Annotated in this window: 58 protein-coding genes (2 of these 58 cut by a window edge); 36 read left to right on the top strand and 22 right to left on the bottom strand. The window is 71.9% G+C overall.

Annotated features, from left to right (window positions below; all coding sequences use genetic code 11):
• Positions 1–2395, top strand: the 3' portion of a protein-coding gene (locus ACTOQ1_RS11515) for a tetratricopeptide repeat protein (protein ID WP_440066341.1). The gene continues 92 nt to the left of window position 1, outside the view; only the last 2395 of its 2487 coding nucleotides appear in the window; the start codon falls outside the window, past its left edge; it ends in the stop codon at positions 2393–2395.
• A 312-nt stretch (positions 2396–2707) separates the two neighbouring features.
• Complete coding sequence (locus tag ACTOQ1_RS11510) at positions 2708–2839, top strand: hypothetical protein (RefSeq protein ID WP_440066339.1); 132 nt, start codon at positions 2708–2710, stop codon at positions 2837–2839.
• A gap of 79 nt (positions 2840–2918) precedes the next feature.
• Here ACTOQ1_RS11510 and ACTOQ1_RS11505 read toward each other — a convergent pair whose 3' ends face one another.
• From ACTOQ1_RS11505 to ACTOQ1_RS11485, 5 genes are all read right to left on the bottom strand, one after another.
• Positions 2919–4145 (bottom strand): saccharopine dehydrogenase family protein, encoded by a 1227-nt coding sequence (locus ACTOQ1_RS11505; protein WP_440066337.1) that lies wholly within the window; start codon positions 4143–4145, stop codon positions 2919–2921.
• Between the two features lie 127 nt (positions 4146–4272).
• Positions 4273–5382 carry an LLM class flavin-dependent oxidoreductase gene (locus ACTOQ1_RS11500; RefSeq protein ID WP_440066335.1) on the bottom strand — a complete coding sequence of 370 codons (1110 nt, stop codon included), beginning with the start codon at positions 5380–5382 and terminating at the stop codon, positions 4273–4275.
• A 28-nt stretch (positions 5383–5410) separates the two neighbouring features.
• On the bottom strand, positions 5411–6409 hold the full coding sequence (locus ACTOQ1_RS11495; RefSeq protein ID WP_440066333.1) for an ABC transporter substrate-binding protein: 999 nt from the start codon (positions 6407–6409) through the stop codon (positions 5411–5413).
• Positions 6406–7104, bottom strand: a complete 699-nt coding sequence (locus tag ACTOQ1_RS11490; RefSeq protein ID WP_440066331.1) for an ABC transporter ATP-binding protein — start codon at positions 7102–7104, stop codon at positions 6406–6408. Before ACTOQ1_RS11490 ends, ACTOQ1_RS11495 begins: the two co-directional genes overlap by 4 nt.
• Positions 7105–7217: 113 nt before the next feature.
• Positions 7218–8045, bottom strand: coding sequence for an ABC transporter permease (locus ACTOQ1_RS11485; protein ID WP_440066329.1), 828 nt, complete (start codon positions 8043–8045; stop codon positions 7218–7220).
• A gap of 166 nt (positions 8046–8211) precedes the next feature.
• On the opposite strand from ACTOQ1_RS11485, the gene ACTOQ1_RS11480 reads away from it, so the two are divergent.
• Positions 8212–8694, top strand: a complete 483-nt coding sequence (locus ACTOQ1_RS11480) for a cation:proton antiporter regulatory subunit (RefSeq protein WP_440066327.1) — start codon at positions 8212–8214, stop codon at positions 8692–8694.
• 8 nt (positions 8695–8702) lie between these two features.
• Positions 8703–9860, top strand: coding sequence for a cation:proton antiporter (locus ACTOQ1_RS11475; RefSeq protein ID WP_440066325.1), 1158 nt, complete (start codon positions 8703–8705; stop codon positions 9858–9860).
• Positions 9861–9920: 60 nt separating this feature from the next.
• Here ACTOQ1_RS11475 and ACTOQ1_RS11470 read toward each other — a convergent pair whose 3' ends face one another.
• Positions 9921–10292 carry a VOC family protein gene (locus tag ACTOQ1_RS11470; RefSeq protein ID WP_362843135.1) on the bottom strand — a complete coding sequence of 124 codons (372 nt, stop codon included), beginning with the start codon at positions 10290–10292 and terminating at the stop codon, positions 9921–9923.
• Between the two features lie 89 nt (positions 10293–10381).
• Positions 10382–10753 carry a VOC family protein gene (locus ACTOQ1_RS11465; RefSeq protein WP_440066322.1) on the bottom strand — a complete coding sequence of 124 codons (372 nt, stop codon included), beginning with the start codon at positions 10751–10753 and terminating at the stop codon, positions 10382–10384.
• 558 nt (positions 10754–11311) lie between these two features.
• On the opposite strand from ACTOQ1_RS11465, the gene ACTOQ1_RS11460 reads away from it, so the two are divergent.
• Positions 11312–12211: a hypothetical protein gene (locus ACTOQ1_RS11460; RefSeq protein ID WP_440066320.1), complete on the top strand. Its 900-nt coding sequence runs from the start codon at positions 11312–11314 to the stop codon at positions 12209–12211.
• On the opposite strand, the gene ACTOQ1_RS11455 is transcribed toward ACTOQ1_RS11460, so the two are convergent.
• On the bottom strand, positions 12212–12643 hold the full coding sequence (locus tag ACTOQ1_RS11455; protein ID WP_440066318.1) for a MarR family winged helix-turn-helix transcriptional regulator: 432 nt from the start codon (positions 12641–12643) through the stop codon (positions 12212–12214). It lies immediately after the preceding gene.
• A 79-nt stretch (positions 12644–12722) separates the two neighbouring features.
• Between ACTOQ1_RS11455 and ACTOQ1_RS11450 the strand changes: the two genes are divergently transcribed.
• On the top strand, positions 12723–13133 hold the full coding sequence (locus ACTOQ1_RS11450; protein ID WP_440066316.1) for an organic hydroperoxide resistance protein: 411 nt from the start codon (positions 12723–12725) through the stop codon (positions 13131–13133).
• Positions 13134–13154: 21 nt separating this feature from the next.
• On the opposite strand, the gene ACTOQ1_RS11445 is transcribed toward ACTOQ1_RS11450, so the two are convergent.
• Positions 13155–13517, bottom strand: a complete 363-nt coding sequence (locus ACTOQ1_RS11445; RefSeq protein ID WP_440066315.1) for a DUF2203 domain-containing protein — start codon at positions 13515–13517, stop codon at positions 13155–13157.
• 173 nt (positions 13518–13690) lie between these two features.
• On the opposite strand from ACTOQ1_RS11445, the gene ACTOQ1_RS11440 reads away from it, so the two are divergent.
• Both ACTOQ1_RS11440 and ACTOQ1_RS11435 read left to right on the top strand, forming a co-directional pair.
• Positions 13691–13918, top strand: a complete 228-nt coding sequence (locus ACTOQ1_RS11440) for an RNA polymerase subunit sigma-70 (RefSeq protein ID WP_440066314.1) — start codon at positions 13691–13693, stop codon at positions 13916–13918.
• Between the two features lie 2 nt (positions 13919–13920).
• On the top strand, positions 13921–14523 hold the full coding sequence (locus tag ACTOQ1_RS11435; RefSeq protein ID WP_440066312.1) for a hypothetical protein: 603 nt from the start codon (positions 13921–13923) through the stop codon (positions 14521–14523).
• A 59-nt stretch (positions 14524–14582) separates the two neighbouring features.
• Here ACTOQ1_RS11435 and ACTOQ1_RS11430 read toward each other — a convergent pair whose 3' ends face one another.
• Together ACTOQ1_RS11430 and ACTOQ1_RS11425 are read right to left on the bottom strand one after the other, a co-directional pair.
• Positions 14583–15425, bottom strand: coding sequence for an amidohydrolase family protein (locus tag ACTOQ1_RS11430; RefSeq protein WP_440066310.1), 843 nt, complete (start codon positions 15423–15425; stop codon positions 14583–14585).
• A 256-nt stretch (positions 15426–15681) separates the two neighbouring features.
• Complete coding sequence (locus ACTOQ1_RS11425; RefSeq protein WP_440066308.1) at positions 15682–17040, bottom strand: cation:dicarboxylate symporter family transporter; 1359 nt, start codon at positions 17038–17040, stop codon at positions 15682–15684.
• Between the two features lie 87 nt (positions 17041–17127).
• Between ACTOQ1_RS11425 and ACTOQ1_RS11420 the strand changes: the two genes are divergently transcribed.
• The 3 genes from ACTOQ1_RS11420 (at position 17128) to ACTOQ1_RS11410 (ending at position 19907) form a co-directional block, all read left to right on the top strand.
• Positions 17128–18813 carry a sensor histidine kinase gene (locus ACTOQ1_RS11420; RefSeq protein WP_440066306.1) on the top strand — a complete coding sequence of 562 codons (1686 nt, stop codon included), beginning with the start codon at positions 17128–17130 and terminating at the stop codon, positions 18811–18813.
• Positions 18810–19481, top strand: coding sequence for a response regulator (locus tag ACTOQ1_RS11415; protein WP_440066304.1), 672 nt, complete (start codon positions 18810–18812; stop codon positions 19479–19481). The genes ACTOQ1_RS11420 and ACTOQ1_RS11415 overlap by 4 nt, the downstream gene beginning before the upstream one ends.
• A gap of 81 nt (positions 19482–19562) precedes the next feature.
• Entirely contained in the window at positions 19563–19907 is a 345-nt protein-coding gene (locus ACTOQ1_RS11410; RefSeq protein ID WP_440066303.1) for an STAS domain-containing protein, read from the top strand.
• Here ACTOQ1_RS11410 and ACTOQ1_RS11405 read toward each other — a convergent pair whose 3' ends face one another.
• Entirely contained in the window at positions 19908–20135 is a 228-nt protein-coding gene (locus ACTOQ1_RS11405; RefSeq protein ID WP_440066301.1) for an HGxxPAAW family protein, read from the bottom strand.
• 37 nt (positions 20136–20172) lie between these two features.
• A complete protein-coding gene (locus ACTOQ1_RS11400; RefSeq protein WP_440066551.1) occupies positions 20173–20610 on the bottom strand; it encodes a MarR family winged helix-turn-helix transcriptional regulator in 438 nt (145 codons plus the stop codon).
• Between the two features lie 88 nt (positions 20611–20698).
• On the opposite strand from ACTOQ1_RS11400, the gene ACTOQ1_RS11395 reads away from it, so the two are divergent.
• From ACTOQ1_RS11395 to ACTOQ1_RS11315, 17 genes are all read left to right on the top strand, one after another.
• Positions 20699–20881, top strand: a complete 183-nt coding sequence (locus ACTOQ1_RS11395; protein WP_440066299.1) for a hypothetical protein — start codon at positions 20699–20701, stop codon at positions 20879–20881.
• A 208-nt stretch (positions 20882–21089) separates the two neighbouring features.
• Entirely contained in the window at positions 21090–21293 is a 204-nt protein-coding gene (locus ACTOQ1_RS11390) for a DUF5302 domain-containing protein (RefSeq protein ID WP_329079480.1), read from the top strand.
• Positions 21294–21440: 147 nt separating this feature from the next.
• Positions 21441–21884, top strand: a complete 444-nt coding sequence (locus tag ACTOQ1_RS11385) for a type II toxin-antitoxin system PemK/MazF family toxin (protein WP_440066297.1) — start codon at positions 21441–21443, stop codon at positions 21882–21884.
• A 239-nt stretch (positions 21885–22123) separates the two neighbouring features.
• Positions 22124–22666 carry an RNA 2'-phosphotransferase gene (locus tag ACTOQ1_RS11380; protein ID WP_440066295.1) on the top strand — a complete coding sequence of 181 codons (543 nt, stop codon included), beginning with the start codon at positions 22124–22126 and terminating at the stop codon, positions 22664–22666.
• Between the two features lie 228 nt (positions 22667–22894).
• Positions 22895–23656, top strand: a complete 762-nt coding sequence (locus tag ACTOQ1_RS11375; protein ID WP_440066293.1) for a DeoR/GlpR family DNA-binding transcription regulator — start codon at positions 22895–22897, stop codon at positions 23654–23656.
• A gap of 49 nt (positions 23657–23705) precedes the next feature.
• Entirely contained in the window at positions 23706–24647 is a 942-nt protein-coding gene (pfkB, locus tag ACTOQ1_RS11370; protein ID WP_440066291.1) for a 1-phosphofructokinase, read from the top strand.
• A 64-nt stretch (positions 24648–24711) separates the two neighbouring features.
• The gene (gene mtlA / locus ACTOQ1_RS11365) at positions 24712–25833 is read left to right on the top strand and encodes a mannitol-specific PTS transporter subunit IIC (RefSeq protein WP_440066289.1); all 1122 of its coding nucleotides are present in this window, start codon (positions 24712–24714) and stop codon (positions 25831–25833) included.
• 3 nt (positions 25834–25836) lie between these two features.
• Positions 25837–26145, top strand: a complete 309-nt coding sequence (locus ACTOQ1_RS11360) for a PTS lactose transporter subunit IIB (RefSeq protein ID WP_344744158.1) — start codon at positions 25837–25839, stop codon at positions 26143–26145.
• Positions 26138–26596 (top strand): PTS sugar transporter subunit IIA, encoded by a 459-nt coding sequence (locus ACTOQ1_RS11355; RefSeq protein WP_440066287.1) that lies wholly within the window; start codon positions 26138–26140, stop codon positions 26594–26596. Before ACTOQ1_RS11360 ends, ACTOQ1_RS11355 begins: the two co-directional genes overlap by 8 nt.
• Complete coding sequence (locus ACTOQ1_RS11350; RefSeq protein ID WP_440066285.1) at positions 26593–27624, top strand: zinc-dependent dehydrogenase; 1032 nt, start codon at positions 26593–26595, stop codon at positions 27622–27624. Before ACTOQ1_RS11355 ends, ACTOQ1_RS11350 begins: the two co-directional genes overlap by 4 nt.
• A 142-nt stretch (positions 27625–27766) precedes the next feature.
• Positions 27767–28072 carry an HPr family phosphocarrier protein gene (locus ACTOQ1_RS11345; protein WP_362686345.1) on the top strand — a complete coding sequence of 102 codons (306 nt, stop codon included), beginning with the start codon at positions 27767–27769 and terminating at the stop codon, positions 28070–28072.
• Positions 28065–29744: a phosphoenolpyruvate--protein phosphotransferase gene (gene ptsP / locus ACTOQ1_RS11340; RefSeq protein WP_440066282.1), complete on the top strand. Its 1680-nt coding sequence runs from the start codon at positions 28065–28067 to the stop codon at positions 29742–29744. The genes ACTOQ1_RS11345 and ptsP overlap by 8 nt, the downstream gene beginning before the upstream one ends.
• 309 nt (positions 29745–30053) lie before the next feature.
• On the top strand, positions 30054–32870 hold the full coding sequence (locus ACTOQ1_RS11335; protein ID WP_440066280.1) for an AAA family ATPase: 2817 nt from the start codon (positions 30054–30056) through the stop codon (positions 32868–32870).
• A 220-nt stretch (positions 32871–33090) separates the two neighbouring features.
• Complete coding sequence (gene bdeA / locus ACTOQ1_RS11330) at positions 33091–34035, top strand: bis(hydroxyethyl) terephthalate hydrolase (RefSeq protein ID WP_440066549.1); 945 nt, start codon at positions 33091–33093, stop codon at positions 34033–34035.
• A gap of 302 nt (positions 34036–34337) precedes the next feature.
• A complete protein-coding gene (locus tag ACTOQ1_RS11325) occupies positions 34338–35159 on the top strand; it encodes a DUF3152 domain-containing protein (protein ID WP_440066278.1) in 822 nt (273 codons plus the stop codon).
• A gap of 294 nt (positions 35160–35453) precedes the next feature.
• Positions 35454–36512: an NAD-dependent epimerase/dehydratase family protein gene (locus ACTOQ1_RS11320; protein WP_440066276.1), complete on the top strand. Its 1059-nt coding sequence runs from the start codon at positions 35454–35456 to the stop codon at positions 36510–36512.
• A 30-nt stretch (positions 36513–36542) separates the two neighbouring features.
• Positions 36543–37547: a DUF72 domain-containing protein gene (locus tag ACTOQ1_RS11315; protein ID WP_440066274.1), complete on the top strand. Its 1005-nt coding sequence runs from the start codon at positions 36543–36545 to the stop codon at positions 37545–37547.
• 88 nt (positions 37548–37635) lie between these two features.
• Here ACTOQ1_RS11315 and ACTOQ1_RS11310 read toward each other — a convergent pair whose 3' ends face one another.
• The 7 genes from ACTOQ1_RS11310 to ACTOQ1_RS11280 all read right to left on the bottom strand — a co-directional run bounded on the left by ACTOQ1_RS11310 (position 37636) and on the right by ACTOQ1_RS11280 (position 44552).
• Positions 37636–37908, bottom strand: a complete 273-nt coding sequence (locus ACTOQ1_RS11310) for a WhiB family transcriptional regulator (protein WP_362686321.1) — start codon at positions 37906–37908, stop codon at positions 37636–37638.
• A gap of 209 nt (positions 37909–38117) precedes the next feature.
• The gene (locus ACTOQ1_RS11305) at positions 38118–39776 is read right to left on the bottom strand and encodes a catalase (RefSeq protein ID WP_440066272.1); all 1659 of its coding nucleotides are present in this window, start codon (positions 39774–39776) and stop codon (positions 38118–38120) included.
• 191 nt (positions 39777–39967) lie between these two features.
• The gene (locus ACTOQ1_RS11300) at positions 39968–40360 is read right to left on the bottom strand and encodes a ChaB family protein (protein WP_440066270.1); all 393 of its coding nucleotides are present in this window, start codon (positions 40358–40360) and stop codon (positions 39968–39970) included.
• Between the two features lie 93 nt (positions 40361–40453).
• Positions 40454–41386 carry a DUF2268 domain-containing protein gene (locus ACTOQ1_RS11295; protein ID WP_440066268.1) on the bottom strand — a complete coding sequence of 311 codons (933 nt, stop codon included), beginning with the start codon at positions 41384–41386 and terminating at the stop codon, positions 40454–40456.
• A 94-nt stretch (positions 41387–41480) separates the two neighbouring features.
• Complete coding sequence (locus tag ACTOQ1_RS11290) at positions 41481–42926, bottom strand: FAD-dependent oxidoreductase (RefSeq protein ID WP_440066266.1); 1446 nt, start codon at positions 42924–42926, stop codon at positions 41481–41483.
• Position 42927: 1 nt separating this feature from the next.
• Complete coding sequence (locus ACTOQ1_RS11285; RefSeq protein WP_440066264.1) at positions 42928–43533, bottom strand: PadR family transcriptional regulator; 606 nt, start codon at positions 43531–43533, stop codon at positions 42928–42930.
• A gap of 254 nt (positions 43534–43787) precedes the next feature.
• The gene (locus ACTOQ1_RS11280) at positions 43788–44552 is read right to left on the bottom strand and encodes a hypothetical protein (protein WP_440066262.1); all 765 of its coding nucleotides are present in this window, start codon (positions 44550–44552) and stop codon (positions 43788–43790) included.
• 203 nt (positions 44553–44755) lie between these two features.
• On the opposite strand from ACTOQ1_RS11280, the gene ACTOQ1_RS11275 reads away from it, so the two are divergent.
• Genes ACTOQ1_RS11275 through ACTOQ1_RS11265 form a run of 3 tightly spaced genes read left to right on the top strand, consistent with a single transcriptional unit; the run spans position 44756 to position 47681 of the window.
• Complete coding sequence (locus tag ACTOQ1_RS11275) at positions 44756–45760, top strand: AAA family ATPase (RefSeq protein ID WP_440066260.1); 1005 nt, start codon at positions 44756–44758, stop codon at positions 45758–45760.
• Entirely contained in the window at positions 45757–46737 is a 981-nt protein-coding gene (locus ACTOQ1_RS11270) for a DUF58 domain-containing protein (RefSeq protein ID WP_440066258.1), read from the top strand. The genes ACTOQ1_RS11275 and ACTOQ1_RS11270 overlap by 4 nt, the downstream gene beginning before the upstream one ends.
• Entirely contained in the window at positions 46734–47681 is a 948-nt protein-coding gene (locus ACTOQ1_RS11265; RefSeq protein WP_440066256.1) for a VWA domain-containing protein, read from the top strand. The genes ACTOQ1_RS11270 and ACTOQ1_RS11265 overlap by 4 nt, the downstream gene beginning before the upstream one ends.
• A 174-nt stretch (positions 47682–47855) precedes the next feature.
• Here ACTOQ1_RS11265 and ACTOQ1_RS11260 read toward each other — a convergent pair whose 3' ends face one another.
• Entirely contained in the window at positions 47856–48593 is a 738-nt protein-coding gene (locus ACTOQ1_RS11260) for an SDR family oxidoreductase (RefSeq protein WP_440066254.1), read from the bottom strand.
• A 93-nt stretch (positions 48594–48686) separates the two neighbouring features.
• On the opposite strand from ACTOQ1_RS11260, the gene ACTOQ1_RS11255 reads away from it, so the two are divergent.
• The 3 genes from ACTOQ1_RS11255 (at position 48687) to ACTOQ1_RS11245 (ending at position 51040) form a co-directional block, all read left to right on the top strand.
• A complete protein-coding gene (locus tag ACTOQ1_RS11255) occupies positions 48687–49550 on the top strand; it encodes a LysR family transcriptional regulator (RefSeq protein WP_440066252.1) in 864 nt (287 codons plus the stop codon).
• A gap of 153 nt (positions 49551–49703) precedes the next feature.
• Positions 49704–50315: a class I SAM-dependent methyltransferase gene (locus ACTOQ1_RS11250; protein ID WP_440066250.1), complete on the top strand. Its 612-nt coding sequence runs from the start codon at positions 49704–49706 to the stop codon at positions 50313–50315.
• Positions 50316–50482: 167 nt separating this feature from the next.
• The gene (locus tag ACTOQ1_RS11245; RefSeq protein WP_440066248.1) at positions 50483–51040 is read left to right on the top strand and encodes a TrmH family RNA methyltransferase; all 558 of its coding nucleotides are present in this window, start codon (positions 50483–50485) and stop codon (positions 51038–51040) included.
• Between the two features lie 22 nt (positions 51041–51062).
• On the opposite strand, the gene qcrB is transcribed toward ACTOQ1_RS11245, so the two are convergent.
• Complete coding sequence (gene qcrB / locus ACTOQ1_RS11240; protein ID WP_440066246.1) at positions 51063–52763, bottom strand: cytochrome bc1 complex cytochrome b subunit; 1701 nt, start codon at positions 52761–52763, stop codon at positions 51063–51065.
• Positions 52764–53003: 240 nt separating this feature from the next.
• Between qcrB and ACTOQ1_RS11235 the strand changes: the two genes are divergently transcribed.
• Both ACTOQ1_RS11235 and ACTOQ1_RS11230 read left to right on the top strand, forming a co-directional pair.
• Positions 53004–53801: a glycerophosphodiester phosphodiesterase gene (locus ACTOQ1_RS11235; protein WP_440066244.1), complete on the top strand. Its 798-nt coding sequence runs from the start codon at positions 53004–53006 to the stop codon at positions 53799–53801.
• Positions 53802–53901: 100 nt separating this feature from the next.
• Positions 53902–54887 carry the 5' portion of an MFS transporter gene (locus tag ACTOQ1_RS11230; RefSeq protein ID WP_440066242.1) on the top strand. The gene runs 370 nt beyond the window's last position, so only the first 986 of its 1356 coding nucleotides appear in the window; it begins with the start codon at positions 53902–53904; its stop codon lies beyond the right edge, outside the window.

Here is a 54887-nt window from a genome sequence, read left to right as displayed (position 1 = left end):
TGTGGCGGCTGGTACGCCGACCGGGGCGGCGATCCGACGGCAGGCGGCCGCGCAGGTGCCGCCGTTGAAGGTGGCGCTCACGTCGTGGAGTGACTGGCGTAACGGTCGCAACGTCCCCTCCGGCGCGAAGGTCGCCGACTGGTTGATCGCCTTCCTGCACGGTCGCGCTCGGCACAGGTTCCCCGACTATGCTGCGCCGCCTCCGGTGTGGTGGGAGGAGCTTCGTCAGCGGGCGCTGGCCGAGCGCCGGCAGGGGGCGGGGCACGGTGGACGCCCACCCACTCGTCATCCGTCTGCCCACACTCCGCAGGAGGCCGAGAGTGAGTCGGTGCGGCGCTGGGTGGGGGTTGTGCCTCGGGCTGCGGACTGCTTTCAAGATCGCGAGATCGCCGACCGGCTCATCGAAGCGGCCCAGGACGGCGAGACGGTGGTGGTCTCGCAGGTGCTGGCCGGGATGGGCGGGATCGGTAAGACCCAGCTCGCCGCCGCCTACGTCCGTCGAGTGTGGGAGCGGCGAGGGGTGGGGGTGGTGGTGTGGGTGAGCGCGACCTCTCGTCCGCAGATCCTGGCCGGCTACGCCCAAGCCGCCACCGAACTCGGCCTGCACACTGACCCGGGCGACGTAGAGCAGGCTGCGCGCCGGTTCCTGACCTGGGTACAGAGCACGCCGACGGGGTGGCTGGTGGTGCTGGACGATGTGCAGGATCCCGCGGATGTGCGGGAGCTGTGGCCCTCGGGCACGGCGGGCCGAGTGGTGGTCACCACCCGCCGCCGAGACGCCGCCCTCGCCGAACGAGGCCGTCGCCTGGTTGATGTGGGGGTATTCACCGCGGCTGAGGCGCGCGCCTACCTGAGTGCCAAACTCGCCGTCCACGAACGCATCGACACCGAGACGGAGATCGATGCTCTGGCCGCCGACCTGGGCTACCTGCCGTTGGCACTGGCACAGGCGGCCGCCTACCTGATCGACGCGGACCTGGACTGCGCCGGCTACCGGGAGCGGCTGGCCGATCGGCGCCGTACCCTGGCCGAGGTGGTTCCCGAGAACGATGGCCTGCCCGATGACCACCCCGCGATCGTGGCCGCCGCCTGGTCGTTGTCAATCGACCGTGCCGATCGGGCCCGGCCCGCCGGGCTGGCCCGCCCGCTGCTGCGGGTGGCGGCGCTGCTGGATCCGCACGGCATCCCGCAGGCCGCGCTGACCAGTGCCCCGGTGCTGGACTACCTCGCCGCCGAACGACGGCCCCGGGCCGCCGGGGAGGTATCGGCTGCCGACGCTCGTGACGGCCTGCGGATGCTGCATCGCTTCAGTCTCCTCGGCCACGACCCGCAGGCGACCTGGCAGGAGATCCGAGTGCACCGGCTCATCCAACGTGCGACCCGCGAATCCCTCGACGCCGTCGAACTGATTGCGGCCGCGTACACCGCCGCTGACGCGCTGCAGGTGATCTGGCCGCCCATTGAACGGGATCAGGTCGGCCCTGTTCTCCGCGCCAATACCAGCGTGCTGCGAGACGTCACCGCCACCATCCTGTGGCGGCGAAACGACCGGGCTCACCCGGTCCTGCTTCACGCCGTGACAAGTCTGGGTGAGACTGGGCAGGTCACTGAGGCCCTCGCCGAATGTAACCGCCTGCACACCATCACCCTTCGTCTATCCGGCCCCGATCACCCTGACACGTTGTCCGCCGAGTATGAGCTGGCGTCCTGGCGGGGGGCGGCCGGGGATCCGGCAGGGGCAGCAGCCGCGTTCGAGGACCTGTTGAGCAAATACGTGCGAGTGCTCGGCTCAGATCACCCTGACACTCTCGCCACCCGACACAACCTCGCCCAGTGGCGAGGGGAGACAGGGGATGAGGCCGGAGCCGCAGGTGCCCTTGAGGAATTACTCGGCGTCCGGATGCGTGTACTGGGGCCAGATCACCCCGATACTCTCACCACCCGCCATAATCTCGCCCGATGGCAAGGTCGGGCAGGAGAAGCGTCGAGAGCCGCAGACGCCCTCGCCGAGCTGCTACCCGATCAAATACGAGTGCTCGGCCCAGATCACCCCGACACCCTTAACACCCGAGGCTTCCTCGCTTACTGGCGCGGGGCGGCCGGGGATGCGTCGGGAGCCGCAGACGCCCTCGCCGAGCTGCTACCCGATCAAACACGAGTGCTCGGCCCAGATCACCCCGACACCCTCATCACCCGAGGTAACCTCGCTCAGTGGCGGGGCCGGGCCGGGGACGGGGCTGGCGCCGCGAGTGCCCTCGCCAGGTTGCTAGAGCACAAGATGCGCATCTTGGGTTATGACCACCCCCACACCCTCGCTACCCGCCGACTCCTCGCTCACTGGCAAGGACAAGCGAAACCACAAAGCTCGGACAGTCCTGTCCAGCGAGCTTATTGACCACGCGGCAGCGACGTCGGACCACCCCTCGGGTCTGTCGATCAAACGGCTCTGGCTCACTTTCGGTGGTGACCGAGCGTGCTCACAGGCGATGAGGAGGCGCTGAAGACGAATCAGCCGGCCGGAACGGTGTCGTGGCGAGGTCCGGCAAGTGGGGGCACGGACGACTCGCAGTCCCACAAGCATCTGGTGAGGAAACCGCCCGGCTCCGCGAGGTCGGCTCGATGCGCACGTTCCGTTACTGCCGAAAGAGAGACGGAGCCCGGTCAGCGGCCGGCCGCACTCCTCTACAAGCCGACAACGGTGGGGCGGGTGGCTGCGAGCCGTGGCGTCTGGGTCGTCGATCTCGCCTGGGAGGTACGGGGGAACTTCGGCTACGCCCCGCGCAGTTGGACGACCCGGGGGTTGCGCGTTGCCGAATGGGCCCTGTCCCTCGCCGGTTGAGACGGCGACCCCACCCGAGCGGGCGACCGGCGGAACGGGTCCCGGCCGGTCGCGTCCGGACGAAGCCGGTACCGGCCGGTCAGGCGGGCGTCTCCTTCCGCGAGTCGCTCAGCACCGTGAACGTGATGCCCGCCCGCCGGAGCCGGTCGATCAGCGCGTCGCCCATCGCCACGGCGGTGGTGACCTGGCCCGAGACGTCGGGCAGGTCGTCGGTCGCCAGGCAGAGCGCCGACTCTCCGAGCATCTTGGCGGTCTCGTCGTAACCGGGGTCTCCGCCCGCGACCTCGGTGACGACGCGCGCCCCGCCCCCCTGGCCGAGGAAGGTCACCTTGAACCAGCTCCTGGCCCGTCGCTCGGCGCCGGGACCGTCCCCGGGGGCGAAGCGTCGCAGCAGCAGGGCACGCGCCGGGGGGATCCGGGCCAGCAGGGCGAGCGCCCCCGCCCCCGCGGCGAGGCCCAGCGCGACGGGCAGTCGCCTGACCGCGTAGTGGTGGCGGTAGGTGAAGTCGGGGCCGTAACGCTCCAGCGCGCGGGCCGAGCGGGCGACGACCCGCGGGTCGAGCGTGGGCAGCGGCAGGGCCCAGCCCCCGACGTAGCGGAGCGACCCGGGCCCGCCGCGCGCCTTCCTGCCCCCGGAAGCCGCGACGGCCCCGGCCGCGGCCGTGGTCCCGGGCGCGGGACCCGCCCAGGGGTGCCCTTCGAGTTCGCGCCGGAGACGCGCGGCCTCGGCCGCCTGCCGGAAGCGGGAGATCACCGTGACGGCGGAGTGCACCGTACCGCCCGACGCGCTGCCGGAGGCCCTGACGAACCCGCTGACCTCCAGCGGCACTCCCCGGGGCAGGTGCTTGACGGTGAAGTAGGCGCCGAGGTCGTGCGGGATCGAGTCGAAACCGCACGCGTGCACGAGCTTGGCCCCGGTCCGCCTGGCCCGCTCGTGGTGGCGGATGAACATGCGGTCGACGAACTCGGACTCGCCGGTGATGTCCGCGTAGTGGGTGCCCGCGTCGGCGCAGGCGGCCACGAGCGGCTCCCCGTAGGAGAGGAAGGGGCCCACCGTGGTCGCGACGACCCTGGCCTGCCTCGCGATCTCCGCCAGGGAGGCGGGGTCGGTCGCGTCGGCGTGGAGCAGCGGCAGCTCGGGCAGGCCGATCCGGTCCCTGACCGCTTCGAGCCTGGCCCGGTTGCGCCCGGCCAGGGCCCAGCGCACGGAGGGACCGGCGTGGCGCGCGAGATAGCCGGCGGTGAGCGTCCCGGTGAACCCGGTGGCGCCGAACAGCACGATGTCGTACGGGCGATCGTCAGGCATGGGCAGAGAATCCTCCCTGCCCATGCCTGACGCAAGGCGTACCGCCGGGTGTCGCGCGATCACCCAGGACGGGCACGGCGGCCGCGCTCGTCCCGAGACGGGCGCGGATTCCGCCACGCCCCCACCCTCACCTCGGTACGGGCGCGGCGGCGAGCCGGGGAAGCACGTTCTCGCCGAACCAGTACGACTCCTCCAGATGGGGGTAGCCGGACAGGACGAACTCCTCGATGCCGAGCGAGGCGTACTCCTCGATCCGCTCGGCGACCTGGGAGTGGCTGCCGACCAGCGCGGTCCCGGCGCCGCCCCTGACGAGGCCGACCCCGGCCCAGAGGTTCGGGTGGATCTCCAGGTCGCGGGCGGTGCCACCGGCGAAGCCCTCGTGCAGCTCCAGCATGCGCTTCTGGCCGACCGACTCGCTGCGGCCCAGCAGCTTCCTGGCCGAGACGATGTCGGCCGGGTCGATGGCGGCCAGCAACCGCTCCGCCTCCGCCCAGGCGTCGCGCTCGGTGTCGCGGGTGATCACGTGCAGCCGGATGCCGAAGCGGAGCTTGCGGCCCTGCTCCTCGGCCAGCCCGCGGACCCACTCGATCTTCCTCGCCACCTGCTCCGGGGGCTCGCCCCAGGTGAGGTAGACGTCCACGTGCCCGGCCGCGACCGGCCCCGCCGCCTGCGAGGAACCGCCGAAGTAGATCTCCGGTACGGGATCGGGCGTCTCGGACACCATCGCGCCGTCGACGCGGTAGTGCGTGCCCTCGAAGTCGTACGGGGTGCCGCTCCAGGCGCCGCGCACGATCGACAGGAACTCGTCGGTGCGCTCGTAGCGTTCGTCCTTGGACAGGTGGTCGCCGAACCTGGCCTGCTCGACGGTCTCCCCGCCGGTCACCACGTTGAGCAGGAGCCTGCCGCGCGAGAGCCGCTGGTAGGTGGCGGCCATCTGCGCGGCCAGCGTCGGGGACATGAAGCCCGGCCGGAACGCGACGAGAAACTTCAGCCGTTCGGTCTCGCGGGTCAGCGCGGCGGTGACCAGCCAGGCGTCCTCGCACCAGGTGCCGGTCGGGGTGAGGACGGCCTCGAAGCCGAGCTGCTCGGCGGAGCGGGCGACCTGCGCGAGATACTCGATGTCCGGCGGGCGGAACGCCGCCGCCTCGGAGCGGCCGTGCCCTCTGGCGAGGCCGTGGCCGCCCCCGGTGAGGACCCGGCTGTCGCCGGCGGTGGGCAGGAACCAGTGGAACTTCATCGGGTGCCTCCGGGCCTCGGGAAGGGCGTCACGAGGGGTTCTCCAGGGTGGCGTCGAAGCGGGTGTCGACGACGTCGGCGATCTTGATGGGTGCCGGGATGAGCTTGGCCTCGCTGAAGGCGTCGGCCACCAGCTGCTCGCGCTCGACGACGTCCCCGGCGAGTTTGAGGTCCTTGAACGAGCTGCGCTTGATCGCCGTGCCGACGATCCCCGGGTCGAGCCCGGTGAGCTCGGAGTAGACCTTGGTCCACTCGTCCTGGTTGTCGTTGGCCCACTGGTGCGCCTTGCGGATCCGCCCCACCCAGTCGCCCAGGGCCGCCGTGCGGGCCGGGTCGGCGAGGGTGTCCTCGCCGGTGATCTGGAACTCGAAGCCGTTGGCGTAGCCCTTGCCGTCGATCAGGATGCGCGCCTTGGTCTGGACCTCGGCCTGGGCGGTGTAGGGGTCCCAGATGGCCCAGGCGTCGATCTTGCCGGAGGAGAGCGCGGCGAGGGCGTCCGGCGGCTGGAGGTACTGGGGCTGGATGTCGCCGAAGTTCAGGCCCTCCTTCTTCAGCACGGCCAGCAGGTGGAAGTTCGAGGAGCTGCCCTTGGCGACGGCGACGCGCTTGCCGCGCAGGTCGGCCGGGGCCTTGATGGGCGAGTCCGCCGGGACGACGATGGCCTGGCCTCCGACCTGCTTCTCCGAGACCGCGACGATGGCGATCTTCGCCCCTGCGGCCGCGGCGAAGACCGGCGGGGCGTTGCCCACCGCGCCGAAGTCCAGGGAGCCGGCGTTGATGGCCTCCAGGATCGGCGGCCCCGAGGTGAACTGGGACCAGGTCACCTTGTACTCGACGTCGTCGAGCTGGCCGGCCGCGGTCAGCAGAGCCTGCAGGCCGGTGCCCTTCTGGTCGCCGACGCGCAGCGTCACCTGGGACAGGTCGACCGAGCCGTCGGCGCGGACGCGTCGTTCCTCCCCCGCCCCGCATGCGGCGGTGACGGTGAGGAGCAGTGCCGCGGCGATCAGGGCGGTGACACGACGTTTCATGTGGTTCCTTCCGGGGTGACGCCCAGCCGGTCGAGCAGGGTGGAGCGCAGCGCGATGAGGTCGGGGTGGTCGCGGTGGCGGGGCCGGGGCAGCTCGACCCTGGACTCGTGGGCGATGGCGCCCCCGTCGAGCACCAGGACGCGGTCGGCCAGCAGCATGGCCTCGTCCACGTCGTGGGTGACGAGGAGGATGCCGGGGCGGTGCCTCGCCCACAGGTCGAGCACGAGCCGGTGGATGGTGATGCGGGTCAGCGCGTCCAGGGCGCTGAACGGCTCGTCGAGCAGGAGCAGGCCGGGCTCGCGGACCAGTGCCCTGGCCAGGGAGGCCCGCTGGGCCTCGCCGCCCGACAGGGTGAGCGGCCAGGCGTCGCGCAGGCCGCCGAGGCCGACCTCCTCCAGCGCGGCCAGCGCGGCGGCGCGCGGGTCGGGGGCGCGCAGGCCGAGGGCGACGTTGGCCAGGACCCGTTTCCAGGGCACGAGCCGGGGTTCCTGGAAGGCCACGGCGACGGTGTCGCCGACCTCGACCTCGCCCCTGGCGCCGGGGTCGAGCCCCGCGAGCACCCGCAGGAGGGTGGACTTGCCCGAGCCGCTCCGGCCGAGCAGGGCGACGAACTCGCCCCGGCCGATCTCCAGGTCGATCCCGTCGAGGACCCGCCGCTCTCCGAAGGCCCGGCTGAGCCCCCTGACCGCCGCCACCGGAGCCGCCGTACGGGACGGGGCCTCCGCGGAGGGCCGGGGCCTCGTAGCGGATCGGGACTCGGCTCGGGGCGGGGCCTCGGTACGGGACGAGGCCTCGGTACGGGACGAGGTCAGCGTGACAGGAAATTCTGCCGCCATGACAGGGCCCTCCTCTCCAGCAGGCGCACCACCGCGTCCGTCAGCAGGCCGAGGATCGCGTAGACGATCAGGCCGACGACGACCACGTCGGTGCGCAGGAACTCCCGGGCGTTGTTGATCATGTATCCCAGTCCGGCGTCCGCGTTGATCTGCTCGGCCACGATCAGCGCCAGCCAGGCCACACCCAGGCTCTGCCGCAGGCCGACGAGGGTCTGGGCCAGCGCGCCCGGCAGGACGATCTGGGTGACCGTCTCCGTGCGGCTCAGCCGCAGCACCCGGGCCACCTCGGCGAGCCTGCCGTCGACGCCGCGGATTCCGGAGAAGGTGTTGAGGTAGAGCGGGAAGAGCACGCCGAGGGCGACCAGGGCCACCTTGGGGATCTCCCCGATGCCGAACCAGAGGATGAACAGCGGGATCAGGCCGAACAGCGGGAGCGCCCGCAGCATCTGCAGCGGCGGGTCGACGGCGTTCTCGCCCACCCGGCTGAGCCCGGCGACCAGGGCCAGGCCGATTCCGGCGACCGCGCCCAGGGCGAAGCCGATCGCGGCCCGCTGGAGCGAGACGGCGATCGCCTCGGGCAGGACGCCCTCCTGGACGAGCCCGGCGGCGGTGGTGAGGATCTTCAGGGGTGAGGCGAGGAGCCGTTCCGGGAGGAGCCCGGCGGCGCTGACGACCTGCCAGACGACGACGATGACCAGGGGGCTGACGAGGCGCTGCCAGGCGGTGGAGGACAGCGGGACGCGTGACCGTGGTGGCACGGCCCGCTGTCGCATCCCCGCGTCGACGGCGGGAGCGGACACGGAAGACCTCATTCACGGCTGGAGGCTGGGTTCCCGCCCATCGTCCGGCGAATAACCCATAAAGTCAATCGGAAATACATGCTATTGCGGATTGCGCGCCGAAGGACCCTGGTTGGTAGGTTTTCCGCAAAACACAGGTGAACGCGCACGCGGAGGAGCTGGCACGGTGGAGGTCGAGCAGACGGCACTGCCCGGTATAGGACTGCGGCACGAGTTCACGACGCGGTCGGGCAGGCGCATCGGGATCGTCTCTCACCGCACCGGCCGCCGCGACCTGGTGATATACGACCCCGACGATCCCGATCGCGCGTGCGAGACCATCAAGATGAACGACGAGGAGGCCGACGCGCTCGCCGAGCTGCTCGGCGCCCCGCGCATCGTGCAGCGCCTCAACGACCTGCACCGCGAGGTCGAGGGCCTGGTCAGCCTGCAGCTGCCGATCCTGCCCGGCTCCCCGTACGCCGGCCGGCCGATGGGTGACGCGCGCGTCCGCACCCGCACCGGCGCCTCCATCGTGGCCGTGGTGCGCGAGGGCCAGGTGTTCGCCAGCCCCGCCCCCGACTTCGGGCTGGCCGAGAGCGACGTGGTGGTCGTGGTGGGCAGCCCCGAGAGCACATCCGCCGTCTCCGACATCCTTTCCGGCGGGTAGGGCACCGGGTGCACACTGCGATTCTTTTCCTTGAGCTCGGTGCTGTCCTTCTCGGGCTCGGCATACTGGGAGCGCTCGCCCTGAAGGTGGGCATCTCGCCCATCCCCCTCTACCTCATCGCCGGCCTGGCCTTCGGCACCGGCGGCATCCTGCCCCTCGCCACCAGCGAGGAGTTCATCTCGGTCGGCGCCGAGCTCGGCGTCATCCTGCTGTTGCTCACCCTCGGCCTGGAGTACAACGCCGACGAGCTCGTGACGAGCCTCAAGAGCAACGCGCGCGCGGGCGTCGTCGACCTGGTGCTCAACGCCGCGCCCGGCGCGATCGCCGCGCTGCTGCTGGGCTGGGGTCCGGTGGCCGCCATCGCCATGGCCGGCGTCACGTACGCGACCTCCTCGGGCATCACCGCGAAGGTCCTGTCCGACCTGGGGTGGATCGGTAACCGCGAGACGCCGGTGGTGCTGTCGCTGCTGGTCTTCGAGGACCTCACGATGGCGATCTACCTGCCGGTCCTCACCGCGGTGCTGGCCGGGCTGAGCTTCGCCGGCGGCGCGGTCACCGTGGCGATCGCGCTGGCCGCGGTCAGCGTCGTGCTGCTGGTCGCGCTCCGCTACGGCAAGGCCATCGAGGCGTTCGTCTCCAGCCCCAACTCCGAGGTGCTGCTGCTGAAGGTCATCGGGCTCGCGCTGCTGGTCGCCGGGGTGGCCCAGCAGCTGCAGGTCTCGGCCGCGGTCGGCGCCTTCCTGGTGGGCATCGCGCTCTCGGGCGAGCTGGCCGAGGACGCCCAGGCGCTGCTCACCCCGATCCGCGACCTGTTCGCCGCGGTGTTCTTCGTCTTCTTCGGCCTGCAGACCGACCCGACCAAGATCCTGCCGGTCGCCGGGCTGGCCGCGCTGCTCGCCCTGATCAGCATGATCACGAAGCTGCTCACCGGCGCCTACGCCGCCCGCCGGGCGGGCATCGCCAAGGCCGGGCAGGCGCGGGCCGGTATCGCGCTCATCCCCCGGGGCGAGTTCAACATCGTGATCGCCGGACTCGCGGTGGCCGCCGGGGTCCATCCCGACCTGGGCCCGCTGGCCGCCGCGTACGTCCTCATCCTCGCCGCGTTCGGCCCGCTGGCCGCGCGGCTCGTCCAGCCCTTCATCACCGCCATCGCCAAGCGCGCCTGAGATCCCGCCCGGCCCGCCGGGACGGCGGGCCGGGCGGGATCCCCACGGCCGCTCGGCGGGTCATCCGTCCTGGAGTACGGACAGGATGTTGCCCGCGGGGTCCTTGAACCACGCGATGGGGGGACCCTCCTCCCGCATGACGCCCCTGTCGTCCTGCGGGAAGCCGTCGTACCGCTCGAAGACCACCCCGCGCCCGACCAGCCCGTCGACGGCGGCGTCGATGTCGTCCACCGGGAAGTTGAGGATGGTGTACGAGGCCGGGACGTGGCCGTGCTTGGGGTAGACCAGCACCTTCCCGCCCCCGGCGAGGTGCAGGGTCAGCATGCCGTTCTCCTCCGACACCTCCAGTCCCAGGGTCTCGGTGTAGAACTTCCTCGCCGTCTCGACGTCGTCCACCGCGAACCCGCTGAACGCCTTGGTCTGCCGGAACATGCGCTTCTCCTTTTCCCGTCGTTCCCCGGACAGGTCCTCTTCCCCGTCGTTCCCCTGACGGGTCGTCCTCTCGCCGTTCCCCGGACGGGTCATCGCCGCGCGGCGGCGAGATACTCCGGGCTGAGCTCGATGATCTGGATGTAGTTGCCGTCCGGATCGACCAGGGTGCCGAACAGCCCGGCGTCCCGCCGCTCGACCTCGACCAGCCAGGTCACCCCCAGGCCGTCGAGATGCGCGGCCGTGGCACGGGCGTCCTCCACGTGGAAATTGAAGATCACCCGTCCTGGTTCGGCGGTCGCGGTGGCGACGTCGGCGCGGCCTTCGAAGAGCACCCGGACACCGCCGAAGTCGATGAAGCCGTCTCCGAAGTGCTCGGGTTCCAGCGCGGCGAGGTACCAGGCGTGCAGCCTGGCCGGGTCGGCGCTGCCGAACAGGATGCTGCCGAGGGCAGAGGTTTTCACGGTACTGTCCCTTCCCGCACCCCGCGGGGCACGGTTCTCCCGGTTCTCCTCCTGTGCCGGGTCGCCGTCCGCCGGCGGTCGTCTCCCGCCGGCGGCTCGTCGTCCCGTGACGGATTCTCTCCGGCTGACGGATCGCGGACGCCCCGTCGCGGGGCGCCTCACCGGGGACGTCGGAGCCCGCGACGCGTTCTCGACATCCCCCGGCCGGATTCCCGCAAAAAAATCTCCGGCACCCGGCGGTGACCGCCGGGTGCCGGAGAGGGTGTGGGTGACGCGGGCACCAGGGGGGGACCTGTCGATGTCGCCGAGGTCCTCGGGCCTCAGCTCGGGAACCTCCCTGCGGCCGAAGTGGGCGGCCTCGGTGTGGCGCCCGGAGATCCGGGCGCGCCATCCGGCCCGCCCGGAACTGACGTAGTCGAGGGTGGCGACGGAGCTCGCGACGTGGAAGGGCTCGAGGAGCCCCCGGGAGGGACGTCCTCCTGACGTCGGCGCCAAGATCTGATAGGCATTCGTCCCGTGATGCGTTTCCTGACAGTTCTCGCGACGGTTCTCCCCTTGATGGCCGCCACGGCCGCGGTTCCGGCTGCGGCCTCCGGCAAGCCGCGCGTCCCGGCGGGGGTGACCGCCGGGTACGTGGTCTTCGACCGGCAGGCTGCGAAGGTGACCGAGTACCGCAACGCGCATCGAAGGTTCCGGTCGGCGTCGGTGGTGAAGATCCTCATCGCGATCGACCATCTGGAGTCGCGCAAGAGCGTTCCCCAGCGGGACCTGGCGCTGCTCAAGGTCATGCTGCGGGTCAGCGACGACGACGCTGCGACGTCCTTCTGGACCCGGGGCGGCCAGGGGAGGATCATCCAGCGGATGGCGCGCAAGCTGCGGCTCACCGACACCGTTCCCCCACCGGCCGACAAGCCGGGCTTCTGGGGTTACACCTCGCTCAGCGCGATGGACGTCGTCAAGACCTACCGCTACCTGCTCGACCGGGCCGATCCCGAGGTCCGCGACCTGATCCTGGGCCATCTGCGCAGGTCGGGGCAGTGCGGCTCCGACGGTTTCGACCAGTACTTCGGCATCCCCCGCGCGGTGCGCGGGCCGTGGGCGGTCAAGCAGGGCTGGTCGGGGTACGGTTCCACGCCCCCGGCCCGCTGCCGTCCCGCGACCTCCACCGCGTCGACGACCCGCCCCACGACCTCCGCCGCGTCCGCGCCCGTATCCACGTCCGCGGCCCGGCTCGCGTCCGGCGGCGACGTCCCGCTCACCGCGCGGGTCGCGCCCGCCCAGGCCGGGCCGGTGCCGGACCTGGGGCGCCCGGTCCTGCACACCACCGGGCTCGTCGGGCCCAAGGAGCGCTGGATCGTGGTCCTGCTGACCGCCCACCCGGCGGGGACCACCTGGCAGCGCTCCACCGCCCAGACGACGAAGCTGGCCCGGGAGGTCCACCTCAGCGGAACCTCCTGATCACCGCCCCGACTCGTCGAGGGAGGCGATGACGCGGCGCAGGGTGTGCTTCAGGTCGAGGACCTCGGCGGGGGCGAGACCGGCCGCCCCGAAGATCTGGGCGGGGACGTCGCACGCCCGCTCCTCCAGCTGGGACCCCTTGGACGTGAGCCGCACCAGCACGGAACGCTCGTCGTCGGCGCTGCGCTCGCGGCGCACCAGGCTCGCCGCCTCCAGCCGCTTCAGCAGCGGCGACAGGGTGCCCGAGTCGAGCCGCAGCCTGACGCCGAGTTCCTTGACCGTCACCGGCTCGCGCTCCCAGAGCACCATCATGACCAGGTACTGCGGGTAGGTCAGGCCGAGGTCGGCCAGCACCCTGCGGTAGGCGGCGTCCAGCGCGCGAGACGCCGCGTGCACGTCGAAGCAGACCAGGTTGTCGACGGAGATCTTCACATCACAATTGTACCGAGCTTGACTGTTAACAACTAAATTGCACACAATTGAGTTGCCCAAAACCGAGAAGGGGATCCCGATGAGTACGCTTTACACCGCCATCGCCACCGCCAACGGCAGGGAAGGACGGGCGGTCTCGTCCGACAAGCGCCTCGACGTGGCCCTCGCGCCGCCGAAGGAGATGGGCGGCTCCGGCGAGGGCACCAATCCCGAGCAGCTGTTCGCGGCCGGGTACGCCGCCTGCTTCGCCAGCGCGCTCCAGCTGGTCGGCCGCAAGCGGAAGGCCGATGTCTCCGAGGCCTCGGTGACCGCCGAGGTGGGTCTCGTCCAGGCGGGCAAGGGCCTGGTGCTCTCCGTGACGCTGCGCGTCGAGCTCCCCGACGAGTTGCACGGGGAGGCCGGCACCGCCCTCGTGGAGGCCGCCCACCAGGTCTGCCCCTATTCCAACGCCACCCGGGGCAACGTCCCGGTCAACCTCGTGATCGAGTAGTCGGGCTCCCGGGGATCGCGGTCAGGGAAGGGGCCTGCGGCCGGCGAAACCGAGCTCGTCCCGATGGTACCACACCAGCTCGCGGTCCCCTTCGAGCCAGCACAGCCGCACCCGCACCCCGTCGAGCACCGAGGGGAAGTCGACCAGCAGGGGCGCGACACCCTTGACCTCGATGCCCCGCTCCTCGAACCAGCCGAGGATCTCCTCCAGCCTGGCCTCGTAGGCCTTCGCCTCCGCCAGCCCGCCGGCCGCGGAGGTGCCCGTGCTGCGGAGCTCGTACGCGAGCTCGGCCAGCTCACCCCGCATCGCCACGAACGCGGCGGCCCGCTCCAGCAGCACGGGCATGAGCGCCCGCGCCTCCTCGACGGTGAAGATCCTGTCCACCCCTGCACGCTAGCGCGTCCCCGCCCGGAACGCTGCGAAGCACCGGGAGCGCCGGGAGGCATCGGGGGCACCGGCGGGGCGCCCGGCGAGGTACCCGGCGGGACACTCGGCGGGACGCAGAAGTTTTGTCAGCGAATGCTGACAAAATGGGATTGTCAGCTTATGCTGACAACATGGGATCGCTGAGCGAGTTCGCCGAGGCCGTCGACGGCGAGGATCCGGTGGTGGCGCTGGCGGCCGTGGCGGCACTGCGCAGGCTTCTGGAGGAGCTTGAGGCCGCGCACGTCATCGAGGCCAGAAGCCGGGGTTCGTCCTGGGAGGTCATCGCCGCGGCGCTCGGAGTCAGGCGGCAGACGGCACACCGCAAGCACGCACACCGAATCACCGAGGGCGGGAGCTGACGATGTTCGCGAGATTCACCCCCGAGGCCCGGCGGACCACGGTCCGCGCCGGACTGCTGTCGCTCGACCACGGCCGCACCACGCTCGGCGAGGACATGCTCCTGCTCGCCCTGGCCGAGTCGTGGCCGGTGACGGGTTTCTCGGCCACCCCGCAGGCCGTCGCACCGGGGGTGGCCGGCGTGGAGGCCGTCACCCCCGAGGCGGTCGGCGCGGAGATCCGGAACCGCGAGGCCGCGAGGGGCCGGGCGGGCGACCGCGAGCTGCTGGCCGCCATCGGCGTCGACCTGGACGAGATCAGGCGGCGCCTCCCGGCCCGGCGGACGGACCCCCTGGCGTGGCGGCTGACGCGCTCACGGCTGCGCCCGCTGAACGTGACGCTCAGCGGGCCGGCCGGTGACCTGCTCCTCACCGCCGGGGCGAGGAAGGTCGTCGAGGTCGCCCTGCACACCTCCGGCACCGGCACCGGCTCCGAGGTGACCGACGAGGATCTGCTGAAAGGCCTGCTGGCCGACTCCTCGAACGCCTCGGTCTCCATCCTGCGCGGCCTCGGTGTCGACCTCCGCGGCCTCGCGGCGAGCATCGGCTTCCTGCGCGAACCGGCCTGAGGGCGAAGCGAACCCGTCCGAGGACGAAGCGAACCGGCCTGGGGACAGAACGGGTGAGGTCAGATCTCCATGCCGTAGAAGCGCGCGGCCGTGCCGCCGAGGACGGCCTCCCTGCCGGCCCCGTCGAGACCCGACAGCAGCACTCCGGTCTCCTCCCAGACCTTGGCGTAGTCGCCCGCGAGGACGGCCACCGGCCAGTCGCTGCCGAACATCAGCCGCTCGGGGCCGAACGCCTCGAGCGCGTGGTCGACGTAGGGGCGGAGGTCCTCGGCCGTCCAGGTCTCGGGGTCGGCGGCGGTGTTGAGACCGGACACCTTGCCGTACACGTTGGGATGCTCGGCGGCGCGGGAGATGAGCGACGCCCACGGCTCCCAGCCCTTCTCCCTGATCGGCGGCTTGGCCAGGTGGTCGATGACCAGCCGCAGCCCGGGGACGCGCTCGGCGAGGAACGGCACGTGCTCCAGATGCCTGGGCAGCACCGCCACCACGTCGAACGGGAGCCCCGCCGCGGCGAGCAGGCCCAGGCTCTCGACCACCGTGTCCTGGACGACCCAGTCGGGGTCGGGGTCGTCGTGGATGAGATGCCTGACCCCGGCGAACCTCGGATGCCTGCCGTAGCGCTCCAGCGCCGCGGCCGCCTCGTCGGGCCGGTTCAGCGGGACCCATCCCACCACGGCGGCGACGAAGTCGTGGGCGTCCGCCTGCGCCAGCATCGCGTCGGTGTCGGCGTAGGTGTCGGCGGCCTGGACCAGCACGGTCCGTTCCACGCCGACGGCGGCGAGCTGCGGGAGGAGTTCCTCGGGGGTGAAGGTGCGGTAGAGCGGTCCCGCCTCCGGTGTCAGCCAGGAGTATGAGCCCGTCTCCAGGTTCCAGAAGTGCTGGTGGGCATCGATGACGGCCATCCACCGCTCCCCTTCGATTTCTCGATAGATCGTCTGAACCTGCACAAACTAGGGCGAGGCGGCAGGGGTGTCAACGCCGCCGGCCTGCGGGAACCGGGCGGTGAGCCGGCGGCCGTACGGGGCGGTGCGCCCGCCCTCACACGTACGGGCCGGTGGCGGACGCTCCCCCTGAGAGGAGTTGTCCGCCACCGGCCCGTACGCCCGCCGGAGGGCCGCCGTCGCCACGCCGGCCCCCGGTCGACACCGGCTACACCGGCTACACCGGCGACAGGGCCGGGTCGTCCGACCGCAAGGCGGGCGGCGGGGGCGAGGTGTCGTCGCCGTGCTCGTCGTCGAGGAGGGTCGTCTCGTCGAACGGCGCCCTGCCCGCCAGCACCTCGGTCGCGCGCTCCCGGTCGAACTCGCCCGTCCAGGTGCCGATCAGGACGGTGGCGACCGCGTTGCCGGCGAAGTTGGTCAGCGCCCGCGCCTCGGACATGAAGCGGTCGATGCCGACGATGAGGCCGACGCCGTCGACCAGGTCGGGGCGGTGGGACTGCAGGCCGCCCGCGAGGGTGGCCAGGCCCGCGCCGGTGACCCCGGCGGCGCCCTTCGACGCGATCATCATGAACACCAGCAGGGATACCTGCTCGCCGAAGGCGAGCGGGGCGCCGGTGGCGCTCGCGACGAACAGCGTGGCCATGGTGAGGTAGATGGCCGTGCCGTCGAGGTTGAAGGAGTACCCGGTCGGCACGGTGATGCCGACGACGGGCTTGCTCACGCCGAGGTGCTCCATCTTGGCGATCAGGCGGGGCAGGGCCGACTCCGACGACGAGGTCGACAGGATCAGCAGGAACTCCCTGCCCAGGTAGCGCAGCAGCGAGAACAGGCCGACCCGCGCCACCAGGAAGAGCATCGGGCCGAGGATGACGAACACGAAGAGCACGCAGGTCAAGTAGAAGGCGAGCATGATGACGCCGAGGCTCCTGAGCGCGTCCATGCCGGTGGCTCCGACGACCGCGGCTATCGCGCCGAAGGCGCCGATCGGGGCGGCCCACATGATCATGGCGAGGATCCGGAAGACGAGCCGCTGGATGTGCGTGATGCCGTTCAGGATGGGCTTGGCGCGCTCGCCCATCGCCTGCAGGGCGAAGCCGGTGAGCAGCGCGACCAGGAGGGTCTGCAGCACCTGGCCCTCGGTGAACGCCGACACCAGCGTGGTCGGGATGACCCCGAGCAGGAACGACACCGTGTCGGTCTCGCCGCCCTTGGCCGCCTCGGCCTCGGCGGCCTTGCGGAGCTCGTCGGTGAGCTGCAGGCCCTGGCCGGGGTCGACCAGGTTGCCCACGAGCAGGCCGATGCCCAGCGCGACGGTCGACATGGCGATGAAGTAGCCGAGCGCGAGGCCGCCGACCCGGCCGACCTTGGCGGCCTTGGTGACCGACCCGACACCGAGGACGATGGTGCAGAAGATGATCGGGCTGATCATCATCTTGATCAGGGCGACGAAGGCGGTGCCGAGCGGCTTCAGGGCCACGCCGACGTCGGGGGCCGCGAACCCGATCGCGATACCGGCGACCACGGCGACGATGACGGCGATGTACAGGTAATGTGTTTTATCTCGGGCCGCGCTCATGCGTGCTCCACCGCGCTAGAGGAAAAATCCGGTCGAGCGACTATCTCCGGCTCTGTGATCTAAGTCACCATTGCGTACATTTCGTTCGTGAACTTGCGGAAACTTCCCAGACGCATGCGCGACTGGAGCCTGGCCAGGCAGATGCTGGCCCTCCAGATCGTCGTCGTGGGCGTCACCGTGACCGGTGGCGCTCTGCTGGCGTTCCTGCAGATGCGTGACCTGCTCGTCGAGGAGGCCGTCGGCACCGCCAGGGCGGTGACCGTCAGCGTGGCCGACTCCCCCTCCGTCCTCGCCTCCCTGGGCGACTCCGCGGCCCTGCAGCCGTACGCGGAACGGGTGAGGCGGGAGACCGGGGTCGACTTCATCACGATCATGAGCCTCGACGGCGTGCGCTACACGCATCCCAACCCCGCCGAGATCGGCCGCCGCTTCCTCGGCAACACCGCGCCCGCCCTGGCGGGGCAGGTCTTCACCGAGACCTACACCGGCACGCTCGGCCCCTCGGTCCGCGCCGTCGCCCCGGTCCGCGACGCCCGTGGCGAGGTGCGGGCCCTGGTCAGCGGGGGCATCACCATCAGCAAGATCAGCGTCAGGCTACGCGGGCAGATCACCGGCGCCGTGCTGATCGGCCTGCTCGGCCTGTCCGTCGGCGGGGCGGGCACCTACCTGGTCGGGGCCCGGCTGCGCCGCCAGACCCACGGGATGGGCCCCGCCGAGCTGAGCCGGATGTACGAGTACCACGACGCGATCCTGCACGCCGTACGGGAGGGCCTGCTGCTCGTCGACGACGCGGGCACGGTGACGCTCTGCAACGACGGCGCCAGGGAGCTCCTGGGCCTGACGGGCGAGGTGAACGGCAGGCACGTCACCCGGCTGGGCCTTCCCCCCTCGCTGGGCGAGCGGCTCTCGGTGGGCGAGAACCGTACCGACGAGATCCACATGACCGGGGAGCGGGCGCTGGTGGTGAACGCGGCGGTGGTCCGCTCCGGCAACCGCTCGCTCGGCACCGTGGTCACTCTTCGCGACCACACGGAGCTGCAGTCCCTGACCGGGCAGCTCAACGCCGAGCGCGGCTTCGCCGACTCCCTGCGGGCCGCCGCGCACGAGTCGGCCAACCGGCTGCACACGGTCATCACCCTCGTCGAGCTGGGCCGCGCCGAGCAGGCGGTGGCGTTCGCGACCGAGGAGATCAAGGCCGCGCAGCAGCTCACCGACCAGGTGGTGGGCGCCGTACGCGAACCCGTGCTCGCCGCGCTGCTGCTGGGCAAGAGCGCCGAGGCCGGGGAGCGGGGGGTGGAGCTGTCGATCACCCCGGACAGCGAGCTCGACGACCTCGGTCTGGACACCCGCGACCTGGTGACGATCGTCGGCAACCTGATAGACAACGCGGCGGACGCGGCCATGGCGGGCACCCGGCCCGCGCGGGTGGAGGTGCGGCTGCGCGCCGACGAGACGACCTTCGTGATCAGCGTGGCGGACAGCGGCCAGGGCCTCGACCCGGCGACGGCGGGCGAGGCCTTCCGGCGGGGATGGACCACCAAGGGCGACGGCCGCGGCCTCGGCCTGGCCATGGTCGGCCAGGCGGTCCGCCGCATGGGCGGGACGATCGAGGTCGGCGGGACGGGCGAGCCGGGCGAGCCGGACACGGCCGTGTCGAGCCCGGCCGCGGAGGCCGCCCGCGCGGGCGGGGGAGGTGCCGGGCGACCGGCGGAGAACGGGGCGGGCGCGGTGTTCACCGTACGGCTGCCGCTGCGGGGGAAGGGCACGTCATGATCTCGGTACTGGTCGTCGAGGACGAGGAGATCACCGCCGAGGCGAACCGGGTCTTCGTGGAGCGGGTGCCCGGCTTCCGGGTGGCGGGAGTGGTCAGGTCGGGCGGCGACGCGCTGCGCTTCCTGCGGCGGCACCCCGTCGACCTGATCCTGCTCGACCTCTACCTGCCGGACATGCACGGGCTGGAGGTGTGCCGGGCGCTGCGGGCGGCGGGCGTGATGTCGGACGTCATCGCGGTCACCTCGGCGCGGGACCTGTCGGTGGTCAGGTCGGCCGTCTCCGTCGGCGTGGCCCAGTACCTGCTCAAACCGTTCACCTTCGCCTCGCTGAACGAGAAGCTCACCCGCTACGCCGAGTTCCGGTCGTCGGTGGAGGGCGTGGGAGAGGCGAGCGGTCAGGGCGAGGTGGACCGCGCGCTGGCGGCGCTGCGGGGCCCGGCGCAGAACCTCCTGCCGAAGGGGATGACGCAGGCCACCCTCGACGCCGTACTGGCGGAGCTGCGCAAGTCCCCCGGCGGCCTGTCGGCCCAGACCGCCGGGGCGGCGATCGGCGTCTCCCGGGTGACCGCCCGCCGTTACCTGGAGCATTTGACGGAGAGCGGGATCACACACCGGGTGCCCCAGTACGGTGGCCTCGGACGACCCGAGCTGCTCTACCGGGTCATTTGAGGCCCCGCCGGGGCACGGCGGCCCCGGAACTGGTAGGAAAAAGGCAGCCCGCCCTGCCACCCGCGGGCAAAGGAGTGCAGCATGGCCTTTTTCACGGTCTCATCGAGCCTGCTCGGGACGGCGTTCGTCGTCCGGGCGCTCGGAGAACTCGACTACCGCCACTCTCCCGCCCTGCGCGCGGAGATGGACAAGGCATGGGCCGCCGAGCCGCCCTCCCTGGTCGTGGCCGACGTCGCGGGTCTCACCTTCTGTGACTCCACCGGGGTCGCCGAGCTGATCCTGGCGCTCCGGCGGAGCCGCACCCTGGGCGTCCGGCTCGCCCTCGTCGGCGTGCACGGCACCCTGGAGCGGATCCTCACCATCACCGGCCTGCGCTCCTCCTTCGAGGTCTTCGCCTCTGTGGAGGAGGCGCTGCAGAAGGCCTGATCAGCTGTTTCCCTGGTCCATCGGCACGCGGGGCGCGTCGATGATGACGTCCGAGAAGATGTCGACCATCAGGGCGATCACGCCGCCGACCGCGATGATCCCGGCCCCGACCCAGAAGAACGTCCAGTTGGGGCCGAGGCACAGGGCGACGCCCCCCACGGTGAACCCCAGCAGGATGACGATCACCGCGAGCCAGGACTTGGGGCTTCCCCCGTGACTTCCAGCCATGAGTCTTTCCTCTCCCTGTTCTCTGATTCTCCGCGAATCAGTGATGCGCGCCGTCCGCCGCGGCGATCACCCGTGTCAGTGACCGGTGGAGCTCCTGGAGCTCCTCCAGGTTCATACCCAGACGCTCGACGATCGCCGGCGGAACCTTCTCCGCCTCGTCCCGCAGCCTGTGGCCCTCCGGTGTGAGCGAGACGGCCAGGACACGCTGGTCCTGGCTGTCACGCCGCCTCCGGATGTAGCCGACGGCCTCGAGACGCTTCAGCAGCGGGGACAGCGTACCGGGGTCGAGTCTCAGTAGCTTGCTCAGCTCCTTGACCGACCGCGGTGCCCGCTCCCAGAGGGCGAGCATGACCAGATACTGGGGGTGGGTGAGGCCCATCGGCTCCAGCAGGGGCCGGTAGAGCCCGATGACGTTGCGCGAGGCGATCGCCAGGGCGAAACACACCTGGCGGTCCAGGCTCAGGGGATCGACCATGTCACTCACGCACGCCTCCAAACGACATAGTACGATAATTAGTGTACAAACCATTATCGCCCCAACTGTCGGCGAGCAAAGGATCCCCATGTTTCACAGCAAGCCGATCGAGGAGCGGATCGCCGAACGCCAGGCCGAGCGTTCCACCCTCAAGGAGGGCCGGCACTTCGAGCACGGCCCGGCGAAGTTCGTCTTCATCTTCGTGATCGTCTTCGTGGTCGTCGGCCACCTGGCCGGCCTGCTGCTGATGATGGCCCTGGGCATGCACTGACGCGACCGGACAGCGGTCCGGCGAAGCGCGCGGCGCGCGGCCTTCCCGCACCGCTCCTGCCTCCCTTCTTCCAGGCCTTCCTCTCGGATTCCACCGGGGCTTCCTCTCAGAGCCGAAGCGGGGGGCCTGCACGCCGGAAGGGTCCGGATGAGAGGATGATGATCCTGTTGGTCGGGGTTGGACCGCCCGATAGATCAGGAGGTCTGTAATGTCTGACGTCACGCCGGAACCCGAAGGTTCCGAAAGTTCCGACGACGAGCTGAAGCGCAAGTTCCGCGAGGCACTGGAGCGCAAGAAGCTCGCCCAGGCGGACGCGGGCGCCGGGGGCAAGGGGAAGAACTCCTCGAAGATCCACGGTGCTCACGGCCCGGCGGCGGCCAAGCGCTCCTTCCGCCGCAAGAGCGGCGGCTGAGCCGTCTTTCGAACCAGGTTCGGACCAGGGCACCCGCCCACCCGGATCTCGGCCGCCCTGCTGGCCCCCGGCCAGCGGGCGGCGCGCTCCCTCCATCGGCGCCCGGCGCCCCTTGGAAGCGTCCGGAGTCTGCAATAGGCTGTGCACGTGCGTGATCTTGGTGAGGACCCCCGGCCGGCTCGAGGCGCGGTCAGCGAGGTCCACCGCGTCGACCGGACCGCGACCCTGCACTACTCCCCCGACCTCGACGGGCTCGCCGACCCCGGCGAGATCGTCTGGGCCTGGGTCCCCTACGAGGAGGATCCGGACCGGGGCAAGGACAGGCCACTGCTGGTCGTCGGCCGCCACGGGCGCAAGCTGCTCGCGCTGATGCTGTCCAGCCGGGCCGGCGGCGGCGACCCTGGCGACTGGCTGGAGATCGGCCCCGGCCAGTGGGACCGGGAGAACCGGGTCTCGTACCTGCGCCTGGACCGGGTCTTCGCCCTGGCCGAGGGCGACATCCGCCGCGAGGGCTCCGTCCTCGACGGCGCGCGCTTCGCCCGCGTGGCCGCCGTCCTCAAGCGCACCCACGGCTGGGCCGCCGACGGCTGAGCCCGCTCCGCGCCTGCCCCGGGCGGCGCCCGGCGGAAGGTACGGACACCGCACAGGCATCCTGACACGCGAAGCACGGGCACACGAAGGCGTCCGGACACGCGAGGCACGGGCACACAAAGGTATCCGGACACGCGAGGCACGGGCACACGAAGGCGTCCGGACATGCGCTCAGGCAGGGAGGCGCCGGGCGCGAATCCGGTGGAAAACGGCGGGGTGAGCCAGCATCCTGGTGTCCCATGGACGACAGACGGCTCGTTCGAGTCTCCAAGTATCTTTCCAAACACCTCAGGCACCAGCCCGAACGCATCGGGCTGGTCCTCGGCCCGCAGGGCTGGACGGACATCGACGCCCTGCTGGCGGCCGCCGCGCGGCACGGCTTCACGATCACCCGTGACGAGCTCGCGCAGGTGGTCGCGGGCAACGACAAGCGGCGCTTCGCCATCGAGGGCGACCGGATCCGCGCCAACCAGGGCCACACGATCGACGTCGACCTGGGCCTCCTCCCGGTCGAGCCGCCCGAGTTCCTGTTCCACGGAACGGTGGGCTCGTACGTGGCCGCCATCCGGGAGGAGGGCCTGCGGCCGATGAGCCGGCACGCCGTGCACCTGTCCCCCGACCGCGAGACCGCGACCCGGGTGGGCGCGCGGCGGGGCAGGCCTGTCGTGCTGGTCGTCCGCTCGGGGGAGATGCACCGGGCGGGTCACGAGTTCCGGGTCAGCGCCAACGGCGTATGGCTGGCCGCCCACGTGCCGCCCGCCCACATCTCGTTCCCCGGCTGAGGGGCTCGGGTCCCCGCCCCACCTCGCGCCGGAGGCCGCAGGATTTCCAACGCATTCCAAAATCTGGGTCAATCGCAGGCCACTCCCACCCCGCACCACACCCCCGGGCAGCACCTGGGGTTTTTTCATGTTCATGCTGGTTTGGAGGGAAGTCAACCCATTGACGTTCCAACACATACGGGTGTAAATAAAGCTGAAACAACACTGAAACGGTGGTGAATCAACAGCATGTACGCCGAGGAGCGGCAACAGGAGATCCTGCGCCGGGCGCGGACCGTGGGCCGGGTGGACGTGGTGACGCTGGCGGAGGAGTTCGCCGTCACCACGGAGACCATTCGCCGCGATCTGACCGTGCTGGAGCGCTCCGGGATGCTGCGGCGCGTGCACGGCGGTGCGATTCCGGTCGAGCGGCTGGGGTTCGAACCCGAGCTGGCCGCCCGCGACGAGGTGATGATCGGAGAGAAGGAGCGCATCGCCAAGGCGGCGCTCGCCGAGCTCCCCGAGGACGGCGCGATCATCATCGACGCCGGGTCGACGACCGGCAGGCTGGTGCAGGCTCTGCCGGTCGACCGGGAGCTGACCGTGATCGTGAACTCCCCGCCGCTGGCGACGGCGATGGCCACCCGCCCCAACCTGACGGTGATCATGCTGGGCGGGCGGGTACGCGGGCGGACCCTGGCCACCGTCGACGACTGGGCGCTGCGCCCCCTCTCCGACCTGCACGTGGACGTGGCGTTCATGGCGACCAACGGGTGCTCGGTGGCCAAGGGGCTGACGACGCCCGACCCGGCCGAGGCCGCCATCAAGCGGGCGATGATCGGCGCGGCGCAGCGGTGCGTGCTGCTCGCCGACCACACCAAGTTCGCCAACACCTACCTGGCGCGCTTCGCCTCGATCCAGGAGATCGACGCGGTGATCAGTGACACGGGGCTCGACACCGGGGTCGCGGCCGAGCTGGCCGCCGCCGGGCCGGAGGTGGTCCGGGCGTGACCGTCCCCCTGTCTCCCGGCCCCGGCCGTACGATCGAGGTGGTCCCGGCGTGATCGTCACCCTGACCCTCAACCCCAGCCTGGACCGGACGATCGAGGTGGCGTCGCTGACCCGCGGGGCCGTCATCCGCGCCGCCGCCGCCCACCTCGATCCCGGCGGCAAGGGTGTCAACGTCTCCCGGGCGCTGCTGGCCAACCGGATCCGCTCGTGCGCGGTCGTCCCCTTCGGCGGCGACGAGGGACGGCAGCTGGTGAGCCTGCTCGCGGCCGAGGGCATCGAGATGATCACCGTCCCGGTCGCCGGGACCACCCGGTCCAACGTCGCCCTGGCCGAACCCGACGGCACGGTCACCAAGATCAACGAGCCGGGGACGGCCCTGTCGCCGGCCGAGCTCGACACCATCGCCGAGGCCGTGCTCGGCGCGGCCAGCTCCGCGGACTGGGTGGTCGCCTCGGGCAGCCTCCCGCCAGAAGTGCCCGCCGACGTCTACGCCCGCCTGTGCGAGCGGTTCGGCGCGGCGGGCATCAACGTCGCGATCGACACCAGCGGCCCCGCCCTCGTCTCGGCGCTCGCCGAGGCCCCCGCCCTGGTCAAGCCCAACCGGGAGGAGCTGGGCGAGGCCACAGGGATCGCCATCTCGACCCTGGGCGACGCCATCAAGGCCGCGGAGAGCCTGCGGGTCCGAGGCGCGGGCGCCGTCCTGGCCAGCCTGGGCGCCGACGGCGCGATCCTCCTGCAGGACGACCAGATCTGGCACGGCCAGTGCCCGGTGGCCGAGCCGCGCAGCACCGTCGGCGCCGGTGACGCCATGCTCGCGGGGTTCCTCGCCGGCGGGGCGCGCGGCGAGAGCGCGCTGGTCGAGGCGCTGGCCTGGGCGACCGCCGCGGTCGGGCTACCGGGAAGCCGGATGCCCTCCCCGCACCACATCCGGCGCGACGACGTCCGCGTCACCGGAGCCGATCCCGCCCTGCCGCTGCGGTCCGGGGGCTGACAGTGGCGCGGATCCACCCCCCTGGCCGGCCCAGCCGCCGGCCGCCCCGGAAGGAGCAGCACACATGAGCGAGTACACCCCGACTGTCACAGGAACCGGGGCGAGAGCGAGCATCCAGCGTTTCGGCGGGTACCTCGCCGGGATGATCATGCCGAACATCGGCGCGTTCATCGCCTGGGGCCTGATCACCGCTCTGTTCATCCCCACCGGCTGGCTGCCCAACGAGAAGTTCGCCGTCCTGGTCGACCCGATCGTGAAGGTGCTGCTGCCGATCCTGATCGGTTACACCGGCGGGCGGATGGTCCACGGCCAGCGCGGAGCCGTGGTCGGCGCCGTCGCCACCATGGGCGTCGTCGCCGGCGCGGAGAGCCCGATGTTCCTCGGCGCGATGATCATAGGGCCGCTGACCGCGTACATCCTGAAGCTGTTCGACGGGCTCGTCGCCGACCGGGTCAAGGCCGGCTTCGAGATGCTGGTGGACAACTTCAGCGCCGGCATCATCGGCGGCGCCATGGCCCTGGTGGGGGTCCTGGCCATCAGCCCCGTCGTCACCAATGTCACCCGTGTCGCGAGCGACGCGGTCGCCTGGCTGATCGGCAACAACCTGCTGCCGCTGGCCTCGGTCGTGATCGAACCCGCCAAGGTGCTCTTCCTCAACAACGCCATCAACCACGGCGTGATGGGCCCGCTGGGCGTGGCACAGGCGGCCGAGACGGGCAAGTCGATCCTGTTCATGCTGGAGTCGAATCCCGGACCCGGGCTCGGCCTGCTTCTGGCCTTCATGTTCTTCGGCCCCCGCGCGCTGCGCCCCAGCACCCCCGCCGCGATCATCATCCAGTTCTTCGGCGGCATCCACGAGATCTACTTCCCGTACGTGCTCATGAAGCCCCGGCTGATCCTCGCGGTCATCGCCGGTGGCGCCACGGGCGTCCTGGTCTTCATCATGACCGGGGCCGGGCTGGTGGCCACGCCGTCGCCCGGCAGCATCTTCGCCTTCCTCGCGGTGACTCCCAGGGGCGGGTGGTTCGGCACCATCGCCGGCGTCCTCGCCGCGACCCTCGTCTCCTTCGCCGTCGCCTCGGCCCTCCTCGGCTTCGGCAGGGGTAAGGACGAGACGGAGGAGAACCCCGGGGAACCCCCGGCCCAGACCGAGACCGAGACCGCACCCGTCGCCAAGGAGGCCTGACCGATGGCCAGCATCGAGAGCAAGGACATCCACAAGATCGTCGTGGCCTGCGACGCGGGCATGGGCAGCAGCGTCATGCTCGCCACCCAGCTCCGCAAGCAGCTGAAGGACCAGAACGTCCAGGTGGAGCACACCCCGGTCAACTCGATCCCCGCCGACGCCGACGTGGTGGTCTGCCACGCCGGCCTGGCGAACCGGGCCAGGGCCGGGGCCCCGGACAAGGTGCTGATCCCGTTCCAGGTCTTCATCGGGGACCCGGCGGTGACCAGGCTGGTCAGCACGATCAAGAGTGGTGGCACCGTCAATGCCTGAGACGGCGCCGCTGCCGCTGGACCCGCGCGCCATCCGGCTGGCGGCCTCGGCCTCCGACCGCGACGACGCGATCCGGCAGTGCGGGGAGGCCCTGCTCGCCGTCGGCGCGGTGGAGAGCGCCTACATCGACACCATGCTCGAACGGGAGCGCTCGATCTCCACCTACGTCGGCGAGGGGGTCGCCATCCCGCACGGCACCCTGGCCGCCAAGGACGCCGTCCGGCACGACGCCATCAGCGTCGTGCGCTTTCCCGGCGGCGTCGACTGGGACGGCGACCGGGTGACGGTGTGCATCGGCATCGCCGCCAAGGGCGACGGCCACGTACGGCTGCTCGCCGAACTCGCCCAGATCCTGATGGATCCCGACCAGGCTCGGGCCCTTCGCGAGGCGACGGAGGTCGCCGAGGTGGTCCGGCTGCTGCAACCGAACGAAGAGGACGAAGCACAGTGAAGGTCGCCCGTTTCTACGCCCCTGGCGACATCCGCGTCGAGGAGGCGCCGGAACCCGTCACCGGACCAGGCGAGATCAAGATACGCGTGCGCAACTGCTCGACCTGCGGCACCGACGCGAAGATCCTCAAGCACGGTCACCACCACATCAAGCCGCCGAGGGTCATGGGGCACGAGATCGCCGGTGAGGTGGTCGAGGCCGTCGACGCGGGCGAGTGGGCCCCGGGTGACCGGGTGCAGGTGATCGCCGCGATCCCCTGCGGGAAGTGCGCGGAGTGCCGCCGGGGCCGGATGACCGTCTGCCCGAACCAGGAGTCGATGGGCTACCACTACGACGGCGGTTTCGCCGAGTACATGATCATCCCGGCGAAGGTCCTCGCGGTCGACGGCGTCAACCGCGTCCCGGACGGGGTCGGTTTCGCCGAGGCGTCGGTGGCCGAGCCGCTGGCCTGCGTGCTCAACGGCCAGGAGCTGGCCCGCGTGGGTGAGGGCGACGATGTGGTGATCATGGGCTCTGGCCCGATCGGCTGCCTGCACGTGCGGCTGGCGCGGGCGCGGGGCGCGGCGCGGGTCTTCCTCGTCGACATCAACGCCGGGCGGCTGGAGATGGCCGCGGGGCTGGTCCACCCGGACGCGGTCGTCCACGGCGAGGACGTCGTCGAGCAGGTGCTCAAGCTCACCGACGGCAGGGGGGCCGACGTCGTCATCACCGCCGCCGCCTCCGGCGCCGCCCAGGAGCAGGCGCTGCGGATGGCGGCCCGCCAGGGACGGATCAGCTTCTTCGGCGGCCTGCCCAAGGACAACCCGATCATCCAGTGCGACTCCAACCTGGTCCACTACCGGGAGCTGACCATCGTCGGCGCCAACGGGTCCAGCCCGGCGCACAACGCCCGGGCCCTGCGGCTGATCGCCGACGGCTCGGTGCCGGTCGCCGACCTCATCACGCACCGGCTGCCGCTCGCGGGGGTCCTGGAGGGGATCGACATCGTCAGCAGGGGCGAGGCCATCAAGGTGACCATCGAACCCTGACCGGCTCCGGTCTCCCACGCCCCTTCCGCCGAGCCCGGCGGAAGGGGCCGCCCCCGCACACAGGCCCGGACAGGCCCGCCGAACTCGCGCGGGCCCCCTCAAGCTCGCACCACTCGCAGAACGCGCAGAAGGAGAACCGGAGATGCCGGAGAGGACAGTGGTCGTCGCCTCACGCACGGGCCTTCACGCCCGGCCCGCGAAGATCTTCGTGCAGGCCGCGGCCAAGCAGGGGATGCCCGTCCGCATCCGCGTCGGGGACGGCAAGCCCGTACCGGCGAACAGCATGCTCGCCGTGCTGGCGCTGGGCGCCACGCACGGCACGGAGGTCACGATCGAGGCGGAGGGACCGGGCGCCGACGAGGCGCTCGACTCCCTCGCCGAGCTGCTCGCCCGCGACCTCGACGCCGAAGAGGCCCCTCGTGGCGCCGGAGAGACCTCCCGTGGCTGAGACGCTCGGTGGCCTGGGCGTGAGCTCGGGCCGGGCCGCCGGGCGGGTCTGCCGGATGGCGGGTCCGCCGGAGCTGCCCGCGCCCTCCCCCGTCACCGACGCCGGCGCCGAGCTCGACCGGGCGATGAACGCGCTGCGGGCCACGGTCTCCGAGCTGGCGGCGCGGGCGGAGAAGGCGCCCGACGCCGACGCGAGGGCGATCCTGGAGGCGCAGTCCCTCATCGCCGACGACCCCGGCCTGCACGAGTCCGTGGAGGCGAACGTCAGGTCGGGCAAGGACGCGGCGCACGCCATCGACGAGGCCTGCGCCCACCACCGGCGCGCGCTGGTGGCGGCGGGCGGCTACTTCGCCGAGCGTGCCGCGGACCTCGACGACATCCGCAACCGGGCCGTGGCGGCGTTGCTGGGCCTGCCCGTCCCCGGCGTGCCCGACCCGGGTCACCCGTTCGTCCTGGTCGCCGCGGATCTGTCCCCCGCCGACACGGTGAACCTGGATCCCGGGTCCGTCCTCGCCCTCGTCACCGAGAAGGGCGGCCCGACCAGCCACACCGCCATCCTGGCCCGTGCCCGCGGCCTGCCCGCCGTGGTCGCCTGCCGGGGGGCGGGCGACATCGGCGAGGGGACGTGGGTGTCGGTCGACGGCCTGCGGGGCGAGGTGGAGGTCGGCATCGGCGAGGGGGCCGCCGCCGAGATCCAGCGCCGGGCCGAGGCCGACCGCCGCCGGACGGGCACCGTCCGGGGCCCCGGCCGGACCTCCGACGGCCACCCGGTCAAGCTGCTGCTCAACATCGGTTCGGCGGCCGACCTCGCACCGCAGGACCGGGTTCCCCCGGCGGAGGGGGCCGGGGGCGTGGACGCCGAGGGGGTGGGGCTGTTCCGCACCGAGTTCCTCTTCCTGGACCGGCGCGAGGAGCCGAGCCGCGAGGAGCAGGTGGCCGCCTACGCCGCGGTCCTGCGCGCCGCCCCCGGCGGGCACGTCGTGGTCCGCACCCTCGACGCGGGCACGGACAAGCCGCTGCCGTTCCTCGGGCTGGCCGGGGAGACCAACCCGGCGCTGGGCGTACGGGGACTGCGGGTCTCCCGGGTCAGGCCCGAGGTGCTCGACGCCCAGCTCGACGCCATCGCCGAGGCGGCCCGCGTGACCGGGACCGAGCCGTGGGTGATGGCGCCCATGGTGACGACGGTGGCCGAGGCCGCCGACTTCGCCGGGCGGGCCCGTGCCCGGGGGATCACGCGCGTCGGGGCGATGGTGGAGGTCCCCGCCGCCGCGCTGCGCGCCGGGCGCCTGCTGGAGGAACTCGACTTCCTGAGCATCGGCACCAACGATTTGAGCCAGTACACCTTCGCCTCCGACCGGCAGCACGGGGAACTCGCCGACCTGCTCGACCCCTGGCAGGCCGCGCTGCTCCAGCTGATCGCCGACTGCGCGGCGGCCGGGCGGGCGGCGGGCAAGCCCGTCGGCGTGTGCGGCGAGGCGGCGGCCGACCCGCTTCTGGCGACCGTCCTGGTCGGCCTGGGCGTCACCAGCCTGTCGATGTCCGCACCCGGGATCTCCCCGGTGCGGGAGACTCTCGCCGTCCACTCCCTGCGGCGGTGCCGCGACAACGCCCGGATCGCCCTGGCCGCCGACGACCCCGGACAGGCCAGGAAGGCGATCGCCCCGGACCGATGAGCGCCCCGGCCCCACCCCTCGGCCGGGCCGGCCCCCGCCGGCCCGGCCCCCTCCGCTCCGCGTCCCCTCCCCGGATCCCGCCTGGTGTCCGCTGAAGATCCGCCCGAGGTCCGCCCGGTGTCCGCCTGAGATCCACCTGAGGTCCGCCCGGGGCCTGTCCGGGGCCTGTCCGGGATCCCCTCGGCGCGCATCGGTGAAATCACCGGTCTTTCCTGGGCCACCGGTACACCGGCGCAGGTCGGCGGAGGCCGGTGGGGAACCCCGCCACGCGCTCTTTCCAGGCGCGACACACGCGCGTAACACTGAGGGATGCCCTCCCCCTCCGCCGCCACCCGGTCACCGGCGCTGCACGGCCGTGACACGGAGCAGGACGCGCTGCTGCGATTACTCGACGCCGCCCGGCGCGGCTCCGGGGGCGCGGCGATCCTGCGGGGGGCGCGGGGCACGGGAAAGACCGCGCTGCTCGACCTCGCGGCGGCCCACGCGGGCGGCACCGGCGGCCCCGGCGGCACGGGCGGTTTCGTCGTGCTCAGGGTGCGCGGTACCGAGGCGGAGTCGCACCTGCCGTACGCCGGGCTGCACGGCCTGCTCAGACCGGTCGCCGACCGGCTCCCCGCGCTCCCCCCCGCGCAGGCGGAGGCACTGACCCGGGCGCTGGAGCTGGGCGCGGCGGACGGCGGGCTGACGCTTCCCGCGGCGGTCCTCAACCTCCTGGCGGCCGCCGGTGGCCCGGTACTGGCCTGCGTCGACGACGTTCACCACCTCGACGCGCCCAGCCGCGCGGCGCTCTTCTTCGCGGCCAGACGGCTGGCGGGGGAACCGGTCGTGCTGCTGTTCGGGGCCGACGACGGCGGCGACGGCGGCGACGGCGGCGACGGCGCAGCCGCCCCCGACGACATACCGGCGTTCGAGCTGGGCGCCCTGGACGAGAAGGCCGCCAGGCGGCTCGCCGACGACCTGGTGCCGGGACTGGCCGACGACGTACGGGCGTCGCTGCTGGAGATCGCCTGCGGCAACCCGCTGGCGCTCGGAGAGCTCGCCGGGTCGCTGAGCCCCGAGCAGATCTCCGGCGCCGCCGCCCCGCCCGGAACCCTGCCGAGGGGCGGGCGGCTCTGGCGCGCGTACACCGACCGGCTGGCGCGGCTGCCCGGCGAGACCGCGGACATGCTCCTGCTGCTCGCGGCGGATCCCGACCTGGAGGCGGTCACCCTGGCCGACGCGGCGGAGCCGGGGTGCGCGCCGGCCGCGCTGGAACCGGCGGAGCGGGCGGGGGTGATCGTCCATGTCGGCGGCGGCGGTGGTGCCGGTGCCGGTGACCGCTACGACTTCCGCGAACCGGCGATGCGGACGGTCGTCTACGCCGGCGCCTCCCTCGCCCGCCGCCGCACCGCGCACCGCCTGCTCGCGGGCATGCTGTGCCACGACCACCAGCGGCTGCGGCGGGCCTGGCACCGGGCCGCCGCGATGGACGGCCCCGCCGAGTCGCTCGCCGACGAGCTGGCGGCGGCCGCGGCGGCGGCGACCTCCCCCGGCGGCCACCCGGCGGCCTTCCTCGCCTTCGAGCGGGCGGCCGAGCTGACCGAGCACGGCGACGTCAAGGCCGCGCGGCTGGCCGCGGCCGCCAACCGCGCCTGGCACGCGGGCCTGCCCCGCCGCGCCCGGTCGTTGCTCACCCGCCTGCAGTCGCTGACGATCTCCGAGGAGGTGCGCAGCCAGGCCGAGCTGATCCGCGGCAGCCTGGAGATGCGCAGCGGGAAGACCGGCAGTGCCGGGGAGGACCTGCTGGCGGCGGCCGAGTCGCTGCTGGACAGGGATCGGGGGCAGGCCGTGCGGGTGCTCATCCGCGCGGGCGAGGCGAGCTATCTGGCCGGCGACAACCTTCGCTACCTGGACATGGCGCGGTGGGCCGCCACGCTGCGCCGCCCGGACGACCCGGCGGCCACCCAGCTGATGTTCGAGTATCTGGCCGGTACGGCGGCGACCTTCGACGGCCGTCACCGGGAGGCGGCCGATCCGCTCCGCCGGGTGCTGGAGCTCGCGCCCTCGGTGCGCACCCCCTCGGTGCTGGTGTGGGCGGGCGTGGCCAGCCTGCTGCTCGGCGACGACGCGCAGGCGGTGCGGTTGTGCGGCCGGGCGGTGGAGACGGCGCGCGCCCGCGGGGCGGTCTCCACGGTGCCGCAGGTCCTGGAGTTCATGATCAATGCCGAGCTCTGGATGGGCCGCTACGCCTCCATCACCGCCAGCGCCGTCGAGGGGCTCCGGCTGGCCCAGGAGCGCGGGCGGCCCAACAGCGCGGGCCAGCACCTGGGGTGGCTGGCCCTCACCGCGGCCGTCGAGGGGGACGAGGAGACGTGCGCGATCAGGGCGGCGAGCGCCATCGAGCTGGCGGGCGCCCACGGCGTGTGCGTGGCGGGAGCGCTCGGCACCTGGGCGCTGGCCCACCTCGACCTCGCGGCGGGCCGGCACGCCGACGCCGCCAAGCGGCTGCGGGCCACGACCAGGGCGGACGGGACCAGCGGCCACCTCGTCGTGCGGGTCATGTCCACCCCTTTGTTCGTCGAGGCCGCCGCGCGCACGGGCGACCGGGAGCGGGCCGGGGAGGCGCTGCGGGTGCTCGACCGCTGGGTGGGCAGCACCCGCAGTCCCGACCGGCGCGCGCTGGCCACGCGCTGCCACGCGCTCCTGGCCGCCCCCGGCGACGCCGAGGAGTACTTCAGGGCCGCGCTCGACCTGCACCACCAGGGGTTCTCCGAGTTCGAGACGGCCCGCACCCAGCTGCTCTTCGGCAGCGCGCTGCGCAGGAACCGGCGTCCGGGCGCGGCCAGGGAGCACCTGCACAGCGCGCTGGAGACGTTCGAGCGCTCCGGCGCGCGGCTCTGGGCCGAGCAGGCCCGCGCCGAGCTGCGCGGGGCGGGAGAGGCCGTCCGGTCGCACCGCCCGAAGGCCACGGAGAAGCTCACCGCGCAGCAGTACCAGATCGCGCGCATCGTGGCGGACGGCGCCACCAACCGGGAGGTGGCGGCCCGGCTCTTCCTGAGCCCGAGGACCGTCGAGCACCACCTCAGGAACATCTTCGCCAAGCTCGACATCCGCTCCCGGGTGGAACTGGTGCGGTTGATGTCGTGATTCACCGGTGTTGACCAGTGCGATGGAGTACGGGTGATTTCACCGATGCACTCCGGGACTGACAGGGAGAAAGTTACGTCTGTCAGAAACCCGAGGGGTCACCCCGGTGCGCTGACCGTACCGCCGCCGTTCCCGGTGGCGGGCCGACGCGCGACGAACGGCCGTCCGCCTCGACCGCCGTATCGCCGTGGTTCCCCCCACAGGAACGGAGTACAGCAACGTGCAGCCGTACGGCACCACCCCCCAGGCCCCCGCGCCCAGGCGTTCCCGCCGGGCGACGACGGTCGCCACGCTGACCCTCGCACTCGCTCTGCTCGGCACCGGCGGGACCCTCGCGCCCGCCGCGCAGGCCGTCGCGGCCCCCGCCGCTCAGGCCGCCTCCGCCGGTCCCTACGACCGCGGCCCCGACCCGACCGACTCCAGCATCGAGGCGGTCAGAGGACCCTTCTCGATCTCGGAGACCACCGTCTCCTCGCTGCGGGTGAGCGGCTTCGGCGGAGGCACGATCTACTACCCGACGTCCACCGCCGAGGGGACGTTCGGCGGGGTCGCCATCGCCCCCGGATACACCGCGAGCAGGTCCACCATGGCCTGGCTCGCCTCGCGGCTGGCCTCCCACGGCTTCGTCGTCTTCAACATCGACACCAACACCCGCTACGACCAGCCCGCCAGCCGGGGACGGCAGCTGCTGGCCGCGCTCGACTACCTCACGCGGGAGAGCTCGGTCGCGAACCGGGTCGACGCGAACAGGCTCGGCGTCGCCGGGCACTCGATGGGCGGCGGCGGCACGCTGGCGGCCGCCGACAGCCGGCCCCAGCTGCAGGCGGCCATCCCGCTGACCCCGTGGCACACGACCAAGAGCTGGTCGGACCTGCGCGTCCCGACAATGATCATCGGCGCGGAGAACGACTCGGTCGCCTCGGTGACCCTGCATTCCAAGCCGTTCTACAACAGCATCCCCGCCTCCTCGGAGAAGGCGTACCTGGAGCTCGACGGCGCCAGCCACTTCGCGCCCAACACCTCCAACACGACGATCGCCAAGTACAGCGTCTCGTGGATGAAGCGCTTCATCGACGACGACACCCGCTACGAGCAGTTCCTGTGCCCCGCGCCCAGCAACGACAGGAACATCTCCGAGTACCGGGACACCTGCCCGCACTCGTAGGACCGCGGGACCGCGGGACCGCCACCGGGCCACGGCACCGGCCGCGGCCCCCGCCGCCGGCCGGTGGTTCCCCGCGACAGCCGGTGACACTCGGCCACATAGGTCAGCAAACCATCTGTTAAGCCAATGAAAGGCTTGTTAAGCCCATAAAACCCCTGATCCGACGGCGGCCGCGACATGCGGCCGCCGTCGGCGTACCCCCCGAAGTTCCCCGGCGCCGCCGTCATATGACGGATTTTCTCCTGGTTTGATCAGTTACCGCCGAGGGGCAATAAGGTTTACGGTCTATGTCCAGGAACGCAATGAGACGTGACCCTAAGACCGTTCTGTGGCTTCTCGCGCTGAGCATCGTGGTCACCTTCACAGCCGGTGGGGCCACGGTGCTGAGCGGTCACCTCGAACCCGTTCCCGACAGGCCCGTGCCTCCTGACGCCGCCCCGCCCGGGATACCGGCGGTGCCCGCGACGCCGACCCCGCCGCCGCGACCCCAGGACCTTCGAGACACGGCCGCGCCCGCGAACTCCGCCGGTCCCACGCCCCCCTCACCGGCCAAGGAGCCGCTGCTGCTCGCCAACGGCCGGCAGCAGCCGCTGAAGGTGAAGGTTCCCAGGTCGGCCAAGGGCCGCTACACCGTCGCCCCCGGCGAGGCCCGGCCTCCCCGGGGGAAGGGCAAGGTGATCCGGTACGTGGTGGAGGTCGAGCGGGGCCTGCCGTTCGAGGTGGAGGAGTTCGCCGCCGAGGTGCACCGGATCCTCAACGACCCGCGCGGCTGGGGGTACCGGTTCAAGCGGGTGGCCCGCGGCCCGGTGAGGATCAGGGTCTCACTGAACAGCCCCGAGACGACCGACAGGCGGTGCCTGCCGATGCGCACCAACGGCATCCTCTCCTGCTGGAACGGCGGGCGCGCGGTCATCAACGCGGTCCGCTGGAACAGCGGGGCGACCGGCTACGGCCGCGACGTGGCCTCCTACCGCGAGTACGTCATCAGCCACGAGGTCGGCCACGGCCTCGGCCACGGCCACGTGTCCTGCCCGGGGCGCGGCCGGCGGGCGCCGGTGATGCTCCAGCAGACCAAGTCCCTGTACGGCTGCCGCCCCAACCCCTGGCCGTCCCCCCGGCGCTGACCCACCGCCGTCTCCCCGCCGCCCCTCGCGGGCGGCTCCGGGAACCCGGGGCGCGACGGTCCGGGCCGGCCCGCACGGCGGGCGACGGACCCGGCCCCGCATCCGGCCCCGCATCCGGCCCGGCCGGTGGACGACGGACCCGGCCCCGCATCCGGCCCCGCATCCGGCCCGGCCGGTGGACGACGCCCCCCGAACAGCCGGACGCGGCGATCGCGTGTCGCCGGATCGTCTCCCCGTACGGCAAAGCAGTCGTGAGAATGGATTCACCGGGCCCTCCCGGGGCACCCGGTAGGCATGCGAGTAGTAGTCGTCGGCGCGACGGGAAACGTGGGCACGAGCGTGGTGTCCGCCCTCGCGGCCGATCAGGACGTCACATCCATCGTGGGCCTGGCCCGCAGGCAGCCGGACTGGAATCCGCCCAAGACCACCTGGCGGACCGTCGACGTCGCCGGCGGCGACCTGGCGCCACACCTGGAGGGAGCCGACGCGGTCGTCCACCTGGCGTGGCTGTTCCAGCCCACCCGTGCCCCGGTGACGACCTGGCGGAACAACGTCCTGGGCAGCATCAGGGTCTTCGAGGCCGCCGCGCGGGCGGGTGTCTCCGCGCTCGTGCACGCCTCCTCGGTGGGCGCCTACTCCTCCGCTCCCAAGGACCGGGCCGTCACCGAGGACTGGCCGACCCATGGCTGGCCAGGTGCCGCCTACGGCCGGGAGAAGGCCTACGTGGAGCGGGTGCTCGACCTGTTCGAGCGTGACCACCCCGGCATCAGGGTCGTGCGGTTGCGGCCGGGGTTCATCTTCAAGCGGGAGGCGGCGGTCGGGCAGCGGCGCCTGTTCGGCGGGCCGTTCGTGCCGCAGCGGCTGGTACGGCCGAGCCTGATCCCGTTCGTGCCCGACACTCCCGGGCTCCGCTTCCAGACGGTCCACACCGACGACGTCGGCGAGGCCTACCGGCTGGCGGTCACCCGGCCGGTGTCGGGTGCCTTCAACATCGCCGCCGACCCGGTGATCGAGCCCTCGGTGCTGGCCGAACTGCTCGGTGCCCGGCTGGTCCCCGTCTCGGGCTGGGCGCTCAGGAGCACCGTCGCCGCGGCCTGGCACATGAGGCTGATCCCCGCCTCGCCGGGCCTGGTCGACCTGGTGCTCAGAATGCCGATCATGGACATCGGCCGCGCCCGCGCCGAGCTGGGCTGGCAGCCGCGCCACACGGCGGTGGAGGCGATGAAAGCGCTGTTCGAGGGACTGCGGGGCGCCGAGGGCGCCGAGGGTATGGACACCCCGCCGCTGTCGCCGAGCACCGGAGGGCCCGCGCGCCTGGGTGAGCTGGCCGGCGGCGTCGGTGGAAGGCCTTAGCGGCCCGGCGGCGTGAGGGAGGACGCGGGTATGGGCAGGATCCTCGTGGGCACGGCCTCGTGGACGCACCGGTCGCTGCTGGAGTCGGGCTGGTATCCCCCCGACGCCTCCACCCCGGCGAAACGCCTGGCCTACTACGCGACGAGGTTCCCGATCGCCGAGGTGGACGCCACCTACTACCACCCGCCGTCACAGAGCACCGTGGAGGCGTGGCGCGACCGTACGCCCGCGGACTTCACCTTCGACGTCAAGGCGTTCTCCCTGCTGACCGGGCATCCCACCCGGCCCGCCTCCCTCTACAAGGACCTGCGGGAGGACCTCGGCGCACCCCCGCAGCGCAACCTCTACCCGAAGGACGTGCCGCGGGAGATCACCGACGAGGTCTGGCGGCGGTTCCTCGGCGCGCTGGAACCGCTGCACGAGGCGGGCAAGCTGGGGGCGGTGCTCTTCCAGTTCCCGCCGTGGTTCCCGATCGGGGAGGGCAACAGGCGCTACATCCTGGAGTGCGCCCGGCGCTGCGCGCCGATGCGCGTCAGCGTCGAGTTCCGCAACCACACCTGGATGGACGAGGAGAGCCGCGAGGACACCCTGGCCTTCCTCGCCGGGCACGATCTCGCGTACGTGGGGGTCGACATGCCCCAGGGGCACACCTCGTCGATCCCGCCGGTCCTGGCCGCGACCTCCGGCCTCGCCGTGCTGCGGCTGCACGGGCACTCCGACAAGTGGACCAGCAAGAACGTCGACGAGCGCTTCGCGTACATGTACTCGGAGGCGGAGCTCGCGCGGTGGGCGGCCAGGATCCTGGAACTCGCGGAGGGGGCCGAGGAGACCCACGTGCTCTTCAACAACTGCTGCGCGGACAACTCCCAGCGCAACGCCGCCCGGTTCCGCGCCCTCGTCGGGGAGACCGGGGGGCGCGAGGAGACTGGGGAGCGGGGTGGAACCGGCGAGCCTGGCGGGCAGATCGCCCTGGACTACGCGCCGGGCGGGCAGGGCGGAGCGGGCAGGCCCGTGAGGGGCCGGATGGCCGGCTGACGGCCGACGCGGAAAAGGACCGGGACGCGGGGACCCGGAACCCTGAGAATACCGAAGAGGCCGGGACGGCCCGTCGCCGCGGAAGGCGTCATCTGACCCTGCGCCTCTCCCCTGTCATGGCGGCCCTGCGCTCCTCCGGGGTGGTTCCTCCCCAGACGCCGTACATCTGCTGGGTGTTCAACGCGTACTCCAGGCAGCGCCCGCGCACCGGGCACCGGCGGCACACCGCCCTGGCGCGCTCGTACTGCTCACGGCCCGGCCCCTCGTAGGACACGGGGAAGAAAAGCTCGGGGTCCTCGCTGAGGCAGGACGAGCGGCGGGACCAGTGGATGATCGGAATGACGTTGCTCTTAACAGGCATGGCGATCCAATTGGGAGTAGGAAAGGCTCAGGTGTCGGCGGCTCAGGTTGAGGATCGCGTGCCCGCTGTAATGGCATTCATACCTTTTAAGCGGAAAAATCGGGCGACCTTGACCGAGGATTTCGTGCTGTCCCGACGCCGTCACCTCCGTTCACGACTCCCCTCCGCGCCGGGCCGGAGCGCGGCCCGCTCCGACCCGGCGACGGGTCCTACAACTGCGCCCGCGTCCTCTCGTCGGGCACGCAGTGGGTCATCTTCAGGCCGGTCACGTCGCGCGGCCCGTTCTTGCCGAGTCCGGACATCCGCTCGCGGTCCTCGTCGCCCAGGTCCTGGCCGGCCAGCGGCTCCAGGTGGGAGACGTCGTCGGGGCCGATCCCGAGTCCCTCCCCGACCCTGAGCCCGAGGTCGTCCTCGACCATCAGGAAGTGCCAGACCATGCGCTCCTGGACGGCCCGGTCGGCCTGTCTCAGCATGCCGACGAAGTTGAGCACGAGGTCGTCGCGCTCCCATTCCTCCATCAGCAGGTAGCGCTGGCCCGCCTGGGTGTAGTCGTTGGTCCGCGGGATGCGCTTGCGGGTCAGCCGCCCCGAGACGACCGGCCCCTGCTCGTCGTGGGTGGGGTACCGTCCCTCCCTGAGCCCCCCGGTGATGGACGGCTCGTAGTTGACGTGCGGGTTCTCGCCCTGCCCGTCGACGTGGTAGGTCATCTGGCCGTCGCGCTGGTTGGTGCGCACCTCGGCGTTCTTGGCCTGGTTGACCGGCAGCTGCAGGTAGTTCGGGCCCACCCGGTGGCGCTGGGTGTCGCTGTAGGAGAACGTGCGGCCCACCAGCATCTTGTCGTCGGAGAAGTCGAGACCGTCGACCAGGACGCCGGTGCCGAAGGAGATCTGCTCGTTCTCGGCGAAGTTGTTGGCCACGTTGCGGTCCAGGACCATCCTGCCGACCGGCATGGGCGGGAACTCGTTCTCCGGCCACACCTTGGTGTCGTCCAGCGGGTCGAAGTCCAGTTCGGGGTGCTCGTCGTCGCTCATGATCTGCACGAGCAGCTCCCACTCGGGGTGGTCGCCCCGGTCGATCGCCTCGCGCAGGTCCTTGGTGGCGTGCCCGAGCTCCTGCCCCTGTACGGCGGCGGCGTCCTCGGCGGTCATGCTGCGCACGCCCTGCTTGGGCATCCAGTGGTACTTGACCAGGTGGGTCTCACCCCGGTCGTTCACCCACTTGTAGGTGTTGACGCCGAAGCCCTGCATGTGCCGGTAGTCGGTGGGGATGCCGCGCGGGCTGAACAGGTTGACGATCATGTGCATGCTCTCCGGTGTCTGCGACATGAAGTCGAAGATCCGGCCGGGCTCCTGCCTGAACGTCACCGGGTCCGGCTTGAGCGCGTGGATCACGTCGGGGAACTTGATGGCGTCCCTGATGAAGAAGACGCCGAGGTTGTTGCCGACGAGGTCCCAGTTGCCGTCCTCGGTGTAGAACTTCACCGCGAACCCGCGCGGGTCGCGGGCGGCCTCCGAGGAGTCCCTGCCGCCGATCACCGTGGAGAACCGCACGGCCACGTCGGTCCGCTTACCGGCCTCCTGGAAGAGCTTCGCCCGCGTGTAGCGGCCGATCGGCTCGTCGCCGAGCTTGCCGTAGGCCTCGAAGTGGCCGTAGGCGGTCGTCCCCCGGGCGTGGACCACCCGCTCGGGGATGCGCTCGCGGTCGAAGTGGCTGATCTTCTCCAGGAACTGGTAGTTCTCCAGCGTGGCCGGTCCCCTCGCGCCGACCGTGCGCTGGTTCTGGTTGTCGTAGACCTGGTGCCCCTGACGATTCGTCAGGACCGGACGGTCATCGCCCGGCTGGGGTCCCGTGCTCGGCACATCCGTCATGACGACGCTTCCCTCCCTGCCGCGGTCGCTTCGGCGTGCGATATACACATCGATACACGGCCCCCCTCATCCGACATAAGGCGCTTTATGGCGATAAGGAAGAAAATCTTCGCAAAAAGGGGCGGCGATTTACGCAGGGCGATACCCACCCGGGAACACGGCCCCCGGGTGGGTATCCGGCACTCAGGAGCTCAGCGGGCCTTCGCCGTGGCCCGCCGGTTCGCCTTCTTGATGGCCGAGACCAGCTCCTCCTTCGACATCGTGGACCGCCCCCTGACGTCCAGGCGCCTGGCCACGTCGTACAGGTGCTGCTTGGAGGCGTTGGCGTCCACCCCCTCGGCGGTCTCGCCCGCCTTGGGCCCGCTCCGGGCGGCCTGGGCGTCGGACGGGCCCTTGCGGCCCTTCGGCTCCCAGTGGTCGCCGACCTTCTCGAAGGAGTGCTTCAGCGCTGCGAACGCCGTGCGGTGCGCCCGCTCCCCCTCCCCGTAGGTCTCCACCGCGGAGTCATGTGCCTTGATCCACGTCTCCTGCGCCTTCTTCGGCGAACGCCGCAGGGTGGTCGGGATCTCCTCGCGTGCCGGCATCGCGTGGTCACCTCTCCTCTTCCTCGCAGGTCGAAACCTCAACGGCGACATGCCCGCCCGATCGCCGATCATGCCGTCATCGCCGCCTACGGGTCAGGCCTCGTCTCCCCCCGCCGAGACCCCGGAGACCATCTGGGACTGCCGGGGCCGCTGGACGGTCACCCCGGCGTTGCGCAGGATCTCCTCCCCGGGCAGCACCGTGCTCTGCGCGACCGTCAGGCCGGACGCGGCCAGGTGGGCGTCCACGATGCGCAGTCCCACCCCGTAACCGGCCATGTCGGGAACACCGGCCGGTTCCTGGCCGAACCTGCGCATGGCCGCGTCGCCCAGCACGTAGGCCGGGGTGTTCCACATGCCCTGCAGACCGGCGGCCGCGATGATCGTCTCGTACGCGCGGTCGAACTCCGCGCCGGTCACCATCCCCGACCACGGGCCCATGGCCTCGGGGCCGGACAACTCCCTGACGAACGCCTCCGCCAGCCCCTCGGACACGACGTGCTCGCCGACCGTGACCGTCGCGGGGTTCCACTCCACGTTGTGGTAGCGCACCTGGTGGTGGAACTCGTGCACCGCGCAGTGGGCGATCCTGCCGATGACGTCGTCCGAGGGCCAGGCCAGCAGGTAGAGCCAGCCCGGCGAGCCGCCCATGCCGTAGTAGCCGCCTGCGACGTCCATGAGGTACGCGTCGCCGGGGTCGCCGAGCACGAGCATGACCCGCAGGCTCTCCGGCCCCTTGAGGTCCGGCACCGCGTCGCCGAGGTGCCTCCAGGCGGACCGCAGGGCCTCCTCGATCCGGCCGCGCACGTCCTGCTCGACCAGCCGCCGCAGCGCGGGGAGGTGACGGTCGTCGTCACGGTCCACGCGGAAGCCGCCGCCCATGTGGTGGATGTCGACGAGGTCGCCGGGCATGGGAATGGCCTCGCGCATGGGCGCCAGCATCGCGCGCAGCGCCTCCGGGCGCCGCTCCAGCGGGAGGTTCGCCAGGTCCAGCATGGCCCGCGGGGTGTCGTGAACGATGATTTCCATGGCCTCGACGGTAAAGTCTCCCGTTACGGGAGGCTCAAGCGAATTACCGGCGAGGACCCGGGGGAACGCGGCGTCGGTTACGGATCGCCCGCCCTCAGGGGCGCGCCACCGCCTCCCTGCCCGGTCCCGCCTCCCCTTCCCCTGCCGCGCCGTCGGTCCACAGGCGGCCGAAGCTCATCCGCTTGACCGGCGGCAGGGTGTCGCACAGGCGGAACCAGGCCTTCGCGCCGCGCCGGACGAGAGGGCTTCCGGAGATCATGAACTCCGCGAACCTCGCGGAGGTGCGGACGGCACCGAAGCCGTACTCGCGCATCCGGGTCTCGTAGCCGCCTATGGCCTCCGTCAGGCCGCCCCGGCCCCGCTGGAACGCCACCAGCCTGCTCGCCAGCAGGGCGGCGTCGCGCAGCGCCGTGTTGGCGCCGAAGCCCATCGCGGGCGTCATGTTGTGGATGGCGTCCCCGAGCAGCGTCACCGGCGTCGCGGGCCACGGGCCGACGGGGACGGAGGTCTTGAACGGCATCAACTGGACACTGGCCGGGTCGGCCTCGGCGACCAGGCGGCGCAGGTCGGGATGCCAGCCGGAGGTCATCGTCCCGGCCAGAGCCTTGAGCCCGTCGCCGTCGAGGTCCGCGGCCCCGGCCGGATAGGCCCCGCGAGGGGCGACGAAGGCCCACAGCACGTAGTCCTGGAGATCGTCGGCCAGGGACCTCAGATCGAGCCCGAACCCGGCGAGACCGGTCTCCAACTCGGCGAGGCCCCCTTCCCGCGCGGTTCCTCCGGCGGCCCCGGGCTCGCGGGCGGGACCGGGACCCGCCCCCCGCGCGAGGAGGCGATCCGCCCTGTGCCTGCCGTTGAAGGCCGCGGTGAACATGGCGCTCCCGCTCGGCGGCAGGATGAGGTTGAGCCCGTCGGCGAGGTTTCCGGGCAGCCACCCGCGGACCCGGTCGTCCAGCGGCAGCCGGGCGCCGATCGCGAGCGCGCCGGTGTCGACGCGGCGGGCCCGCGGCAGATACTGGCCGCGTACGCGCGAGCCGGCGCCGTCCGCGCCGACCAGCACGTCCCCGGTGGCCGAGGTGCCGTCGGCGAAGAAGGCGACGATCCTGCCGTCCGGCCTCACCTCGTAGCGCTGGAAGGTCCTGCCGTGGTGGACGACGCCCTCCAGCCCGGCCAGCAGGAGCCTGCGCAGGGTGGTGCGGCTGACCGCGTACTGGCCTCCCGAGGGGTCGGCGGCCCCGCCGGTCATCACGCTCTCCTCCACGAACACGAGTTCTCGCAGCCGGTGGGTGTGGAAGCCGAAGCCGGGGCCGGGGTGGCCGGAGGTGGCGAGGAACGCCTCCCACAGCGGGCCCGGCAGGCACCGGTGCAGCGCCCGGCTGCCGATCTGGTTCAGGTGGATGCGGTAGCCCCGCACCCAGCCGGCGGCGTCACGCTCGCGCTCGTAGACCTGGACGTTCACCCCGGAGGGTGACAGCGCCTGGGCCAGCGCCAGGCCTCCTATGCCGCCTCCGACGACGAGGACGTCGAGTGGTTTCGCGGGCATGTCAGGCTCCTTCGCCGTCGTTGTCCCCGTCGTTGTCGCCGGGGGGCGTCCCGGGGGATCCCCCGGCGGCGCCGAGGAGCCGGGGCAGTTCGTCGAGCAGCGTCTCGTGCCAGGTGATCTCCGCCCGCAGGCGGACGAGGGTGTGGTCGAAGCCGAGCGGTTCGAGGCCCCGGAGGTGGGGGGTGGCCGCCTCCCTCAGCCGCCGCCAGGTCTGGAACTCGGCGGTGAGCTTGCGGTGCCGGTCCTCGATGACGGCCCGCAGCTCCTCCTCGTCCATGTCGGAGCTGAGCTGGAGAGCGAGGTCCACGGGATCGGGCCGCAGGCGGGTGTCGCGCAGGGCCGCCTCGCGCAGCGACTCCAGCTCCAGCCCGCCGTCCTCGGTGATCGCGTAGACGGTCCGTGCCGGGAGGTTGCCCTGCTGCTCGGTGCGCACCGTCTCGATCACCCCTTCGGCCTCCATCCGGTGCAGCGCCCCGTACAGAGACCCGACCTTGATGTCGGTCCACAGCTCGGTCCTGTCCGTCTGCGCGCTCTGCCGGATCTGGTGACCGTGCATCGGCCCCCTGCGGGCCAGCGCCCCCAGGATGAACAATCGCGTACTACTCATGCGACTACTCAAACACGAGTAGGTGAGGATAGTCAAACATGAGTACTCGCAAGCGAGTAGTACGGTGGAGAAGACCCATGGGACCTCTCCCTGGACGCACACCCGGCTCACTTCAGGCGCGACGGGCGTACCTCGCCCGGACAGGCCTGTTCGGCAGGGGAGTGCGATCTCCCCGCCTGGGCGTCCGCCCGGCTCGCTTCAGGCCCGGCGGGCGTATCCGGCCCGGGGCGTCCGGACGCCCCGGGCGGGCATCCCTAGATGGGCTCGCCCTCGTTCTCGTCGCCCTCCTGCGGGCCGGGCGTGCCGGTCCCGCTCTGGCTCGGCGACGGCGACGGGGTGGGCCGGCCGGGCTCGGGCGTCGCCGGGACCGGCGGCGGGGTCGGGACGAACACCGTGGGCGGCAGCGGCTTCGGCAACGGCTCGAAATCGTCTTCCCTGCGCAGCAGGAACCAGACCATCACCGCCAGCAGCACGAGCAGCGCGGCCAGCACGACCCCGGCGATGATCACGGACCTGCGGGTCTCGGTCGGCGGCGGCGCGCCCTTGGGCGGCGCGGGCAGCGCGGGCGAGCGGTCGCCCACCCAGTGCGGCGCGAAGTCGGGGCCGTGCTGCTCGCCGATCAGCGTGCCGCTGACCAGCACCGGTTCGAGGAACCGCTCCGCCCCGGCCCTGTCGGGCTCGTACGGCGTGGCCACCCACGGGGCGCTCCCGCCGTCCATCGCCAGCACCTGCGGGACCGTGTCGGCCACCGCGGTGCGCGCGCGTGTCGCCCTGGCCACCCAGCCCCGCACGCCGGAACGGCTCGCCGTCGCGTCGCGGACCCCGGTGACGAAGCGGTCGCGGGCCGCAGGGTCGAGCGCCGCCCCCTTGGTCAGCACCGCGACCGAGACGGCCCGGCCGTCGGGCGCCAGCCCGAGGTAGACCAGCCCGGCGGGTCCCACGCGCAGGCGGGCCTGCACCAGGAAGGGCCCCAGCTGGGGCGGGTCACCGTACTGGAGTGGAGTGGCCACGTCTGACATGAAAGCACACCCGGCCGATCACACCACGCCCCGCGGGCCGCCGGGATCGGGCCGCCCCGCGGGCACGCGGGGCACGCCGGGGGCGCATTGCGGGCACGCGGCGGGCACGCGGCGGGCACGCGGCGGGCACGCGGCGGGCACTGTCAGGAAATACGGAGCGGGCCCGTCGTGCGAGCCGCCATTTCATTTGATGGAATACCGACATGACCGTCGCCGAAGAACTGCCGAGCGAGACCGACACCGGATTGCTGCGCGACGCCCTGACCGAGGTCCGGCGGGTCATCGTCGGGCAGGAGCACATGGTGGAGCGGTTGCTCGTGGCGCTCCTGGCCAGGGGCCACTGCCTGCTGGAGGGGGTGCCGGGGGTGGCCAAGACCCTGGCGGCCTCGACCCTGGCCACGGTGGTCGGCGGGGAGTTCGCCCGCATCCAGTTCACCCCGGACCTGGTCCCGAGCGACATCGTGGGAACCCGGGTGTACCACCCCTCCCGCGAGGCCTTCGACGTCGAGCTCGGCCCGGTGTTCGTCAACTTCCTGCTCGCCGACGAGATCAACAGGGCCCCGGCCAAGGTCCAGTCGGCGCTGCTGGAGGTCATGGCCGAGCGGCAGGTGACCCTCGCCGGGGAGACCCATCCGCTGCCGAGGCCGTTCATCGTGCTGGCCACCCAGAACCCGATCGAGTCGGAGGGCGTCTACCCCCTCCCCGAGGTCCAGCGCGACCGGTTCCTGTTCAAGGTCCGCGTCACCCATCCCAGCGCCCACGAGGAGCTGGAGATCCTGCACCGGATGAGCGTGACCCCGCCGACCCCCAGGCCGGTGCTCGACCCCGCGCGGCTGGCCGCGCTGCAGGCCATGGCCGACCAGGTCTCGGTCCACCAGCTCGTCGCCGACTACGTGGTCAGGCTCGTGATGGCCACCCGCTCCCCCGCCGAATACGGCCTGGCCGAGCTGCAGGAGAACATCGAGATCGGCGTCAGCCCCCGGGCCACCCTCGGCCTGGTCGCCGCGGGACGCGGCCTGGCGCTGCTGCGCGGCCGCGACTACCTGCTCCCCGACGACGTGCGCGACGTGGCGGTGGACGTGATGTCCCACCGGCTGATGCTCACCTTCGACGCCATCGCCGACGGGATCGACCCCGAGGACGTGGTCCGCCAGGTCCTCGCCGCGGTGCCGCCACCGCTCGTCGTCTGGAACCAGGGCCCCCGGTGACCGGCCTCGAAGGCGCCGGCGATCCTGACCTGAGTACGGCCGAGCAGGCGTTGCGGCGGCTGGAGCTCACCATCGTCCGGCGCCTGGACGGGCTGCTGCAGGGCGCCCACCAGGGGCTCCTCCCCGGTCCGGGAAGCGAGTTCGGCGACAGCCGGGTCTACGTGCCCGGCGAGGACGACATCCGGCGGATGGACTGGGCGGTGACCGCCCGCACGACCGTCCCGCACGTGCGCGACCTGATCGCCGACCGGGAGCTGGAGACCTGGGCTCTGGCGGACCTGTCGCCCAGCATGGACTTCGGCACCGCCGGCATGGAGAAGCGGGACCTGGTCGTGGCCGCCGTCGGGGCGATCGGCTTTCTGTCGGGCCGGATCGGCAACCGCTTCGGCACGTACGTCCTGCACGACGAGTACGTCCACCGGATGCCCGCCAGGAGCGGCCGTCCGGCGCTGTACGGCCTGCTGCACTCGCTGATGGACGCCCCCAGGGGCCGCGCCGTCGCCGGTGCCCCCGACCTGGCCGAGGCGATCGAGATCCTGGCCTCGGCGCGGCGGCGGCGCGGCCTGCGGGTGATCGTCTCCGACTTCCTCGACCCCGAGCCCACCCTCGATCCCGGCCTGGAGCTGCCCTGGGAGCGGCCGCTCCGGCGGCTGGCCGCCCACCACCAGGTGCTGGCCGTCGAGGTGATCGACCCTCGCGAGCTGGAGCTGCCGGCGGTCGGGCTGGTCAGCATGACCGACCCGGAGACGGGACGCAGCCGCCAGATCCAGCTCACGCCCCGGGTCCGCCAGGCCTACGCGGAGGCCGCCGCCGCGCAGCGGATGACCAACCAGGTGGCGTTGCGCCGCTGCGGGGTGGCCCACCTGGTGTTGCGCACCGACCGCGACTGGGTGTTCGACATCGCGCAGTTCGTGCTGCGGCAGCGTCGCATGGCACACCTGACCCATCGGCCCCCGAGGTCGGGAGCGACACGGTGACATTCCTCTCTCCGGCCTGGCTGTGGCTGTTCGCCGCGCTGGCGCTGCTGGTGGCGGGCTACGTGGCCGCCCAGTTCGCCCGGCGCCGCTACGCGCTGCGCTTCACCAACCTGCCCCTGCTGACGCTGGTGTCCCCCGCCGGGCCCGGCTGGCGGCGGCACGTGGCCCCGGCGCTGTTCCTCGTCATGATGAGCCTGCTGATCGTGGGCGCGGCCCGTCCCGCCGACTCGGTGCGCGTCCCCCGCGACCGGGCGACGATCATCATCGCGCTGGACGTCTCGCTGTCGATGGAGGCCGACGACGTCCAGCCGAACCGGATCACCGCGGCCAAGGAGGCCGCCCAGAAGTTCGTCGCGGACCTGCCGGAACGGTTCAACGTCGGGCTGGTCGCCTTCGCCCGTTCCGCGTCGGTCGTGGTCTCGCCCACCACCGACCACCAGGCGGTCGGCACCTCCCTCGGCACCCTGACCACCCGGGCGGGCACCGCGATCGGCGAGGCGGTGTTCAGCTCCCTGGAGTCGCTGCGCTCCTTCGACCAGCAGGCGGTGACCGACCCGCCCCCGGCCGCGATCGTGCTGCTGTCCGACGGCGACAACACCTCGGGACGTTCGGTGGCCGAGGCGATCGACTCGGCCAAGAGCGTACGGGTCCCGGTCTCCACGATCGCCTACGGCACCCAGGAGGGGACGGTCTCGATCGACGGCCGCGACGTGAACGTACCGGTGAACAAGGCCACCCTGCAGACCCTGTCGGAGGGCACGGGCGGCCGGGCCTACGAGGCGGAGTCGGGCAGCGAGCTGAAGCAGGTGTACGAGCAGATCGGCACCTCGCTGGGCTACCGGACGGTCAACCAGGAGATCACCCAGTGGTTCGTGGTGGCGGCGATCCTGGCCGGGCTGCTGACCGCCGGGGTGGCCCTGCTGCTGGGGTCGCGGATCCCCTGACCTCGTGCCCCTCACCCGGTGAGGGCGGGCGTACGGGTGGGAGCGCGGCCGAGGCTTTCCGGCAGGTCGAGACCCGGCACCGGGCGGGACCCGCACGAGTCGCGGCACTCCCCGGGCGTCCGCGGCCGCGTCGGGCACGCCAGGGCTTACGGCATGGTCGCGACAGGTTCGGGGTCACCAGGGGATGACGCCGTCGTCCTCGAAGAACGAACCGCTCGGGCCGCCGTCGGGCAGCGTGGCGAGCCGGATCGCCGTGGCCGCGCCCTGCTCGGGAGTGCGGGGCCCCTGGAAGCCGGTGAAGTCGGTCGCGACCAGGCCCGGGCAGGCGGCGTTGATCAGGATGTTCGTACCGGCCAGTTGCCGGGCGTACTGCACGGTGACGGCGTTGAGGAACGACTTCGACGGCGAGTAGGCCGCCATGACGGGGCCGATCTCGATGTCCGGGTCCGCCTGCCGGGTCAGGGAGGCGACGGCACTGGAGACGTTGACGATGCGTGGCGACGCCGAGCGCCGCAGCATCGGCAGCATCGCGTTGGTCACCCGGATGACACCGATGACGTTGGTCTCCACGACCGCGCGGACCACGTCGAGGTCGAGCGTGGTCGGATCCTGCACCCACCCAGGACCCACCTCTCCCGAGATACCGGCGTTGTTGACCAGGACGTCCAGGCCCCCGGCCCGCCGTTCGACCAGTTCAGCGGCGTCGGTGACGCTCTGGTCGCCGGTCACGTCCAGCGGCACCCCGAACGCGTCCGCCCCGGAGGCGCGCAGCTTCCCGACGGCGGCCTCGCGCCGGGCCTCGTCGCGGGCTCCCACGCCCACGCGGTACCCGAGGGCACCCAGCCCGGCCGCGATCTCGTATCCGATTCCCTTGTTCGCGCCGGTCACCAACGCGATTCTCGTGTCGCTCATGCCGTCGATGTTCGCTCGCGGACGAGCGGTGCATCCAACACCGATACGGTGCCCTGTCATACCCGGTAGGTATCACCGAGGTACGCTGTGGCCGTGGACACCCTGGAGACCCGCGAGTTGAGATACTTCATGGCCGTCGCCGAGGAGCTGCACTTCGGCCGCGCCGCCGAGCGCCTCGGCATGGCCCAGCCACCGCTGTCCCGGGCGATCCAGCGGCTCGAGCGGCGCCTCGGCGTCTCCCTGCTGGAACGCAACCGCCGCGGCGTCTCCCTGACCGGCGCCGGAGAAGTACTGCTGCACGAGGGCCGCGCGGCCCTCGACGCGACCACCGCCGCCGCTCGCCGCACCCGTCGCGCCGGTGGCGCCGGCGGTCCGGGCGGCCCCCGCGACCGCCTGGTGCTGGCGGTGAAGGCCGCCGCGTCTCACGAACTGCTGCAGAAGCTCCTCGACGCCTACGCGGCCGAGCCCGGCGCCGCCGAGATCGAGGTGCTGCCGAGCGGCATGTGCGAGCAGGGGGAGATGCTGCGCGATGGCCGCGCCGATGTGGCGCTCATGCACGCGCCGTTCAACTCCCTGGCCGGGTTCGACAGCGAGGAACTGATGACCGAAGGGCAGATCGCCATCCTGCCCGCCGAACACCCCCTCGCCGCGCGCACGACGTTGTCCCTGGCCGAGGTCGGCGACATCCCCGATCTTCCGCTCGCCCGCTGGTCCCGCCACGGCACCTACCCGCCCGGCCCGGGCCCCGAGATCCACGACCAGACGCAGCTGGCCCAGCTGATCGCCCTCGGACGCACCGTGGCCGTCTTCCCCGACTCCGCCCGCGCCTGGCTGTGGGCCGAGCACACCGCCGTCCCCCTGACCGACGCGCCCCCCGTCGTCACCCACATCGCCTGGCCCGCGCACAGCCGCTCCCTCGCCCTCGCCGGGCTGATCCGCACGGCCACACGGCTGTGACCCTCTCCTGCCCTCCCGCTTCTCCGCCTCCCGCTCGGCCCCGGCCGGCGGCTTCGTGGCGATGAGCCCTGCACGACGTGGCCCGCCCCCGGTCGTCCGCCCCGGCCCTTCCCCAAGACCGGCCGGTCCCGGCCGTTGGTAACGTTCTACGACGTGGCACATTACTTCGAGGAGCGCCCGGAGACCGCGGGCCGTCCCGGCTCGGTCACGCTCGTGCTCCCCGACCTCCATCTGAGACTGGAGACCGACAGCGGGGTGTTCTCCGCCGAGCGCGTCGACCAGGGCACCCGGATCCTGCTGGAGAGCGTCCCCCCTCCGCCGCCGGGCGGCGACCTGCTCGACCTGGGCTGCGGCTACGGGCCGATCGCGCTGACGATGGCCTCGCGCGCCCCGGAGGCGACGGTCTGGGCGGTGGACGTCAACCGCAGGTCGATCGAGCTGTGCGCGAGAAACGCCAGGGCCGCCTCCCTTGACAAAGTAAGGTCGATGCATGTCGACGAGGTCCCGCCGGAGGTGCGGTTCTCCGCCATCTGGTCCAACCCGGCGATCCGCATCGGCAAGGCCGCGATGCACGAGATGCTGACCCGCTGGCTGTCGCGCCTCACCCCGGACGGCGTCGCCCACCTGGTGGTCCAGAAGCACCTGGGCTCCGACTCCCTGCAGCGCTGGCTGAACGAGCGGGGCTGGCCCGCCGAGCGCGTGGCCTCCCGCTCCTCGTACCGGATCCTCCGGGTGGAGGCGCGCCCGGAGGCGGAGTCGCGGTGAGCCCCCGCTCCCCCGCGAGCACGCCGGCGCGGCGGGCACGGTGGGCACGGTGGGCACGGGCGGACGGGCACCGGCGGGCACGACCGGCGGCACGGTGGCGGGCGAGAAGCGGATCACCGCGAGACACGCGGGACGAACGAGGAACGACGAGGAACGGTGAACGACCGATGACGGCGAACCCGCGCAGGCAGCTGCGCCCGACCGATGTCAAGCGCCTCAACCGCACCTGGCGGAGGAACACCGAGGGGCGGCTGGCCCTGATCCTGGAGTCGGTGACCGGCCCGTTCAACATCGGCTCCATCTTCCGCACGGCCGCCGCCTTCGGCGTGGAGCGGATCTGGCTGGCGGGCAACGCCACGCCGCCGACCAACCCCAAGGCGCAGAAGACCGCGCTGGGCACCGACCGGCTGGTGGCCTGGGAGGAGCCGGTCCCCGTCCTGGAGGCCGTACGGGCGGCCAAGGAGGACGGGTTCGCGGTGGTCGCGGTGGAGCTGACCGGGGACGCCGTGCCCCTGCCCGAGGCCAAGCTGGGCGGGGACGTGTGCCTGGTGGTGGGCAGCGAGGACCACGGGTGCTCCCCCGCGCTGCTGGAGGCCGCCGACGGCGTCTGCTACATCCCGCAGGTCGGCCGGGTCGGCTCGTTCAACGTCGCGGTGGCGGCGGCGATCGCGGTGGCCGAGGCCCGCCGCCAGGAGTGGTCGGGCAAGGTGCCGCCCGAGGAGTGAGGGCGCGCGGCCGTCGTGCCGGTCACGGCGACCTGTTCTCGTCCTTCCCCGGCCCGACGGCCGCGCGCCCGGCACGGCCACGCCCGTCATGACCGTCGTGCTCGCCGCGCCCGTCGTGCTCGCCGTGGCCGTCGTGGTCCCGGTCGCCGTCGAGCGGGACCTTCTCCCCGCCGTACGCCCTGCTCATCATGGCGCGAAGCCTGCGGAGCGGGTGATGCTTCCCGTTGTGCGCCGGGACACCTTCCCCGTCGCCGTCCTCGGCCGCCCCCGCGAGGATCGGGACCGGCTCCTTGCCCCGCACCTGGGCCTCGATGGACTCCAGGGGCGGGACGTGGACCTCGATGTACTCCCCCGTGGGCCGGCGCTTGATCACACCGGTCTCCACGCCGTGCCCGAGAGCCTCGGCGTCGCGGCGCTGCAGGCCCAGGCAGATCCGGTAGGTGACGTAGTACGCCACGGCCGGACCGAGGAAGACCAGGACCCTGCCGGTGTAGATGATCTCGTTTATCGAGAGGCGGGAGTTCGCGGCGATCACGTCGGTGGCGGCCATCAGCCACAGGACGCCGTAGAACGTGACCGCCGACATGCCGATCGCGGTGCGGTGCGGGTTGTTGCGCGGGCGGTCCACAAGGTTGTGCTCGCGGCGGTCCCCGGTGACCCACTGCTCGGCGAACGGGTACAGGACCAGGCCCAGCAGGATGATCCCCAGCGGGAGCAGCGCCGGGATGATCACACTCATCGGCAGCGTGAAGCCCAGGAAGTTGATCTCCCAGGAGGGCATCAGGCGCAGCGAGCCGTCCAGGAACGCCAGGTAGAAGTCGGGCTGGGAGCCCGCCGAGATGTCGGACGGCGTGTAGGGGCCGTACAGCCAGACGGGGTTGATCTGGGCGAAGGTGCCCAGCAGCGCGATGACGCCGAAGGTGAACATGAAGTAGGCGCCCGACTTGGCCATGAAGGAGGGATAGGTCGGCGCGCCCACCACGTTGTCGTTGGTGCGGCCCTTGCCCGGCATCTGCGTGTGCTTCAGCACCCACGTCAGGATCAGGTGGGCGGTGATGAGCGCCAGCAGGATGCCCGGCAGGAGCAGGATGTGGATCGAGTAGAACCGCGGGATGATCTCGTCACCGGGATACTCGCCGCCGGTGAGGAAGAAGGTGAGCCAGGTGCCGACCAGCGGCAGTGACTGCGCCACGCCGGCGGTGATCCGCAACCCGGCGCCGGAGAGGAGGTCGTCGGCCAGCGAGTAGCCGGTCAGGCCCTCGAAGAGGGAGAGTGCCAGCAGGGCGACGCCGATCAGCCAGTTCAGCTCGCGGGGCTTGCGGTACGCCCCGTTGAAGAAGATCCGGAGCATGTGGATCATCATGCCGCCGATGAACAGCAGGGCGGCCCAGTGGTGCATCTGCCGCATCAGCAGGCCGCCGCGCACGTCGAAGCTGATCTCCAGTGTCGAGGCGTACGCCTCGGACATCGCGATGCCCTTGAGCGGCGAGTAGGAGCCGTTGTAGATGACCTCCTCCATGACGGGCTTGAAGAAGAACGTCAGGAACGTGCCGGTCAGCAGCAGGATGACGAACGAGTAGAGAGCGATCTCACCCAGCAGGAAGGTCCAGTGGTCGGGGAAGATCTTCCGCATGTTCCGCTTGAGGAATCCCGCCGTGCCGAGGCGGTCGTCGGCGAAACCGCTCACGCTCGCCAGGCGTCCGGACGTGCTTCCCTTGCTCATGCGCGGCCTCCGTTCTCACGGACCTCCGCCTCGACGCCGCCGCGCCCCGGAAAACCGGCAATCAGGCGAAACAGCGAGGTCGGCCGTGGACAACCAGGTATTTCCCATCATCCACGGCGATGGGCAGGCGAAGGCAAAGTCCTGCCCGGGGTCCGGCCGCGTCCCGTTCGGCGCCTTGTGATCCAAACGTTCACCCGCCCGCGATGACGCGTCCAGCTCGCAGGGGGCATACTCCTGCACGTGCAACGCCGTTACCCCTTCCTCGACCATCCCGGCCCCCTGCCCTTCGCCCACCGGGGTGGAGCCGCCGAGGGCAGGGAGAACACCTTCCCCGCCTTCGAGCGGGCCGTCGGACTCGGTTACACCTATCTGGAGACCGACGCGCACGCCACCGCCGACGGGGTGCTGCTGGCCTTCCACGACCACACCCTGGACCGGGTGACCGACCGCCGGGGCCGGATCGCCGAGCTGCCGTACCGGCTGGTGCGCGAGGCGCGGATCGGCGGCGTGGACGAGATCCCGCTGATGGAGGACCTGCTGGGCTCGTGGCCCGAGGCGCGCTTCAACATCGACGTCAAGGAGTCGGCGGCCATCGCGCCGCTCGCCAGGGCGATCGGCAGGACCGCCTCCCACGACCGGATCTGCCTCACCTCCTTCTCCGAGGAGCGGCTCGCCAGGGCCCGCGCCGCGATCGGCCGCGAGGTGTGCTCCTCGCTGGGCCCGCGCGGCGTGGCGACCCTGCGCGCCGCCGCCACCACCTCCGGGTACGGCCGCCTGCTCGCCCGCCTGGCCCGCGCCGGGGTGCCGTGCGCGCAGGTGCCGGTGGGCTTCCGCGGCCTGCGGATCACCACGCCCGCCCTGATCCGCACGGCCCACGCGCTCGGCATGCAGATCCACGTGTGGACCGTCAACCACACCGGGGTGATGGAACGCCTGCTCGACCTCGGTGTGGACGGCCTGATGACCGACAACATCTCGGGGCTGCGCGACGTGCTGGAGGCCCGCGGCCAGTGGTATCCAGGTCGTCTCGCCGCGTAGGCCGCGCGGGCACGAGTCCCCCCGCCCGTTTCCCGCTCCTTCCCCGATTCCCCGATTCCCCGATTTTCCCCCCCGCCCCCCGACAGACCGAGGACCGCTCATGACCTCCGAACAGGCCGTCGAGGACTCCCCCCAGTCCCGGCGCCGCGAGCAACGCGGCTGGTACTTCTACGACTGGGCGAACTCCGCCTTCCCCACCACCATCCTGACGGTCTTCCTCGGCCCGTACCTGACGACGATCGCGGAGACCGCCGCCCAGGGACGCCCGTACGTGGACGTGATCGGGTTCGACGTGCGGCCCAGCGCCTACTACTCCTTCGTGGTGGGCTTCGCGGCCATCCTGCAGATCATCCTGATGCCCGTCGTGGGCGCGCTGGCCGACCACACCGGCCGCAAGAAGGAGCTTCTCGGCCTGTTCGCCTACCTCGGCGCCGGTGCTACCGTCTGCTTCTGGTTCGTCGCCGACGGGCGTTACCTGCTGGGCGGCGCGCTGTTCCTGGTGTCCAGCGTCGCCTTCGCCGCCGCGTTCGTGATCTACAACTCGTTCCTGCCGGAGATCGCCACGGCGGACGAGCGTGACAAGGTCTCCGCCAGGGGGTGGGGTTTCGGCTACCTCGGCGGCGGCCTGCTGCTCGCCCTCCATCTGGTGCTCTTCCTCTACCACGAGTCCTTCGGCGTCACCGAGGGTGACGCCGTGCGCATCGCCCTGTCGTCCGCGGGCCTGTGGTGGGGCGGGTTCACGATCATCCCACTGCTGCGGCTGCGCAACCGGCGGGCGCTCGCCCCCGGCGCCGAGACGGCCGCCCAGGCCGTGACGGGCAGCTTCCGCCAGCTGGGCCGCACGATCAGGGAGCTGCGGCGCTATCCGCTGACCCTGGGCTTCCTGGTCGCCTACCTGATCTACAACGACGGCGTGCAGACCGTCATCTCCTTCTCGGCCACCTACGCCGACAAGGAGCTCGGGCTGGCCCAGGACGTGCGGATCCAGGCGATCCTGATGGTGCAGTTCGTGGCCTTCTTCGGCGCCCTGCTGCTCGGCCGGCTCGCCGCCTCCTACGGGGCCAAGCGGGTGGTGATGGTCGCGCT

This window comes from Streptosporangium sp. OZ121 (assembly GCF_051918885.1).
Classification (GTDB): Bacteria; Actinomycetota; Actinomycetes; order Streptosporangiales; family Streptosporangiaceae; genus Streptosporangium.
Note: the sequence above shows the minus strand (reverse complement) of the source record. Positions and strands in the feature narration are given on the sequence as shown.

What these genes read in the sequence shown, in the direction of transcription:
- ACTOQ1_RS11275 (WP_440066260.1), top strand. Translation starts at nt 44,756, where the DNA reads ATGACCGTCGCCGAAGAACTGCCGAGCGAGACCGACACCGGATTGCTG.
- ACTOQ1_RS11345 (WP_362686345.1), top strand. Translation starts at nt 27,767, where the DNA reads ATGCCGGAGAGGACAGTGGTCGTCGCCTCACGCACGGGCCTTCACGCC.
- ACTOQ1_RS11355 (WP_440066287.1), top strand. Translation starts at nt 26,138, where the DNA reads ATGCCTGAGACGGCGCCGCTGCCGCTGGACCCGCGCGCCATCCGGCTG.
- ACTOQ1_RS11260 (WP_440066254.1), bottom strand. Translation starts at nt 48,593, where the DNA reads ATGAGCGACACGAGAATCGCGTTGGTGACCGGCGCGAACAAGGGAATC.
- ACTOQ1_RS11440 (WP_440066314.1), top strand. Translation starts at nt 13,691, where the DNA reads ATGGGATCGCTGAGCGAGTTCGCCGAGGCCGTCGACGGCGAGGATCCG.
- mtlA (WP_440066289.1), top strand. Translation starts at nt 24,712, where the DNA reads ATGAGCGAGTACACCCCGACTGTCACAGGAACCGGGGCGAGAGCGAGC.
- ACTOQ1_RS11375 (WP_440066293.1), top strand. Translation starts at nt 22,895, where the DNA reads ATGTACGCCGAGGAGCGGCAACAGGAGATCCTGCGCCGGGCGCGGACC.
- ACTOQ1_RS11415 (WP_440066304.1), top strand. Translation starts at nt 18,810, where the DNA reads ATGATCTCGGTACTGGTCGTCGAGGACGAGGAGATCACCGCCGAGGCG.
- ACTOQ1_RS11425 (WP_440066308.1), bottom strand. Translation starts at nt 17,040, where the DNA reads ATGAGCGCGGCCCGAGATAAAACACATTACCTGTACATCGCCGTCATC.
- ACTOQ1_RS11335 (WP_440066280.1), top strand. Translation starts at nt 30,054, where the DNA reads ATGCCCTCCCCCTCCGCCGCCACCCGGTCACCGGCGCTGCACGGCCGT.
- ACTOQ1_RS11325 (WP_440066278.1), top strand. Translation starts at nt 34,338, where the DNA reads ATGAGACGTGACCCTAAGACCGTTCTGTGGCTTCTCGCGCTGAGCATC.
- ACTOQ1_RS11505 (WP_440066337.1), bottom strand. Translation starts at nt 4,145, where the DNA reads ATGCCTGACGATCGCCCGTACGACATCGTGCTGTTCGGCGCCACCGGG.
- ACTOQ1_RS11320 (WP_440066276.1), top strand. Translation starts at nt 35,454, where the DNA reads ATGCGAGTAGTAGTCGTCGGCGCGACGGGAAACGTGGGCACGAGCGTG.
- ACTOQ1_RS11310 (WP_362686321.1), bottom strand. Translation starts at nt 37,908, where the DNA reads ATGCCTGTTAAGAGCAACGTCATTCCGATCATCCACTGGTCCCGCCGC.
- qcrB (WP_440066246.1), bottom strand. Translation starts at nt 52,763, where the DNA reads ATGAGCAAGGGAAGCACGTCCGGACGCCTGGCGAGCGTGAGCGGTTTC.
- ACTOQ1_RS11430 (WP_440066310.1), bottom strand. Translation starts at nt 15,425, where the DNA reads ATGGCCGTCATCGATGCCCACCAGCACTTCTGGAACCTGGAGACGGGC.
- ACTOQ1_RS11295 (WP_440066268.1), bottom strand. Translation starts at nt 41,386, where the DNA reads ATGGAAATCATCGTTCACGACACCCCGCGGGCCATGCTGGACCTGGCG.
- ACTOQ1_RS11280 (WP_440066262.1), bottom strand. Translation starts at nt 44,552, where the DNA reads ATGTCAGACGTGGCCACTCCACTCCAGTACGGTGACCCGCCCCAGCTG.
- ACTOQ1_RS11305 (WP_440066272.1), bottom strand. Translation starts at nt 39,776, where the DNA reads ATGACGGATGTGCCGAGCACGGGACCCCAGCCGGGCGATGACCGTCCG.
- ACTOQ1_RS11380 (WP_440066295.1), top strand. Translation starts at nt 22,124, where the DNA reads ATGGACGACAGACGGCTCGTTCGAGTCTCCAAGTATCTTTCCAAACAC.
- ACTOQ1_RS11450 (WP_440066316.1), top strand. Translation starts at nt 12,723, where the DNA reads ATGAGTACGCTTTACACCGCCATCGCCACCGCCAACGGCAGGGAAGGA.
- ACTOQ1_RS11300 (WP_440066270.1), bottom strand. Translation starts at nt 40,360, where the DNA reads ATGCCGGCACGCGAGGAGATCCCGACCACCCTGCGGCGTTCGCCGAAG.
- ACTOQ1_RS11395 (WP_440066299.1), top strand. Translation starts at nt 20,699, where the DNA reads ATGTTTCACAGCAAGCCGATCGAGGAGCGGATCGCCGAACGCCAGGCC.
- ACTOQ1_RS11500 (WP_440066335.1), bottom strand. Translation starts at nt 5,382, where the DNA reads ATGAAGTTCCACTGGTTCCTGCCCACCGCCGGCGACAGCCGGGTCCTC.
- ACTOQ1_RS11400 (WP_440066551.1), bottom strand. Translation starts at nt 20,610, where the DNA reads ATGGTCGATCCCCTGAGCCTGGACCGCCAGGTGTGTTTCGCCCTGGCG.
- ACTOQ1_RS11405 (WP_440066301.1), bottom strand. Translation starts at nt 20,135, where the DNA reads ATGGCTGGAAGTCACGGGGGAAGCCCCAAGTCCTGGCTCGCGGTGATC.
- ACTOQ1_RS11460 (WP_440066320.1), top strand. Translation starts at nt 11,312, where the DNA reads ATGGCCGCCACGGCCGCGGTTCCGGCTGCGGCCTCCGGCAAGCCGCGC.
- ACTOQ1_RS11390 (WP_329079480.1), top strand. Translation starts at nt 21,090, where the DNA reads ATGTCTGACGTCACGCCGGAACCCGAAGGTTCCGAAAGTTCCGACGAC.
- ACTOQ1_RS11315 (WP_440066274.1), top strand. Translation starts at nt 36,543, where the DNA reads ATGGGCAGGATCCTCGTGGGCACGGCCTCGTGGACGCACCGGTCGCTG.
- ACTOQ1_RS11470 (WP_362843135.1), bottom strand. Translation starts at nt 10,292, where the DNA reads ATGTTCCGGCAGACCAAGGCGTTCAGCGGGTTCGCGGTGGACGACGTC.
- ACTOQ1_RS11290 (WP_440066266.1), bottom strand. Translation starts at nt 42,926, where the DNA reads ATGCCCGCGAAACCACTCGACGTCCTCGTCGTCGGAGGCGGCATAGGA.
- ACTOQ1_RS11285 (WP_440066264.1), bottom strand. Translation starts at nt 43,533, where the DNA reads ATGAGTAGTACGCGATTGTTCATCCTGGGGGCGCTGGCCCGCAGGGGG.
- ACTOQ1_RS11410 (WP_440066303.1), top strand. Translation starts at nt 19,563, where the DNA reads ATGGCCTTTTTCACGGTCTCATCGAGCCTGCTCGGGACGGCGTTCGTC.
- ACTOQ1_RS11495 (WP_440066333.1), bottom strand. Translation starts at nt 6,409, where the DNA reads ATGAAACGTCGTGTCACCGCCCTGATCGCCGCGGCACTGCTCCTCACC.
- ACTOQ1_RS11245 (WP_440066248.1), top strand. Translation starts at nt 50,483, where the DNA reads ATGACGGCGAACCCGCGCAGGCAGCTGCGCCCGACCGATGTCAAGCGC.
- ACTOQ1_RS11360 (WP_344744158.1), top strand. Translation starts at nt 25,837, where the DNA reads ATGGCCAGCATCGAGAGCAAGGACATCCACAAGATCGTCGTGGCCTGC.
- ACTOQ1_RS11435 (WP_440066312.1), top strand. Translation starts at nt 13,921, where the DNA reads ATGTTCGCGAGATTCACCCCCGAGGCCCGGCGGACCACGGTCCGCGCC.